This is a genomic window from Lysinibacillus sp. FW301-JW8 (genome assembly GCF_058788755.1).
The window spans coordinates 39599-97269 of record NZ_JBYTBB010000010.1; the positions used below are offsets into that span (position 1 = coordinate 39599).

45 protein-coding genes and 3 pseudogenes (1 of these 48 cut by a window edge) are annotated in these 57671 nt (G+C 35.3%); 12 read left to right on the forward strand and 36 right to left on the reverse strand.

From position 1 onward, the window contains the following. Nucleotides 1-2297: invasin domain 3-containing protein (locus tag AC3WOM_RS06285; protein WP_492445670.1), on the reverse strand; the 2297-nt coding region annotated here is incomplete at its 3' end. Between the two features lie 411 nt (nucleotides 2298-2708). Then, nucleotides 2709-3260: a pyridoxamine 5'-phosphate oxidase family protein gene (locus AC3WOM_RS06290; RefSeq protein WP_492445672.1), complete on the reverse strand. Its 552-nt coding sequence runs from the start codon at nucleotides 3258-3260 to the stop codon at nucleotides 2709-2711. A gap of 512 nt (nucleotides 3261-3772) precedes the next feature. On the opposite strand from AC3WOM_RS06290, the gene AC3WOM_RS06295 reads away from it, so the two are divergent. Then, on the forward strand, nucleotides 3773-5419 hold the full coding sequence (locus AC3WOM_RS06295; protein ID WP_492445674.1) for an alkaline phosphatase: 1647 nt from the start codon (nucleotides 3773-3775) through the stop codon (nucleotides 5417-5419). 109 nt (nucleotides 5420-5528) lie between these two features. Here AC3WOM_RS06295 and AC3WOM_RS06300 read toward each other — a convergent pair whose 3' ends face one another. Together AC3WOM_RS06300 and rocF are read right to left on the reverse strand one after the other, a co-directional pair. After that, nucleotides 5529-6956, reverse strand: a complete 1428-nt coding sequence (locus AC3WOM_RS06300; RefSeq protein WP_492445676.1) for an amino acid permease — start codon at nucleotides 6954-6956, stop codon at nucleotides 5529-5531. A gap of 275 nt (nucleotides 6957-7231) precedes the next feature. Next, nucleotides 7232-8137 (reverse strand): arginase, encoded by a 906-nt coding sequence (rocF, locus tag AC3WOM_RS06305; RefSeq protein WP_492445678.1) that lies wholly within the window; start codon nucleotides 8135-8137, stop codon nucleotides 7232-7234. A gap of 575 nt (nucleotides 8138-8712) precedes the next feature. On the opposite strand from rocF, the gene AC3WOM_RS06310 reads away from it, so the two are divergent. The 4 genes from AC3WOM_RS06310 to AC3WOM_RS06325 all read left to right on the forward strand — a co-directional run bounded on the left by AC3WOM_RS06310 (nucleotide 8713) and on the right by AC3WOM_RS06325 (nucleotide 13377). After that, nucleotides 8713-9324, forward strand: a complete 612-nt coding sequence (locus AC3WOM_RS06310; RefSeq protein ID WP_427547572.1) for a hypothetical protein — start codon at nucleotides 8713-8715, stop codon at nucleotides 9322-9324. Between the two features lie 98 nt (nucleotides 9325-9422). Beyond that, nucleotides 9423-11645 (forward strand): hypothetical protein, encoded by a 2223-nt coding sequence (locus AC3WOM_RS06315; protein WP_492445680.1) that lies wholly within the window; start codon nucleotides 9423-9425, stop codon nucleotides 11643-11645. 423 nt (nucleotides 11646-12068) lie between these two features. Next, the gene (locus AC3WOM_RS06320; RefSeq protein ID WP_427547564.1) at nucleotides 12069-12515 is read left to right on the forward strand and encodes a MarR family winged helix-turn-helix transcriptional regulator; all 447 of its coding nucleotides are present in this window, start codon (nucleotides 12069-12071) and stop codon (nucleotides 12513-12515) included. Between the two features lie 4 nt (nucleotides 12516-12519). Continuing rightward, nucleotides 12520-13377, forward strand: a complete 858-nt coding sequence (locus tag AC3WOM_RS06325; protein ID WP_427547562.1) for an MBL fold metallo-hydrolase — start codon at nucleotides 12520-12522, stop codon at nucleotides 13375-13377. Nucleotides 13378-13807: 430 nt separating this feature from the next. On the opposite strand, the gene AC3WOM_RS06330 is transcribed toward AC3WOM_RS06325, so the two are convergent. The 4 genes from AC3WOM_RS06330 to AC3WOM_RS06345 form a co-directional block, all read right to left on the reverse strand. After that, nucleotides 13808-14242, reverse strand: a complete 435-nt coding sequence (locus AC3WOM_RS06330; protein WP_492445682.1) for a lipoprotein — start codon at nucleotides 14240-14242, stop codon at nucleotides 13808-13810. A gap of 646 nt (nucleotides 14243-14888) precedes the next feature. Beyond that, nucleotides 14889-15830, reverse strand: coding sequence for an ABC transporter substrate-binding protein (locus AC3WOM_RS06335; protein WP_492445684.1), 942 nt, complete (start codon nucleotides 15828-15830; stop codon nucleotides 14889-14891). A 118-nt stretch (nucleotides 15831-15948) separates the two neighbouring features. Further along, the gene (locus AC3WOM_RS06340) at nucleotides 15949-17547 is read right to left on the reverse strand and encodes a helix-turn-helix domain-containing protein (protein ID WP_492445686.1); all 1599 of its coding nucleotides are present in this window, start codon (nucleotides 17545-17547) and stop codon (nucleotides 15949-15951) included. Between the two features lie 177 nt (nucleotides 17548-17724). Next, nucleotides 17725-18447, reverse strand: a complete 723-nt coding sequence (locus tag AC3WOM_RS06345) for an SDR family NAD(P)-dependent oxidoreductase (protein WP_492445688.1) — start codon at nucleotides 18445-18447, stop codon at nucleotides 17725-17727. 415 nt (nucleotides 18448-18862) lie between these two features. Between AC3WOM_RS06345 and AC3WOM_RS06350 the strand changes: the two genes are divergently transcribed. After that, a complete protein-coding gene (locus AC3WOM_RS06350; RefSeq protein ID WP_492445690.1) occupies nucleotides 18863-19891 on the forward strand; it encodes a helix-turn-helix transcriptional regulator in 1029 nt (342 codons plus the stop codon). Nucleotides 19892-19968: 77 nt separating this feature from the next. Here the strand turns inward: AC3WOM_RS06350 and AC3WOM_RS06355 are convergent, their stop codons facing one another. The 18 genes and pseudogenes from AC3WOM_RS06355 to AC3WOM_RS06440 form a co-directional block, all read right to left on the reverse strand. Further along, nucleotides 19969-20730, reverse strand: coding sequence for an ABC transporter ATP-binding protein (locus tag AC3WOM_RS06355; RefSeq protein ID WP_427547551.1), 762 nt, complete (start codon nucleotides 20728-20730; stop codon nucleotides 19969-19971). 1 nt (nucleotide 20731) lies between these two features. After that, nucleotides 20732-21823, reverse strand: coding sequence for a FecCD family ABC transporter permease (locus AC3WOM_RS06360; protein WP_427547549.1), 1092 nt, complete (start codon nucleotides 21821-21823; stop codon nucleotides 20732-20734). A 2-nt stretch (nucleotides 21824-21825) separates the two neighbouring features. Next, nucleotides 21826-22860 (reverse strand): ABC transporter substrate-binding protein, encoded by a 1035-nt coding sequence (locus AC3WOM_RS06365; protein ID WP_427547547.1) that lies wholly within the window; start codon nucleotides 22858-22860, stop codon nucleotides 21826-21828. 272 nt (nucleotides 22861-23132) lie between these two features. Continuing rightward, entirely contained in the window at nucleotides 23133-24581 is a 1449-nt protein-coding gene (locus AC3WOM_RS06370) for an MFS transporter (RefSeq protein ID WP_492445692.1), read from the reverse strand. Between the two features lie 412 nt (nucleotides 24582-24993). Further along, nucleotides 24994-25539 (reverse strand): type II toxin-antitoxin system HicB family antitoxin, encoded by a 546-nt coding sequence (locus tag AC3WOM_RS06375; protein ID WP_427547543.1) that lies wholly within the window; start codon nucleotides 25537-25539, stop codon nucleotides 24994-24996. A gap of 312 nt (nucleotides 25540-25851) precedes the next feature. After that, nucleotides 25852-26235 carry a VOC family protein gene (locus AC3WOM_RS06380; RefSeq protein ID WP_427547570.1) on the reverse strand — a complete coding sequence of 128 codons (384 nt, stop codon included), beginning with the start codon at nucleotides 26233-26235 and terminating at the stop codon, nucleotides 25852-25854. Nucleotides 26236-26322: 87 nt separating this feature from the next. Then, on the reverse strand, nucleotides 26323-26601 hold the full coding sequence (locus AC3WOM_RS06385; protein WP_427547541.1) for an ArsR/SmtB family transcription factor: 279 nt from the start codon (nucleotides 26599-26601) through the stop codon (nucleotides 26323-26325). A gap of 138 nt (nucleotides 26602-26739) precedes the next feature. After that, nucleotides 26740-27642: a DMT family transporter gene (locus tag AC3WOM_RS06390; protein WP_427547539.1), complete on the reverse strand. Its 903-nt coding sequence runs from the start codon at nucleotides 27640-27642 to the stop codon at nucleotides 26740-26742. Nucleotides 27643-27667: 25 nt separating this feature from the next. Then, nucleotides 27668-28492 carry an AraC family ligand binding domain-containing protein gene (locus AC3WOM_RS06395; protein ID WP_427547537.1) on the reverse strand — a complete coding sequence of 275 codons (825 nt, stop codon included), beginning with the start codon at nucleotides 28490-28492 and terminating at the stop codon, nucleotides 27668-27670. Nucleotides 28493-28610: 118 nt separating this feature from the next. Then, nucleotides 28611-29363 (reverse strand): ABC transporter substrate-binding protein, encoded by a 753-nt coding sequence (locus AC3WOM_RS06400; RefSeq protein WP_492445694.1) that lies wholly within the window; start codon nucleotides 29361-29363, stop codon nucleotides 28611-28613. Between the two features lie 84 nt (nucleotides 29364-29447). After that, a pseudogene (locus AC3WOM_RS06405) lies at nucleotides 29448-29633 on the reverse strand (helix-turn-helix domain-containing protein); the annotation flags it as partial. Further along, nucleotides 29582-30223: a hypothetical protein gene (locus AC3WOM_RS06410; RefSeq protein WP_492445696.1), complete on the reverse strand. Its 642-nt coding sequence runs from the start codon at nucleotides 30221-30223 to the stop codon at nucleotides 29582-29584. The pseudogene AC3WOM_RS06405 and the gene AC3WOM_RS06410, both read right to left, overlap by 52 nt. Before the next feature lie 102 nt (nucleotides 30224-30325). Then, nucleotides 30326-31291 carry an ABC transporter substrate-binding protein gene (locus AC3WOM_RS06415; RefSeq protein ID WP_492445698.1) on the reverse strand — a complete coding sequence of 322 codons (966 nt, stop codon included), beginning with the start codon at nucleotides 31289-31291 and terminating at the stop codon, nucleotides 30326-30328. Nucleotides 31292-31802: 511 nt separating this feature from the next. Then, nucleotides 31803-32294: a YfbM family protein gene (locus tag AC3WOM_RS06420; RefSeq protein ID WP_427547531.1), complete on the reverse strand. Its 492-nt coding sequence runs from the start codon at nucleotides 32292-32294 to the stop codon at nucleotides 31803-31805. A gap of 301 nt (nucleotides 32295-32595) precedes the next feature. Further along, on the reverse strand, nucleotides 32596-33228 hold the full coding sequence (locus AC3WOM_RS06425) for a response regulator (RefSeq protein ID WP_492445700.1): 633 nt from the start codon (nucleotides 33226-33228) through the stop codon (nucleotides 32596-32598). Nucleotides 33229-33250: 22 nt separating this feature from the next. Then, entirely contained in the window at nucleotides 33251-38272 is a 5022-nt protein-coding gene (locus AC3WOM_RS06430) for an AAA family ATPase (protein ID WP_427547527.1), read from the reverse strand. A gap of 274 nt (nucleotides 38273-38546) precedes the next feature. Further along, the gene (locus AC3WOM_RS06435) at nucleotides 38547-39539 is read right to left on the reverse strand and encodes a putative zinc-binding metallopeptidase (RefSeq protein WP_427547525.1); all 993 of its coding nucleotides are present in this window, start codon (nucleotides 39537-39539) and stop codon (nucleotides 38547-38549) included. A 396-nt stretch (nucleotides 39540-39935) separates the two neighbouring features. Further along, entirely contained in the window at nucleotides 39936-42983 is a 3048-nt protein-coding gene (locus tag AC3WOM_RS06440) for an S-layer homology domain-containing protein (RefSeq protein WP_492445703.1), read from the reverse strand. A 552-nt stretch (nucleotides 42984-43535) separates the two neighbouring features. Between AC3WOM_RS06440 and AC3WOM_RS06445 the strand changes: the two are divergent. Continuing rightward, nucleotides 43536-44664: pseudogene (locus tag AC3WOM_RS06445) on the forward strand (IS4 family transposase). Nucleotides 44665-45145: 481 nt separating this feature from the next. Here the strand turns inward: AC3WOM_RS06445 and AC3WOM_RS06450 are convergent. The 3 genes from AC3WOM_RS06450 to AC3WOM_RS06460 form a co-directional block, all read right to left on the reverse strand. After that, nucleotides 45146-46675 carry a multicopper oxidase family protein gene (locus AC3WOM_RS06450; protein WP_492445704.1) on the reverse strand — a complete coding sequence of 510 codons (1530 nt, stop codon included), beginning with the start codon at nucleotides 46673-46675 and terminating at the stop codon, nucleotides 45146-45148. A 328-nt stretch (nucleotides 46676-47003) separates the two neighbouring features. Continuing rightward, entirely contained in the window at nucleotides 47004-47561 is a 558-nt protein-coding gene (locus AC3WOM_RS06455; protein ID WP_492445705.1) for a TVP38/TMEM64 family protein, read from the reverse strand. A gap of 109 nt (nucleotides 47562-47670) precedes the next feature. Then, nucleotides 47671-50736, reverse strand: a complete 3066-nt coding sequence (locus AC3WOM_RS06460; RefSeq protein ID WP_492445707.1) for a sensor histidine kinase — start codon at nucleotides 50734-50736, stop codon at nucleotides 47671-47673. A gap of 402 nt (nucleotides 50737-51138) precedes the next feature. Between AC3WOM_RS06460 and AC3WOM_RS06465 the strand changes: the two genes are divergently transcribed. Continuing rightward, the gene (locus AC3WOM_RS06465) at nucleotides 51139-51945 is read left to right on the forward strand and encodes a HipA domain-containing protein (RefSeq protein WP_492445708.1); all 807 of its coding nucleotides are present in this window, start codon (nucleotides 51139-51141) and stop codon (nucleotides 51943-51945) included. Beyond that, nucleotides 51938-52336, forward strand: a complete 399-nt coding sequence (locus tag AC3WOM_RS06470) for a hypothetical protein (RefSeq protein WP_492445710.1) — start codon at nucleotides 51938-51940, stop codon at nucleotides 52334-52336. Before AC3WOM_RS06465 ends, AC3WOM_RS06470 begins: the two co-directional genes overlap by 8 nt. 104 nt (nucleotides 52337-52440) lie before the next feature. On the opposite strand, the pseudogene AC3WOM_RS06475 reads toward AC3WOM_RS06470, so the two are convergent. The 4 genes and pseudogenes from AC3WOM_RS06475 to AC3WOM_RS06490 all read right to left on the reverse strand — a co-directional run. Next, nucleotides 52441-52726, reverse strand: a pseudogene (locus tag AC3WOM_RS06475) (ABC transporter substrate-binding protein); the annotation flags it as partial. Nucleotides 52727-52946: 220 nt separating this feature from the next. Further along, entirely contained in the window at nucleotides 52947-53306 is a 360-nt protein-coding gene (locus AC3WOM_RS06480) for a DUF1304 domain-containing protein (protein ID WP_492445712.1), read from the reverse strand. Between the two features lie 69 nt (nucleotides 53307-53375). Beyond that, nucleotides 53376-53999 carry a nitroreductase family protein gene (locus tag AC3WOM_RS06485; RefSeq protein ID WP_492445713.1) on the reverse strand — a complete coding sequence of 208 codons (624 nt, stop codon included), beginning with the start codon at nucleotides 53997-53999 and terminating at the stop codon, nucleotides 53376-53378. A gap of 27 nt (nucleotides 54000-54026) precedes the next feature. After that, the gene (locus AC3WOM_RS06490; RefSeq protein WP_427547645.1) at nucleotides 54027-54431 is read right to left on the reverse strand and encodes an Ohr family peroxiredoxin; all 405 of its coding nucleotides are present in this window, start codon (nucleotides 54429-54431) and stop codon (nucleotides 54027-54029) included. A 150-nt stretch (nucleotides 54432-54581) separates the two neighbouring features. On the opposite strand from AC3WOM_RS06490, the gene AC3WOM_RS06495 reads away from it, so the two are divergent. After that, a complete protein-coding gene (locus AC3WOM_RS06495; protein ID WP_492445716.1) occupies nucleotides 54582-55019 on the forward strand; it encodes a MarR family winged helix-turn-helix transcriptional regulator in 438 nt (145 codons plus the stop codon). 266 nt (nucleotides 55020-55285) lie between these two features. Here the strand turns inward: AC3WOM_RS06495 and AC3WOM_RS06500 are convergent, their stop codons facing one another. Both AC3WOM_RS06500 and AC3WOM_RS06505 read right to left on the reverse strand, forming a co-directional pair. Beyond that, the gene (locus AC3WOM_RS06500; protein WP_492445718.1) at nucleotides 55286-55492 is read right to left on the reverse strand and encodes a hypothetical protein; all 207 of its coding nucleotides are present in this window, start codon (nucleotides 55490-55492) and stop codon (nucleotides 55286-55288) included. A 13-nt stretch (nucleotides 55493-55505) separates the two neighbouring features. Further along, entirely contained in the window at nucleotides 55506-55871 is a 366-nt protein-coding gene (locus tag AC3WOM_RS06505) for a hypothetical protein (protein WP_492445720.1), read from the reverse strand. A gap of 545 nt (nucleotides 55872-56416) precedes the next feature. Here AC3WOM_RS06505 and AC3WOM_RS06510 point away from each other — a divergent pair. Both AC3WOM_RS06510 and AC3WOM_RS06515 read left to right on the forward strand, forming a co-directional pair. Beyond that, complete coding sequence (locus tag AC3WOM_RS06510) at nucleotides 56417-56938, forward strand: YwhD family protein (protein WP_427547651.1); 522 nt, start codon at nucleotides 56417-56419, stop codon at nucleotides 56936-56938. Beyond that, nucleotides 56938-57174 (forward strand): DUF362 domain-containing protein, encoded by a 237-nt coding sequence (locus tag AC3WOM_RS06515; protein WP_427547653.1) that lies wholly within the window; start codon nucleotides 56938-56940, stop codon nucleotides 57172-57174. The genes AC3WOM_RS06510 and AC3WOM_RS06515 overlap by 1 nt, the downstream gene beginning before the upstream one ends. 300 nt (nucleotides 57175-57474) lie before the next feature. Here AC3WOM_RS06515 and AC3WOM_RS06520 read toward each other — a convergent pair whose 3' ends face one another. Continuing rightward, nucleotides 57475-57671, reverse strand: partial view of a Cfr family 23S rRNA (adenine(2503)-C(8))-methyltransferase gene (locus AC3WOM_RS06520; protein ID WP_427547655.1) — the end only. The gene runs 859 nt beyond the window's last position; only the last 197 of its 1056 coding nucleotides appear in the window; its start codon lies off the right edge, out of view; the stop codon is at nucleotides 57475-57477.

The following is a 57671-nucleotide window of genomic DNA, read 5'->3' on the forward strand; positions in this document are numbered from 1 at the left end:
TTATAGATTACTGAGTCGGACGCTACGACTGAACCTCCGTTTGTGTTAAATGTTACGCCATAACTATTCACTGTCCATTTAGCATAGAGCGTTGTATCAGCCGTGATTACATCTATCGCAAAGTCCCACTCGGTTGTAAGGGCACTTTCCTTAAACCAGCCTGCAAATGTATACCCTGCCTTACTTGGTACTGTTGGCTTTGTCACTTTTTCATTATAGATTACTGAGTCAGATGCTACGACTGAACCGCCGTTTGTGTTAAATGTTACGCCATAACTATTCACTGTCCATTTGGCATAGAGCCTTGTATCAGCCGTGATTACATCTGTCGCAAAGTCCCACTTTGTTGTAAATCCAGCATTCTTATACCAATCTACAAACGTATATCCTGTTTTGATTGGTTCTGTGGGTGCAATCAATTTATCTCCATGAGTAATGGAAAGGTCTGCTATGGTATTACCACCCTTTGTGTCAAATCCAACGGTATATTGTTTTGGCATAAGTGTAACGGCTGTGCTTGTAATCTGTGCTAAGCCTGGTGCATCAAAAGCCAACTGCGCTCCTGTCACTTTAGCTGCATTCATGGCACCTAAATTAGAAAAGCTGATGATTCCAGCATTTGCTGTAGCCGTTAGAGTCCCAGTCAATGTCCATGCTCCAACATCTTTCTTGGTCACTGTAACGACCTTTGTATTGTCGTTCACACTTACGTTTCCATAGCCATCATAAAGGGTCAATACAGGCTGTTGCCCAAATGCTCCTCCATTAACGGATGGAGGAATAATATCTGTTGTCAACTTCATCACTGTTGCATTTCCTGCTATTGGCGTAATTATTAGCGAATTTGTTGTAGCAGTGTCAACACCTGATACTGCTAATTCAATTGTTTGAGCCAACGCTGCATTCAGTTTTAAGCTTGATGTTGCTTCACCATTTGTGAAATTTAGCGCAACTATCTCACTCATTGAAGTCAATATTTGACCATTAAAGCTACCTATGAACCCATTCGGAGCCTGTTTATAGCCGCTAATTGTCACGTTTTTTATACCATTAAATGTAGTGTCTTTATCACCTAATGCATTCTTGACAGATAGCGTGATGCTATTATCCATACCGACTATTGGTGTTGATGTTGCTACTGTAGCAGTAACCGATTGGGCTGGTTTAGGATTTAATTGTACACTGGCTGTTGCAGTTATTGGATTACCTCCAACACTTGCACTAATTGTCGCCGTACCTACTGTTATTGGGGCAGTTAAGGTTGCTGTATAGGTACCATTATTTTTATCGGTTACATTCCCAACCGTTCCTAGTGTTGAGGAAATAGCTACTGCTGCTCCTCCAGCCTTGATCTCATTGTCCTGAGCATCCTTCAATTTTACGGTAATTGTTGCCTGACTCATTCCATCTGCTAAAAGAGAACCAATGTTAACTCCGACTGTACTCTTTTCTGTTGACGGTGAACCTGGAACGAATTGCACGCTGGCTGTTCCTGCTATCGCTTTACCGCCAACAGTTCCACTAATTGTACCAGTGCCAGTAGTTGTCGAGGCAGTTAAAGTTGCTGTATAGGTGCCATTATTATTATCTGTGACAGCACTAATTGTCCCCTGTGTGGATGAAATAGTGACCAACTCTCCACCAGTTGTCATATCAGTCCCTTGAGCATCTTTTAACTTTACTGTCACTGTTGTTTGGCTTATTCCATCCGCTATAAGACTAGGACTACTTACAGTTATTTGACTTTCTGCTGGAGATAGGGAATAATCTGGAATCATGTACGTTCTAAATGAAAAATCATAGTCACCTGAAGCAGACCCTCTTGGATAGGGATTACCTGACTTGCCATACCAGCCAAAGCCATTAATTCCACCGTTTTCAGTAGAAATTATCATTCGATAACTCATATTCTTTTTCAGATAGGGTTTATTGTTACTGAAATCAATGGATATCCACCCGCTACTAATATCAGGTCTTGTTGCTGAAGCAATAGGCACCGACATATTTCCTTCGTCGTAAACTTCTATTTTAATGGCTCCAGGTGAACCCCTATAATCAAATATATTAATGTCAACATTGCTAAGATACCCCGAATATGCGGGCATAAATGACTGACTTCTTGGAAGTTCAGCATTAACCCAAACATTACCACTTTGTAGCGGTTGTTCCTGATCTACTATAGCTGTTCCCACTGGGTCAGCAGCTTTAACACTTTCACTACCAGGTGGTATTAATAAACAAATCGCAAATAATAAAATAATTAAGCCCCATTGCTGAAATTTCTTCAAATAAATCATCACAATCCTTCATTCTTCAATATTTGATTTCTTGTTAAGGTATTAGAATAAAGCCCCCCTTCCTATCGAACTCTTCTGATAATCTCAGATTAATTTGTTTCTAGAACCATCCTCACTTTTATTAATTTTTCCTTATCGTTGAAATTTTATATTTTCAACTGAAAAAACTATACACGATAAAGTTTAAAATTAGGTTAAATTTTAAAAATTTCTATGTAATGATTTATGAAAGGAAACTTTAAGCAAGTAAGGTTTTTTCACAAAAAAACACCTCCACGTTGATTTGTAGGATCATTACCTATTTTCAACGAAAGGCATTTTTGTCTTATATTTAAGTTCATTTCATCTGAACGTTACTAAGTAGTTGGTTATTTACCAATTTTATAGTCTTCTTTATAAAATTTACAATAATTACCTCAAATCCTGTATAACAAATCTTCCTGGATAAAATTTTAGTTGTTCAGTTAACAGATTTTCCTTTGCGGTCAAATTTAGTGGTTTTATTTTAAAAATAACCGTTTTACTTCCTAAAGATGATTGATATTTATCAATATGAGTTTTCGATAAAGGCGCTTTATAATAATCTGGTACATATTTATCCAGCATACTTTGCATGGCAGCAGTTGCTTCATCTAAATCAGTGACAAATTCTACTTTCCCATTTGCAATAACACTCATGTAGGCTGTATCCGTTTTAGCAGGCGTTGGGTCTACCATAGTGCCATAGTTCTCACTAATTGTAATACATGCATTCGTATTGCTATTCATAATGTTTATTTTCCTTCCTTCATTTGCCCCATGAAAATAAAAAATCCCATCCTTACATACAAAATTTAATGGAATAACATATGGCATGTTATCATCAACTAGTCCAAGAAAGGCAGTTTGAGCACTTACTAAAAAATTATTGATTTTTCTTTCATCTATACAAGCTCTTTTTAACATTCGAATTGTTGTTTCCATTAGTAATTCATCTCCTTAAAAGTGTTCAAATCGGTTAAAAAAAGTCTACAATAGAACTATTTTTATAAAAAGGAACAGTCTTATGAAAACTAATGGGTACAACTAAACAAGTAATGGATTTATTTGGACTTCAGTATCAAAAACATAAAATGGAATGTTTCTTAAAACGATAATTGCACATTTCCATCCTAATGACAAAAGATCCCATTGTAATGATTAAGAATCAGGAAGAAATATAAATTTATTTTTAAACGCTTCTCTTCTAAAATAACTTATATTCTTTACTTATGGACTTTTTCTTTTTTTTAAATAAATAAAACAGTGTCGGATAATCTGTTTTTTCTGAACCAGTTTGACCTACTATTATTATCCTTTTAAATATCTATTTCGCCCATAAATTCATTCAAGGATATCAGTTAACAATATTACCATAAATTATTAACATCTATTTAATTATGACTTTACAACCTTCCTTTAAACTTACCATTGAACTCATCTAAAGGAGGAAAATCATGAAATATTCTAAAAAATGGACTTCTTGGCTTTTAGCAAGTGCTCTTACTTTATCAACAGTTAGTATCGCAACACCACAGGTACAGGCAGAAGAAGTAAAGAAACCAACAAATGTAATTATGCTTGTGATGGATGGTAGCAGTAATAATGCTATTACACTTTCGCGTTGGTATAAGGGAGAAAGCCTAGCAATGGATGAAATTTTAACAGGTGCCATGCGTACGTACTCTGCTGAGTCAGCTATCACAGATTCCGCTCCTGCAGCTACAGCTTTAGCAACTGGACATAAGTCAAATGATAAATTTATTGGTGTATTGCCATCTGTTGTTAATTCACCTGGATTAGAGCAAGTTGCCAAAGAGGATGCATTTAGACCAGTAGCGAATGTTTTGGAAGGCGCTAAACAGCAAGGTAAGGCCACAGGATTAATTTCTACCTCCGAAATCCAGCATGCTACACCAGCAGGCTTCTCAGCTCATGTTAATAATAGAAGCCAATATGGTGATATCGCTGAACAGCAAGTCTACCAAAATATTGATGTTGTGTTAGGTGGTGGCTTAGAATCTTTATCACCTGGAGCAACAAAAAATGCGCGTAAAGATGGCGAGGATTTATTAAATGTCCTTAAGGAAAAAAATTATGCACTTGTCAAAACGCGGGATGAACTACTGAACAGTCAAGCATCAAAAATTTGGGGTAGCTTTGCGCCAAGTGCCCTTGCCTACGATTTTGATCGTGCCAAAACAAGAGCATCTGAGCCAACGCTTGCTGAAATGACAGAAAAAGCGATTAATACGCTGAAAAAGGATGAGGATGGCTTCTTCTTATTTGTCGAAGGAAGTAAGGTGGACTGGGCAGCTCACGCAAACGATACTATTGGGATCATTAGTGATATTTTATCGTTTGATGATGCAGTGAAAGAAGCAATTGATTTTGCAAAAGAAGATGGAAATACATTAGTGGTTGCAGTTACAGACCATGGCAATAGCGGTATTACAATGGGGAATATCAATACAACAAGTACTTATTCAAGCATTCCTGTTTCTGCCTACATTGATCCTTTAAAGAAAGCTACAATGACGATTGAAGGTGCATTAGGGCAATTAAAAGAAGATCAATCAAACTTAACAGAAGTTGCTGCATTTTATGGTCTGGATAATTTAACAGAGGAAGAGCTTACTACATTAAAATCTGCTAAAGACTTAGGCAGTGAAATGGTAAAAATGCTTGCAAATCGTGCCAATATTGGCTATACAACCGGTGGTCATACTGGTGAGGATGTATTCTTATACTCCTTTGGTCCCTCTAAAATAACTGGCCTTGTCGAAAATACTGATTTAGCGCATGCAATGGCAAAGTTTATGGGCTTTGAGTTAGATAAGCTAACAGAGGAATTATATATACCTGCAACAAAAGCATTTACAGAAAAAGGCTTCACAACAAAAGTTGATGTAGCAGATAAAGAAAATCCTACGTTTATTGCCCAAAAAGCTGATGTTACCATTACCATTCCAGTAAACAAAAATAGTATAGTGTATAAAGACGCTTCAATGAATACGTCTAAAACATATAAATTTGATACAATCAATGTTTATAACGGTACAGAATTTTATGTTTCTAAAAAGGTTTTAGATACAATAAAATAAATTGAATATGACATCATAAGCTAGTTGGTCAGCTTATGATGTCTTTTTTTACTTATGGGGTGACTGCTACATTGTTGTTATCTCGTGAGATTCATTGTCTCCATTTTGCTTATAGATACATTTTTTGTTCTAATTTTAACTGTACTTCTTGTTGGTTTATTTTTAAATTTGTAACTTTCTTTACTTTTACATAATAAACAATATAACAGCCGATAAAGAATGCTCCTCCACAATATAGAGCTAATCGTTGAGATGAATCAAATGCCAAGCTCGCCATGACAATACAGTTTGCTGCTAAACCTAAAATTGGGACGAGTGGATAAAGTGGGGCTTTGAATTTTAAATCCTCCACTTTTCCACCTTGACGTATATAAGATCTTCTAAATGCAATTTGGGAAGCAGTAATGGCAATCCAACCAATCTGTGCGCCTAAGCCTGCTAGGGAAAGAAGCCATACAAATACTGTTTTTGCAGCGAATACGCTTGATAGCAATGACAAACCAGCCACAGCAAGTGTAATCAGTAATGCATTCATAGGTATCCCTCTTTTATTCACCTTCCCTAAAACAGGGCTTGCCATCTTTTCAACTGAAAGAGAGAATAGCATTCGTGTTGCTGCATAAAGTCCAGAGTTAGCGACAGATAATAGCGCTGTTAAAATAACAAAATTCATGATATCTGCTGCATATGGAATTCCTATGCTATCTAGCACAACAACAAATGGACTTTCAACAACTCCTGCTTTTTCCATAGGAATCATACCTGCCAGCACAACGACAGATAATACGAAGAAGAAAAGTGTGCGCCAGACTGTTTGTTTAATCGATTTAGGGATTGTCTTTTCAGGATTTTCACTCTCCCCTGCAGCAATACCAATTAATTCAGTACCCTGGAATGAAAAATTCACAGTAATCATGGTAATTAGTAAGGCTGATACACCATTTGGAAAAAGCCCTCCCTCATAAAAATGAGAAAGCAATGGTGCAGCTGTTCCATCTTTCATATCGATCAGGCCGAACATAGCCGCCCCACCAACCGCAAGAAACATAATGATCGCCAGTATTTTAATGCTTGAGAAGACAAATTCTGCTTCACCAAACGCTTTTGCTGATAAACCATTCAAGACAAAGAGCAGTGCGGCAAATAACAGGCACCACATCCATACTGGTGATTCTGGGAACCACCTCTGCATAAGTTGTCCAGCCCCTAAAAATTCGAGTGCAACAGTTACTGCCCAGCCTAACCAGTACAACCAACCTACAGCAAAACCAGTTGCAGGACCTATAAATTTCGTCGTGTATGTTTGGAAAGAACCTGATACTGGCATAGCAACAGACAATTCGCCTAAACATAGCATTGTTAAATACATGACAATTCCGCCTACTAAATAAGAAAGTATGGCACCAGTTGGTCCAGCTTGATTAATTGTGTAGCCTGACCCAAGAAAGAAACCAGTTCCAATACATCCTCCTAGTGAGATCATAAATAAATGTCTTGCTTTCATACTTCTCTTTAATTCATATTGTTCTGCTGCCATAAAAAACTCCTTACGCAAATTATCTTGTAAGCACTTTCTTTTTTAAGTGTAATATGATAACTATTAGAAATTTTAGTAATTGAATATCCATTTAATATATTATATAAACTGTCAATATTCTGACAAAATAAATGCTAGTGATTAGCTAGAGCGATTGCCTTTTCTATTGTAAACTTAATCTAGGGAGAGCTATTTTCTTACATTTGGTTGTGGCGACCTCATATTTTAAGAAAAGTTCTTCCTTTACGAGATAATTTATTGTCCTTATCCATGACTTAAAGTAATGTATCGCCGAATAAAGAGCTGATTAAAGCTACAGCAGCGATAGCCGTTTTATTATATTTATCTAATACTGGATTTGTTTCTACAAACTCTGCTGAGGTAATGATATTTGCCTCCGATAGCATTTCCATAGCTAAATGGCTTTCACGATAACTAATACCACCTGCAACTGGTGTCCCAACACCTGGTGCATCGTTTGGATCAAGTCCATCTAAATCTAGAGATAAATGGACGCCGTCTGTACGTTCCTTTAAATATTCAATCGTTTCTGACATAACGGTTGTCATACCTAATCGATCGATCTCATGCATGGTATATACTTTTATACCTTGTTCTTTAATAAGCTGCTTTTCTCCTGGATCTAAGTCCCGTGCACCAATAATCACAACATTTTCAGGCTTTACTTTTGGAGCATAACCTCCAATATTAGTGAGTGCAGGATGACCAAGACCTAAGCTTACAGCCAAAGACATTCCATGTATATTGCCCGAAGGAGAGGTTTCACCTGTGTTTAGATCGCCATGGGCATCGTACCAAATGACACCTAAATTTTCATAATGCTTTGCAACACCCGCTAATGTTCCAATAGCAATACTATGATCCCCTCCTAAAACTAACGGAAAGCGGTTTGAGGAAATAACATGATCTACTTTTTGACCAAGCTTGTCATTAGCATCTGCTACAGTTTTTAAATTTTTTAAGTTTGTCGTTATTTCTGTTTCTTCATTTTCATTTACTATTTTGATATTCAAATCCCCTTCGTCATAAACCGAATAGCCAAGGCCCTCAAGTCTGTCTGTTAACCCAGCATATCTAATAGCACTTGGTCCCATGTCAACCCCTCTTCTAGTTTGACCAAAATCCATAGGCACCCCAATAATTGTAACTTCTTTGCTCATGATGTTTTCTCCTCTCGATTAATTACTTTCACAGTATAAAGAAAATGAAAAATTGACTCAACCCAACATTATTTTAAATTTTTATACAGTTTGGATTATTAAAAACATAGATTCTTTCTTGTATAAAAAAATGCATAAACACTATTCTAGTGCATAACAATACGTTATTTTCCAATTCAACTTAATTTTTTTGTCATAAATTTCAAAACTAAAAAATAAATACTATTCTATTTTTATAATTTTTTTAATAGAAAATTAACTGCAACGATAAAAGATATCCAAATATCGTACCCACATCCAAATGCAAGAAAAATAAAACAACCAGTTGCTGCTACAAAATCGACAACTGGTTGATTGAATAACTATATACTCCATAATCGCTATTCCTTTGGATTTCTAATCCTGATAATTTCTTCTGTGTTAAAAGGTCAAAGTACCAATTTAAGTAGTTTTTACCACTATCCCACTTGCTCAATATGCCTTCCCTAAAATCATATAAATTTCCCCTCTCCAATATAATACTAATCTATAACAAATGATTTTTTATAAAAGAAGGGTGATATAAAGTGACGATTATCACAAAGCCATCCATCGGTTTAACACAATTTACCGATTTCACGATGAAGGGAAGTGCTGCTAAGACGAAGTTTGTGAAAGACATTAAGTATCAGGGAGACTATCATCCGATTAAAGATTATTGGAAAGCATTACGCGAAGGCTTAAAAAAATACCATGAAAATTGTTTTAATGATGACTATTTACTTGCCATCGTAGACAATGCCATTGCTGCACGTCAGAAGAATTACCAGGAAGCTGTAAAAGCCTATTTAAAATTCTTAAAAAATAAAAATGTGCAGTGGTTTGAACCTGGTAAGTCCAATTGGTATTGTGATGAATTAACCGTACGTTCAACCCCAGAGCTCGGGTTAATCATCGATGATATCCCATACCTTATTAAGTTGTATTTCAAAGGAAAAAATGACCGCATCGATAAACATAAATGTCGTTCTGCCCTAACCCTGCTAAAAGATTCTCACTATTCGATTGAACATCCTGAATCAGTTAAACATGCTATCTTAAATGTTCAAAAAGGCCGCTTAATTACAGAGGATGAATCGACAGAATATCATCGAATCGCCCTTGAATCCGATGCAGCGCAATTTATGTTTATTTGGAATAGACTATAACCCATTTTCACTCGCTTGATATATTGAACTATGGTAATTATGCTATATACTAGAAAAGAAATATATTAGAAATGATAGGACTATTTGGAGGAATTCCCTTGGAAATTGGTATCATTAATTGGTATGGTGGCAAAACGCGAGAAGGTCACATCAATAAATTCGGATTTTTATCGGATTTGTCTGGTAAAGAATATTATATAAGCGAAAAATCATTACAAAGCTCTTTAAAGCAGCCTGAATTAAGTAAAGGTTTATTGGTATTATTCAGTAAAAACCCTAAAGATGACAGCAAAGTGCACAAAGTGATTCATTTAGATGAAGCCTCGAAAGAACAATTATTGGAAGCATTCAGTAAGGCTCTTTCTTTTCTACCTGCCAAACATATTGCAGCACGACTTATAACATTTGAGATGCGAGCAGAAGTTGTCCAATTAGTTACAGCATATATGCTAGAACATGGAGTGGAGGCTTTAGCTTTCCCATTAACTAGTTTCACAAGTGAAGAAATACTTGCTTATTTTCTGCAAACAGAGCGATTATCAATTAGAGATATCGAGTATATCGCATCAGATTTCGATATCATTTCTCAAGAGCTGAATGAAAAATTAATCTATTCTTTAAGCCTCATCAATGAAGGAATGATTGACGATTATTCCATACAATCACTACAGCATTACCCCGTATTACAAAAGATTGTAAGCATAGGACCATCCGATTGGAAGGAGCTTTTTGAATACGAACAATGGCAGCAGCACATCATTACCAAAGTAATCAAAACTATTCAAAGGCACAATCTGTATTGTGGCAATTGGAATGACTTAACACCTACACAATGGATGTCAAACGAACAAACGAAAGAGCTGCTAAAGCAAAACCCATATCAATTTAAGCGAATGACCATATTAAAAATAAATGAGGAGTCGAAAAAACACGGCTTAACAAACACGCATATTGAACAGCTCATCGAATGCTTTTCAACGATTAATAGTGAAACAGATAAGTTTGCACCGGAGTTTTTTTCAATCTCCCTCAGCGAAATATTAGAGGAAAAGGCACTGGAGCATTTAACTAGAGAATTGGATGAACAAATATTAATAAACGATGAGATTTATTCTTACATTTCAAAACCTATATTGCTTCAGAGAATTGAAAAAATACAATGCAGCGACAATAAATTATCACTTTATCAAAAAGTGTTTAACGATTTGTCTGAAAAGGATAAAAAGAGGTTTATTCACCACATCTCAGAAGTTTATTATAAAATAGATACGTTTTTTCCTTATTTAACAGGAGAGAAACAAGTGCAACTACTGTTTCATCAGTTTACGGTAAGCCCTATCATAATTTGGGATTTATTCAATAACGATGCCAAAACACTAATCGTCTTTCGTATCACTCAAAGCATCATAGAAAATCCAACAACAAAGGCTTACTTTAAGGAAAGTTTCGAAGTCATTGGGAAAAACGAATCGAATCAACAGCTAAAAGGAATTCTACTTATTCTTCACGCATTATTAAGCGATGTGCACCATGAACAGAAGAAAAACATGTATTTCAAACGAATGCGTAAATATATTGAAGAGGATATTATTCACCAGTTAAACACTCATAATACCATTCAAATCATTCCTATCTTACCAAAATGTAATCTACAAATAACTAGGGCTAGCGCTGTACAATACTGTGAAGGTCGTTTCTATTCTCCAATTGAAAACGGGGCTTATTGTCCCCGTATACGTAGAGCCTGCTATTTCCAAAAAAAATCAAACAATAGACACCACGGTGCTCATCTGTTTGGGAATATTGATAGAAACTATGACAACTGGACACTGCATGAGTTATTATTAGCAGCCAATATTTCTTCTAATATGCCTGAGTTAAATCAAGGTGATACGTACGTTAATAAGCTTGCTGGCTGGATCAACAGAATTAAAGAAATTCTTGAACGTTTAAAATGCAGTTATTGTAAGGAAGCATTTAAAGTAAATTGGAGCTATTCACGCTTAACAGCAAGCTACAATGTGACCGTCTATAATTGTCTTCATGCAAATGGTAAGAATGGGCATGATTTCGGTATTTATATTAATCATTGCCGTTGCTGTGGCCTAACAATTGATAGCCGGGAAAGTCGTTTCAAAGTACAGCCAAACGGAATATATTACGTCTGTATTCATTGTGGAGGAGCAGAGGAACGCCCAGACTATCAACCAGGCGATATGTGTCCAGCATGTGGAAAACAAGAAAAACTCGAGAAAATATCTCAAAATAGTAACTGGTACGAATGTAATTATTGTAACCATACCATTAAAACGAGCAACTAAAACATACTGACATTAGTAGTACAAACCAAGGTCATCGTTTGTGCTACTATTTTTTTATGGTTCTAAGTCAAAGTAATAATTCGGAAAATATATCCATACAGGAAGTCAGCGCAATTAAATTAACGACATTTTATATGAGAATATTTATGAATTTCTGAAATGGACATTAGAATGAGAAGCAATTGAAATTGCTTGATGATTATGAGTTTTGTCACCTTTTTCACAGTGTGCATTACTACTATGGCATTTAGTTGACCCCCAGGCGAACTTGATTTTACCGAAGAACTTGTTCAAAAGGTGGATCGTTTATTACATGACTATATTGAAGGAATAAAAAATGTATTTCTCAAATACCCAAATGATTGACAATCACTAAATAGTTAAGTAAACTTAACTTAACAAAAAGATAAGGATGATCCAACTATGCATGATTATTTAATACTTATAGACAAAATCAATCAAAAATTTGAGCAGTTTAAATTGTTAGTTTTAAAAGAAACCAAGGAGGTTGAGGAATTAGAGAACTTTCACTTAACTCCACAACAAGAAATTATCATGTTTTTTATCATTCGTAATGAGCCGGTAATTGCGAATGATATTGCCAATCATTTTGATATTTCTAAGAGTGCGGTTAGCCAAGTTATTTCAAAGCTGGAAGAAATGAAAATGATAGTTCGTCAGGAGAATTCAATAAACCGTAGAGAGACTTTAATCTCACTTGGAAATCGAGGTCAAGAGTTTCAACAGCTTTTAAAAAAAATTGACGATATACTTGTAGAAAAATATTATTCGAAAGTAAGTTTAACAGAGTTAAAAAATGTTCTTGATACATTAGAAAAAATTGTCGGAACAAATAACAAAGGGAGTTAAGCTCATGGAGAAAAATTTAAAGCAACTCACTAATCGCATACACTATTTACCACATGATCCTGAAACAGATCGACCAATATTGTCTGCCATATGTGGGATACACCAAACTTTAATAATAGATGCAGGAAATTCTGACAAACATGCTAAGTTATTTCTTAATGAATTAGATCAATATCAAACAACTAATTACCATTCTGTCGTATTAACACATTGGCATTGGGATCATAGCTTTGGAACAAATAAAATGAATTTATTAACAATAGCACATGAAAAGACAAAAAAGTATCTTGAAAAAATAATGGAATATGATTGGTCTGACGAAGCTTTAGATAATCGTGTAGAAAAAGGCTTAGAGACTCAATTTTGCTCAGAAATGATAAAAAAAGAATTTGGAGTAGATAGAAATATTACCATCACTTTACCTAATATTACTTTTAAAGAAAAAATGGAAATTGATTTAGGTGGAATTCGATGTGTAGTCAAACATGTAGGTGGAGATCATTCAGATGATTCCTCAATTATTTTTGTAGAGGAGGAAAAAGTACTTTTCTTAGGTGACTGTTTGTATCCAAGTATTTACACACAACAACCACTATATAAGATTAATCATGTTAGACATCTCATAGAAAATATTGAAAAGTTTGACGCCGATATCTATGTGCTTTCGCATGAAACTCCACTAACAAAAGAGCATTTTATGGGTTATATAAATATATTAAAGCTAATGTGTGATTTAACAGAAAAGCATCAAAGTAACCACTTGAATTTGGTTAATGAGCTATCAATTCAACTTAATCGTAAAATAAGTCAGTTAGAGGAAGAAATTATTTATTGTTTTATGAACGGATTATCAGTTTCCTAAGCTAGTGAACCAAGAAAGTAAAACTAGAAATGAATGAGTAGTAAAATTTAAGTGGGGGCAGGCTTTGAATTCGGGCAAAATGAACAGAATTGTCTCTTGTTTTTAAAAGCTCAAACCGAGTAGGAGACTAGCCATTAATTGACTAGTCGATCTCTCACACCACCTTACGTTAAAAAGAGCAAATGTCGAAAAGTTAATTAAATTAGGTAAACCGTGTGGAAGGTCTGGCTTTCGGGGTCGCTATAGATTCTCTAATAGAAAAATTAATGACATCAGAAAAAATGCCCTCCTTAAGGTGAAACAACAAAAGCAAACGCACGAATGGCATCGTGACGCATATCGAGGCGCAAATGTATCTTAGTGTACAGTTTAGTTTACACAGTTCTATTTTTCTTACGCTCGTTTAACTGAGAATTTGAAGGCTCCTTGATTATTTTACATTAACATCAAAAACAAAAGATTCTTTTCCTTTATTCCATATAGCATTAAGCTCATAAATATAATACCCCTCTTTAGATGGCATGGTTATTTTTTCACCTTTAATCTCAACATTTTCAATTGTGCCATCTTCATACATTTTAGTTGCCGTAATGGAGATTGGATTCTTATCAATTTTAAATTTTATTATATCTCCTTTTTCGACTTCTAATGTTTCAAAGTTATCTGCTAATTCGCTAATATCAGGAGAACCTTTTAGTTTTACTTCAACATCGTCCTCTTTCCATTCATATTTACTTGGTAACATATTATAATGCTCCCCATCAAAAATGGCTTGGCCTTCTGGTTGTTTATGAATACCAGTTGGGAATACATTGCATCCGGTCAAAATAATAACTATTAGTATTGGTAAAACTATTTTATTCACTTGATCACTCTCCTTTTACCTAAAATCCCCCACAGTGAATATATCATAACATTATTTTCGATAAAACTTTATAACCATTCCCAATAATATACATATTGAAAAACTTACAATGAGCAAATTTCAAAACAATTTCTTCCATTCTATTAAAGTGATAGGAGCTTTCCGCTCTGGCACTCGCTTTCCGCAGGCACAGCGTAAGCCGCAACCCTCGCTCCGCGCGGTTTGTTGCGTCTTACGTCTTGTGCTGTTCCTGCTGGAGTCTCGCGCCGCCGCTACAAGCTCCTTCTAGCATAGTGGAAATATAAGTAATTATTTTTGCTCATTTAGAGTTGAAAAAGATATAAAAATAGGTTTTCGAAATAAAAAAATAAACGTAAGACAGTTTTCTTTGAGTGATGATAATAATGAAAACTTCATGTTTATAGAGGCATTTAGTTCTTCATCATGGGGAAGAAACTTCGAAAAAAGATGGTAATTGTTATGGCATTTGATAAACTTAATGTACAAAGCGAAAACTCCTCTCGTGGTTTGTCTGGACAATAATTACGATACGGAGTTTTCGTTTTTCTTCTATAGTAAAATATGTTACGGTGAAGAGCCCTAAAAATTCACCCAACTACTCTGTTTTATAAAAAGAACTCATGATTTACTGTTTATCACTCAGCATTTTTACAACTTCCTTGATTTGAAGCTCTAATGATATTGGATCATTGCCCCAGAATAAATCAGGGTCAAGTTTATATACACGATTATTTTTCACAGCCTCAAGAGAGTTCCAAAGCCTTTCTTTCTCTCCCCATACTTCAGATATCAAATCGCCCTGATCGATAAAAATATAGTCGCCAGCATATTCAGGAATGACCTCATACGAAATTTGTCTATACGCTTCTTTCCCGATCATTTCTTGCTCCTGTTTCGCTGGTGCCTTCAATTGAAGATGTTTATAAATCGCTTCTCCACCCCTGTAGCCCCCGTCACCATAAATATAGAAACCTTTATCAACTACAAATACGCCCATAAGTGCAAAGGTATCTTCTGGTTTAATAATATTCGCAAGCTCTTTTCTCGCTGTCTCAGACGTCTTATCTAACTTATCAATCCATTGCTTAGCTTCAGCTTCCTTGTCCAGTACCTCGCCTAAGTAACGCATCGTTTCATAAATATCACTTGTGGAGCCGTAAGGGATAGAGAGGGTTGGTGCTATCTTCTCGTACTGCTGAATAATAGTTTCATCGTTCACCCAAGTTACGATTAAATCTGGTTTCAACTCCACTATTGTCTCAAGCGACCTCTCTCCCGTCGTGGCAATTCCGTCAATCTGGTCTTTAATGACTTTGTTCTCCAAATCCCATTGTGTAGAACCAATCGGCTTCACACCAAGCACAAGCAGCTCAGGTAAATATCCATCTGTTACAATTCGTTCAGGCTTGATTGGAATTTCAACATCCCCACGTTTTGTTTTGATTATTTTGGTCGTTGCTTCCGGCTCAACGGATGACTTAGTAGTATCATTGGAATTACCGCAAGCTGTGAGCATGATTATCAGGGTAAGAAATAATACGGTTTTTATAATCTTATGTAAGTACAAGATAGAACCTCCTATTTTGATAATGATTATCATTCGCGATGATATTTACATTATAAGGACAGTCTTGTACAAGGACAACGTATATAAATTGGATATTCCACAGGGAAAATTGTTGGATTTAGTTTTGAGTAGTTAACAATTTTACCATTAAAGCAAGCTGAAGCTCTAATGACAGCCCATCATCAAACCAAAATTCATTCAGCTTAAGTAAATGCAGTTGGCAACCTTGTTCATACACAAGGCGCTGCCAAACAGAGCGCTCCATCAGCTTGGTCCTGAAAGCCTCGGTATCGTCGCTTGGAACAATCAGGAACATGTGAGTTGCCGTATAGAGAGGCAATTCCTGCTCTTTCACCTTACGATGGAGACCCGTTTGGAGCACCTCCTGTTGAATTCCCTCAGGTGCACTCAAACCTAGTAGCTGATACAAGGTATAAACAGAGCGTACCGAAAGATAAGGAATCAGCCATAAATTATCATAGCTTAATTCAAATATGCCTGCTGTAGTTCCCGGTGCTAGAAATGGTGTAATGACTTGTCTTGCTTCTAGGGCTGACTGCTGCAAGTTGGCAATCCAACTCTCAGCTTCTTGGGTTCGTCCAAGTAGTTTTCCAAGCAACCGTACCTCCTCTAGCTTATCCATCTTTCCCCACGGAATGGTCAGAACTGGTGCAATTCGCTCTAGCTCTTTAAGCTCGTCTGGATAGTTGTACAAATAAGTAGGAGCAACAATTAAATCTGGTGCTAGCTGTCGAAACACTTCTACTTGGTTAGCTGACTCAACTTCTACAATATTAGGTAATCGTTTGCGTAATAATTGGGATGATTGAAGCAGCTCACGCGTAGTGGCAAGTGGTTGAATGCCTAATGCCAGTAATGCACCAACAAATTGTACTCCGACTATACGGTTTGTATGCTTTCTGCCACGAAAGCTGCTAGGCGAAAGATGAACGTACTTGCTAAAAGTCTTTCCCAAATACGAGCCGTCTGCAAAGCCTGTTCGATACGCAATGTCCTGCAATTTGTCGTTCGTCCCGAGGAGCATGAGCTTCGCTTGATCAATTCGGATTTGATTCACATATTCAGCAAAGCTCCAACCTGTTTCCTTCTTAAACAACGAGGAAAAATAGCTTTCGTTAAAACCCGTCATTTGAGCCATAAAAGAACGTGTTAACGGTGCTTCAAAATGTTGTTGGATATATGTAACTGCCTGTTGTATAGCTTTATCGTTCGTTAGAAAGCAGTTATCTACTTGCTTTCTTTCAAAAATGATATCGATCAACTCATGCAGGAGCAAGTGAAGCTTGGGTCCAACCTCCATTTTCTGAGTCTGACGAAACTGCTCTACCAAATTATATAGCAAGCCTTCTGCATAGCGAGGAAATTCCATTATCTGCCCATGCTCAGGAAGATGTGCCGTCTCAGCCACATAGAGTAGAGTATCTTTTTCCCGTTTAGCCAACCGATAGCTATTAAATGAAATACTGTATACTAAGGCAAATACTTCATTGTCGCTCGGTAGCATAGTAAAATTCTGCTCTGGGTAAAGAAGGACTATAAATTGCCCTTTCCCTATTAGCCAGGTGCGATTGGTAGTTTGAATAGTTATTGCTTGCGTAGGAACGATGATTGCAGGAAATGGACCAGTCAGCGTGACAGGGCTAATTGTTCCTTCGTCTGCTAGTAATCTTGTATCCAATAGCTCGTATGTCAACATATCAATTTATCCCCTTTGTTTATATTAAAAAAATCACATCGGTTCACTTGAGGAATTATGTATTGTATTTAAACTATCACTATATTCTTAACAAGAACCAAATGATTTCCTAACTGGTTCATATTATAGCAGACGGAAAGAGAACCCAATCACCACTTCCTGACCCAAATAAAACAATCAAGCATTTAAATCTGATATAGCAGGGATATTAATTTCCTTTACACATGAAACAGGTGATAAACTTATCACACATTGGACAATGGATACAATATCCTGGACAGGAATACGAGTACCTTCATATAAAAGAATGGCCTTTTCTGCCCCTTCCTCGTATGGTATTTCCGCAGCAAGTTCTCCAGGATTAATGCATGTTACGGAGATTTTATCTTTTCTCACATGTTCGCGTAACGCATTTGTTATTCCTCGTAAGCCAAATTTAGATGTGACAAACGAAACTTGTGCATTATTCGTATGATCTAAACCTGCCGTTGAACCAATTAAAATTATTTTCCCATTTTTCGCCTGTCTTAAGTTAGGCAAAAGTGCCTGAATATAGGTAATAGTGGAAGTTAGATTAATATTGATTAGGTTTGAAATATCTGCTATTTCATCCTGATCAAATGTATAGTCTTCCTCGAAACCACGCTTTTCCCACACCCCAACATTATAAATTAGTACATCGATTGTAATATCCTCTAACGTTTCTTTTAAAGTGGGAATTTGTTGTTGACTGGCTAAATCAATGGAAAGCCACTTACGATTTACACCATCCTTTAAATCTAAACTATTTGGTCGGGTACGTGACACCATCCATACCGTATCACCCTTTATAGGTAAACCCTTTACAAATGCATCACCTAGTCCTTGACTTGCTCCAAAAATAATAAAGTTCTTACTCATACTATCAACCTTTCTAAATAACTGTGATTATAAATTAGATAAATAAAAGTTCACTTATACAGAAAATATCTGATACCAGTTACTCTCTCAATTGTTATTATATTTATAAATTAGCTTTTTAACCTCAATCAATTGTCTGAAGTTAACTTTCACCATATTGAACTAGAATGAAGTTTCAAGTATACTTTTAAATGATAATAATAATCATATTCATCTAAATTGTACTGCTAATAAACTGAAGGAAGAAAATATACTGATAAGCCAGTAGCATGATTCCAACACTTCTGTTAAATCCCTCTCTTCTCTGACTAGATAGTGTATTTGACAATTATCATTTGTGGTAATCCTAGATTTCTTTTGCAAGTTACTATCTAGAATAAATATAAAAATATAGAAAAAGGAGTTGATAGATAAAGTGACTTTAAACGTTTCTCAGATTCATGATTTATTTGATCAATTTACGGAAATGGTCGAAGGACACGTTCAGCAAAGAAACTGGGAACAGCAACTCACCATTCCTTCTCATATAGGCAGGGGAAATCTGATTAGAACTAAGATTCGCCCCGGTATGGAGATTATGTTGACAGATGTCACATTCAAGCAGGATATGAAACTTCACATTCAGGAATCTTGCCAATTATTTGAATTGAGTTACTGTGTTAACGGAGAAATTCATTGTGATTGGAGTGGAAAAAACAGCCTAACAATTGCCCAAACAGGGAATGTTCTTTTTTTGGAAGACGTTCGAGTCTATGAGGAAAAAAAAGCAGGCATTCGAAATCAGCTCCTTGAAATTAGGTTTACTCCTGCTGAACTGCTACGCTACGCCGAGGATGTGACGGAGAAACGCAAAATGGAAAAATGGCTGAATCATCATCGTGGAAACATTGATCAATATCCGAATACTCCTGCCATCCAAAGATGTGTATCTGAAATGATTCATTGTAAACATTTTGGAACCATGAAACGCTTGTATTTAGAAAGTAAGGCTCTAGAATTTTTAGCACTATTCGGAGAGTCAGATGGATATGGTCATGTTGGAGGAAATATGATGCTTCGTCGCAGTGATATTTTCAAACTAGAACTTGCCCATGAATTAGTGCAGGAGCATTTTGAACAACCGCTATCTATTCGTGCATTATCCAAGCGTATTGAAATGAATGAATTTAAGCTAAAAAAGGGATTTCGTGAATTGTTTGGCATGACGATCTTTGAGCTTGTGCGGCAAAAAAGAATGGAGAAAGCACTTTGGTACTTAGAAGTAGAACGTTTAAATGTAGGCGAAGCCGCAGCGTCTGTTGGCTATAGCAATGCCAGCAATTTCACAACTGCTTTTCGCAAGCATTATGGTTGTAATCCAAGTGATCTTATTAAACGGATTAGTCAATTGGATGTAGAGGATAACAAGCTAAAAAACCGCTTCACACCAAAAAGTGAACGGTAAAACGGCTTGACAATTACAGTCAAGCCAATGTTTTATACTGTGTAGATTATCAAATGCAAGGAACACTTTTTTATACTTTATGGTATATAAGTAATTGCCATATCCCCCGTAATTGGATTTGAGTAAACCTCACAATTTATTTCATAGACCTGTTCAATAAGCTCCTTGGTCAATATTGCCTCAGGCTTTCCTGATGCCATAATTTGACCTTGTTTAATTACATAAAGAATATCACAATACGTGGCAGCCATAGTAAGATCATGCAAAGCCGCAAGAACACCTATGTTTAGCGATTTGACAACCTTTAAAATCTGAAGTTGATATTTAATATCTAGATGATTTGTTGGCTCATCAAGAATTAATAATTGAGGCTGCTGTGCTATCGCTCTTGCAAGTACCACACGTTGTTTTTCCCCACCCGATAATGTCAAATAGCTTCTGTCCGCATACTCAGACAAGTTAACTTTTTTCAACGCATCCGCGACAATCTCATAATCCTTCCTGTTATCGGATTCCATCAGATGTTTATGTGGCGTTCGCCCCATCATCACCATCTCATGAACGGTAAAATCAAAACTTAGTTCATTAAATTGACCAACCACCCCCATCTCCTTTGAAATCATACGAGTGGATGAGTTTAGAACATCTTTTTGTCCTAGAAGCACAAGACCCTTTTGTGGTTTAATAACTTTATAAATACTTTTCAATAACGTTGATTTTCCACATCCGTTTGGCCCAATAAGTCCAACAAATTGTCCATTCTCCACATGAAGACTGATATCTTTTACAATATCTACACCTGATAGTGTTACTGATATATGTTCTGCTGATAGATTCAATTTAGTTTCCCCCGAATCCATAACTTTTTTTAATTAACATGTACATAAAGACTGGTGCACCCAAAAGAGACGTGACAATTCCAAGTGGCAATTCTCCATTAAGAATAATTGTACGTGCAAATACATCCGCCCATATCATGAATACGGAACCAAACAAAAGAGCAACTGGAACAAGTCGCTTATGATTGGACCCGACAACACTACGCACTATATGAGGAACAATAAGCCCTACAAACCCGATAATTCCACAAGTTGAGACAAGAATGCCAGTAACAATCGATGAGATTATCATATACAATCGTCTATAATAATTTAGATTAATTCCTAACGTAACCGCTGTCTCCTCCCCCATCAACATAGTATTAAGAACTCGAAATTGGAACAGAAAAAATAACCCGGCCGCAAGAACCACTACTGTTACAAATGGGAGCGTTCCCCATTCTGCAGATGCCAAGCTCCCCATTGTCCAGAAAGAAATGGAGCGAATGCCCTCTGCGTTTTTAGCAAAATAGATAATAAAGTTTGAAAATGCACTACATAACGCATTAATGACAGTTCCAGCTAAAATTAGTTTCACTGAGGATGTTTTACCACCGATGCTAGCCAAACCCAAAACAAGAACAGCTGCGCATAAGGCTCCGATAAATGCCCATGTGGCAACGCTAAGCTCTCCTAAGATACCCCCTACGCCAAACCCAAGCATAATGGAGAACGTTGCACCCAATGAAGCTCCAGAAGATATTCCAAGTATAAAGGGGTCAGCCAATGGATTTTGAACAGACGCCTGCATGATAGTTCCACATAGCGCTAAACCTGCGCCTGTTACTATCGCCAATAACACTCGGGGAAAGCGAATTTGCCATATCACATCTAGAAACATGCCATCTGCATCTTCGGTGACGTGGTTAGTATGTAATCCTGTGATATGCTCCACCAATATCCAAAAAGATTGAGCATAGGGAATGGATATTTGTCCGATAGAAACCGAAACAACGACGGATATACCAAGAACAATGAGTAGTATAATTATAATTGTTGAGGACAGGTATCGTTTATCTACCCAACTTTTCATATTTCTTTGTGTGGTTATCATACCTATTCTCCTTTAAACAGTTCAGGATGAATATATTGGGCAACATCCTTATACAAATCTGTAAGCCCAAGACTTCCACGAACAGCAGTCGTATATTCGACAACCTTTACATTTCCATTTTTAATTGCTGTCGCATTTTTCAGCTTTGGATTGTTCATATATTGATTAATCAACGCTTCACTATCCGATTTTTGGAATCCAGTAATGATAATTTTATCGGGATTTATAGATAGAATCGATTCCTCAGACATCTCTACATATGTTTCCTTAGACACTTGGACATACTCTCCCCCTGCACCTTCAATCATTTCATCAATAAGACAAAGTGTTGGACCATAATAATAAGTCGTTTCTCCACTAGTTCCAAGCAACAGAACCTTAGGCTTGTCCTTTGCAAGCACTGCTTTTTCCTGAATTTCCTTGATTTGATCTTTTTGCTGCTCTATAAAAGCACCCGTCTTATCTTGGATATTCAGTACATTTCCTAGATTCGTAATATCTTCAAAAAAGCTGTCGATGGTGCGACCAGTCGTATAGTTGATTCCAGCAAGTACTGGAATGCCTCTCTTATTCCAAAATGAAATATCACCAATCCGTTCTTTTTGGAAGGCAGAAGACATCGAGATAATCAAATCTGGTTGCAACTCTAAAATAGCCTCTTTTGAAGGCCACATATCCGTAATAATAGGAAGTGTTTTAATTTGTTCTTCATATTCTGAAAAGGATTTGTCCAAATAAGCTAGCCCAACGATACGTTTTTCTTCTCCAAAAGCAAGCATCCACTCTGCAAAACCTTGCCCGATGACAACAATGCGTTTCGGTTCTTTTTCAATCGTTTGTTGTACTTCCTTGCCTGCATCGTCATAAACCGTTAAAGTCAACGGGTAATGGCTTTTTCCAATCGAGTTACTTTGAGTTGCTTCGGTAATACTTTGACTCGGCTCTTTGTGTTCAACTGTCCTTTGCGAGCAAGCAGATAATATTAACAAGAAAAGCATGACAATCATAAAGGTTGAGACGTATTTTTTTATAAACATATATTCTTCCTCCTAATTTTATACAATTTGATTTCTATTTGTTTTGTCGGTTAAATCAATTTCGCCTTGGCGTAATTGCGTACGGATTTTGAATTGTGCTCAGGCCTGCACGATGCAGGTCAGTTAGCCGTTTTCGCAGGATGTGAAGATGTTAGGCTAACATCCTTTTTTCATTCCTTTGAAAATCCGTGACATCCGCCGGAGGCTTATCTTCATTCAGTAGGTATTTGGACACTCACTGAAAAGGAACCAAAGCCGCATTCATCTCACCACTAGAGGGGTGGGAGTCTTCTGCTGAATGAAGATAAGAAAACAAGACAAACATAAGCAGACAGAGAGAGTCCTCCACAGAGCATTAACGAGGCGGAAAATGCGCTTATATAGTTGGATATGGTCGCATTTGTCAAAGAATGTCCTAATGCAACAGTGAATACAATACTACTCAATGCTACTCCTAATGAATTGGCCAAATACATTACTGTATTAAACAAGCCTGAACCTGTCCCTGCTTCCTCTGCTGGAATGGTACTTAACACAACTTGAGTAAGTGGCGTTGTAACTAGTCCGAGTCCTAGCCCATACACTAGCAGAGTCAATATATATGGCAGATGCAACAGATGTCTAGCATCAATATGCAATAATAAAATAAGTAAAAAACAGCAACTTGCTGTAATTAACGCACCGATTTTCAACACAGGCATCCCCCATTTGTCCACCACTCGAGATGAAATTAGAGAAGTTAGGAAAAACCCGACACCTAGAGGCAGAAAAACAAAACTGGTCGCTTGGGCATCAAAATGTAAGCCAAACTGCAAATAATATGTCAAGATGAAAAAGAGAGAGAACATGCTAAGATAAATAAAAAAAACTGAAAGCAATCCCACTCCAAATAAACGTTGTTTAAAAATCTTCAAGTTGACAAGTGGTTCATCGTCTTGTTTTTGCTTATGAATTTCCACTACAATAAATGCAAGCAGGAGCACTAACGATAAAATCAAACATCCCCATATCCAATTTGACCACCCTTGTTTCTGTACCTCTGATAACGGATAAACTAGCAGAAACAATCCGCTAATAAGGAAGACTGTACCAGTCCAATCAATTCTCTGTGTGCGGTTGCCATGCGATTCCTGGAGCAGAGGTAAACATAGCAAAACAAGAATACCAAAGGGAATATTGAAAAAAAATACAGTTCTCCATCCTAAGGAAAATACATTCCAATTAACCAAAATGCCTCCCAATGTAAGCCCAAATGCAAATCCGAACCCTAGTAAGGCACCGTAAATACTGAAGACAAGACCTTTTTCACGCGATAGAAAATTTATCTGCATCATGGAAAGTACTTGGGGTTGTATTAATGCTGCTGAAATTCCTTGCACAATCCGAATGACAATTAGGATTGTCGAACTGGATGTAAAACCTCCCAACATAGACATGAGCGTGAATCCGCTCACCCCAATAAGCAGAAGCCGCTTCCTGCCATAAATGTCACCAAGTTTTCCACTTATAACTAATGTGATGGCTAAACTGAGCGAAAAACAGGTCATAATCAGTTGAGCATCTGTAAAACTGGCATTTAAACTACTTTGTATTAATGGCAATGCGACTTGAATCATATAGGTATTCAAAGAATTTAGCAGTATCGGAAGTAGAATGACCGCCAGCGCATACCAGCGTCGTGGCTCAATCTGCTGCTCCACCTTTTTGTCTGTTGCCGCCATTGTAACTCCTCCTTTTAGTTAGAAAACTATATATGATATAAAGAGCATCTATCCTTCTGTAAAATCACTCCTCTGTCTATTTCCTCTTCCGACATATAGCTTAATAGGAATTTTAATTGATAATTATTATCAACAAAATTAATTATCAATGATGTCTTTTTTTTTCTCTACCTGTAGCGGGAGGTTCTCCTTTGATAGAAGGAGCAAACTTTCAAGAAAACAACGAAACCTGGTAGGAGATGATAATGAATTGGTAAATAATTTTTACAGTCACACAACAATCGATAAATCAGTCATAATAATCAGAATATATAAACAATAAAAAAAACGATTGCATGTTTGACAATCGCTTCCTACTCATACTAAATAAATATTTCTTATCTTTATATTGTTTTGAAGTAATTTAACATTTCTAAATTTCTTTTACTTTGATTACAAAACTATCGAATGCTTCTTCCGCCTCAACTCGTCGTTGTACTTTACAAATTTCAGGGTATGTAGGACAAAGTCGTAACAACTTCTCTTTTTTGATTTCAATAGGTAAATCACCATCTACCCTTACATCCCAAAATCCTTGTTTATTCTTATAAGCGACAGCTCGAAATTCACTTTGTTCATCTCTGTTAAAATAGATATGCCAATGACGTCCAGGTAAATGATCCTCAATTTCCTTTGCATAATCGCTATAAGATGTTTTTATAAAAATCAGTTCCATCTCATCTGTTACAAGATTAGCAGGAATGGGTGCCTGACTTGGTAATTCTTCATTATCATATAGAGCACCTGCTAATAAATATGCTAAAGCCTTCTTCGCATTTTGAATTGCTTCTTTTTTGGTTGAGCCTGAGCTTAAGCAAATCTCCCACCCATAATCCGGAAGTAATGTTGGGAAATGAACTCCGAAACTCTCTTCTTCCTGTCTTATAAACGCTGGATAAACCACATTTTCAAATGCCATATCAACTTTACCTCACTTTATATTAAGATAAGAATATATTTTAACATAAATATCCAATAAAATAATCCGTTTAGAAAATGATAGATTAAAGCATCCTTCTCCTTTAATGCTTGTATACAAAAGTATAATTAAACATAAAAATATTCAGTAACTGCATCCTTGGAATAAAGTCAATAACCCCTGATAAATGAATAAATAGAAAAAGCGTGTTTTGAAAATTGATCAAACACGCTTTTATTTCTATTCCATTAACATACTAATTGTAAAATGACAACTAATCTCTTCTTATAAAATGGGTCATAATTCATAAAGTTACTGCTGTATGATCTGAATAAGATTGCCACATGTATCGTCAAAGACAGCTATTATGATTTCACCCATTTTTGTCGGTTTCATAGTAAACTTTACGCCGTTTCCTACTAATCGTTCGTACTCTTTGTCAATATCTGCTACACCAAACATTGTTACTGGGATACCATCAGCAAATAGCTTCTCTTGATACTCTTTGGCAGCAGGGTGCTCATTAGGTTCGAGTAGAAGCTCAATACTACCTTCCTCATCAGGAGAAACAAGCGTTATCCATCTATATGCTCCGCTGGGAACGTCATGCTTCTTTACAAAGCCTAGCGTTTTTGTATAAAATTCTAATGCTTTGTCCTGATCTTGGACGAATATACTAGTAATAATAATTTTCAACATGTTTTATCCTCCTTATCTATGTGGTTCACTTCTAACAATCTGGCTACAAAATGCAAAACTCATACATCATCATTACTGATAATGTTAATTTAACCATCCTTTCAACAAATTCCTTAGTGGTTCTTTGTTAAACGTGAGTACTCGATATTTTCCCTTTCGTTTCGAAATTACAAGCCCTGCATCCTCTAATATATTAAGATGTTTGGCTATCGCCTGTCGTGAAATGTCAAGATTATATTTCATAACAAGACGTGTCGTAAGTTCATACAACGTCAACTCATTGCGTTCGGAAAGTTCATCTAATATAATCCGCCGAGTCGAGTCACCAAGTGCTTTGAATATTATATCTTTGTCCCAATCCATATATAGATTATAGGCAACCCTATAGTTGCTCGTCAAGGATATGCAACCACAGGGTTGCCTAATAGGTGGCATACCATTAATGAAACTTCCCTTGCTCTACCCTTCTTAAAATTCAAAGCTATACTACCTGTTAAGGAACTAATCACCATGTTTGTTTTGCAAAAATTTACTCTCCGAAATAAATAATCCCACTAAAGTAAGTATAATTCCAGTCACAGCAACCCCTGTAATTCTTTCATTCAGTACAAGTACCGAAGTTATAACAGTAATTACGGGAACCATATAAATATAAACACTGGTTTTTATTGCACCCAATATTTTTACTGCAGAATTCCACGTCACAAAACAAAGTGCGGATGCTCCCACCCCTAAAAATAGGATATTCAATAGATTAATTGGTTGCATTAGTTGATTTATATTTGGTTTATATCCAACAATAAATAATGCTGGTATCATAAAAATCAACCCATAGAAAAAAATTCTTCTTGTTGTTTGAATCGTATTATATTGAAATTCGCTAATTTTCTTTGTCAGGATAGAATAGGCAGCCCATACAGCTGCAGCTAAGACAGCTAGTAGATCTCCTAATGGATTTAATTTTAAGTTACTACTTCCGTTGAAGCTAATAAAGAAAATTCCAACAAGTGCAACAGCAAAACCTATAAAAAACTGTAATCTTAATTTCTCGCCATCCAAAAATAAATGTGCAAGGAAAGCAGTAAAAAATGGCGCTATCGCAATAATGACACCTACATTGGATGCAAAGGTATAGGTGAGTGCTATATTTTCGAGTAAATAATATAGTGTAACACCACATAAACCAGCACCTGCAAAATATAGCTCCTGTTTTTTTTCTTTCACTCTAAACCAGTGAGGATAAACAAGGAGCAGAACAAGGAACCCAATTATAAATCTCAAAAATAAGATTTCAATAGGTGAAATGGCGTCTAATAAGATCTTAGTTGATATGAAAGTTGTACCCCAAATAAAAATAGTGACTACTGCTAAAAAATGTCCGTGAATCTCTTTTTTTGTACCCATAAAAACCCTTTCTGTGCAAATAAGATTAGTTTTGTGCATCCTTGAAAATATTCATATACTGTTTTGGTGTAAGCCCTATAAACTTCTTGAAAAAGTTAGAAAAATGGCTTTGGTCAGTAAACCCTGTCTTAAATGCCACCTCGATTGGTAATACTCCATGCTCTAGCATTTTTTTTGCCTTATCAATTCGTATAGTTTCCAAATAGCTATATGGGGAGATACCCATTTGCTTTGTAAAGGAGCGAAGTAAATAGTATTTACTCAATCCTGTTAGATTACATAGGTCCTCTAGTGTAATATTTTCCATGTAACTTTCTTCTAAAAATACACAGATTGCTGTTATTTTAGTGTTTTGCTCTGAAATACTGGTTGATATTCCCTGTTCCGTATATTCTTCAATTAGCTGTTCTAAAAGAAAATAAAAAACTTCCTCTTTCCTCAAGCAAGCTTCTTCCTGCATAAGCATCTGATGTAGATCCCGAAGTACAGCTACCAATTCATTATGAAAAAGTACCTGGGGAGTAAAATAAGGTAGTTGTTCTTTTCCCGTAATTGCAAAGACAGCCCTTCTCATAACTTCTGGTTGGATATTTATACAGCGATAATCCAATGTCTTTCCATCAATTTGCTCGCAAGCATGATTGTCACGGGGATTAAATAACAATAAATCCCCCGGTTCAATGATATATTCCTTAAATTTGCAAGATAAAAGTCGTTTACCATTTTCTATAAACCCAATCACATAATATTCATGAAAATGATTAGGAAATTTTTGCATAATCCCCTTGAAATGATAGGCTTCAACCTTTAATTGTGTATCATATTTTACTATTCTCATTTCCTGCTTCATAAGTTATGCCTCCCTTCCTGGTTACCTGCTGCCCAGTATAGCAAATGCTGAAATCAAATTCTTGTATGATATTGCCCTTTACTTAATCAAAAATTCTAGGTGACCTTTCTTGATTCATTTATATTAGTAAACTGCGCTGAATCGTCATCAGCTGTTCATCTAAAGAATATGGATCCTCAAAAGCAAAACGGTAAGGATTACAAAAGGAAACATTCCCTTTTTGAACAGTTTTTAGCCCTTTCCAAGCTTCATTTTCGGTCAGAATTGAGGTGTCACCGTAGGCAGATAAAAAGATATAATCACCGACATATTCTGGTAGATTAGAAATGGGAATTTCCACACTTAAAGACAACTCATTCAATTCTTTACGTTGTTTAGCAGGTGACTGAAGTTGTAAGGCCTGATACAAGCTATAACTACCATAGCCAGCATATGGGCCTAGGACATACAACTTATTAGCAAGGAACAATAAGTTTGTAACGGATAAGCTTGTACCTAACTGGTTAATAATTTGTGACCGTATACGTTCAATGCGATATTCATATTTTTCAATCCATTGCTCTGCTTGCTTGACTTTTCCAACTGCTTCACCAATTAACCGTAACTTTGTTAATGGTGGTGTGTGACGATATGGAATTACAATCGTTGGCGCTATTGACTCCAGCGTTTTATAATGAGCTTCATTTTGCGTAATAATTAAATCTGGTTGTAGTTGCATAATTCGACTTGGACTTGTAGAAAAATCATTTCCTAAATCGACTGTCTGATGTAAATGTAATGATGTTGACTGTAATGGAGCGATAAAATCTTGTTTCAACATACCTGTTCTGGCACCAATAGGAGTAATACCTAAACATAATAAATGCCCCATATATTGGTCTGCCACTATGCGCTGTGGAATTATTGGAAGTTTGATAGCCTTAACTGTGCCTTTTTTAAGCTTAGTATATTGTCGAGGCGATTTTCCAACTACTTGTTTAAATCGGCGACTAAAATAATATTCATCTTGATAGCCAACTGCTTTTGCGATTGAAGCGATTGTTTCATTTTTGACTAATAGCTTTTTTGCCTCTTCAATTCTAATATTTGTTACATATTGAGTAACACTGTATTTGTAAGTTTTTGAAATACATGAGTAAATTGTCGCCTACTCATCCCTGCTTTAATCGCAAGCTGCTCTACTGTAAGTTCTTCATGATAAAAGGCATGTATGTAAGCGATTATTTGTTCCACAGCTTGGACACTATTATGTTCTTGATTCGTTTGTTTCATTTGTTCTGTAAGGATAAGCATCATCCATTCTTGAAAATAAAGATGATTTGTACACTGCTGTAAAACATCTGTACTCCACGCATGACGATACATTTGTTCCAAGCCTCTTGTAAGCGAGCGAATCGGTATTTTTACTTTAGTGGGCATAAGCTCTTTACTAGTAGAATGGAAGAAAGGATGTGCCATCTTCTTTTCATTCGTCTGGAAAACTTGATAATTTATACAATAATATGTACAACTTTCTCCATGAACGACAACTTGGGTAGTTGGCGTAAATACAGCTACTTCACCTGCTGTTATTGTCAATTTTTGATTTTGATTTTCACTGATTATACTTCCTTGAACGACGGCAATGAGACCAAAGTTCTTCATTGGAAATTGCTTTACTCTTTCATTTGTCTCTATCCGTTCCAATGATAATAAATGAAAAGCTATACTGCTTGGAATAATGTTTTGCATAGATTTCTTCCTTCCTTTTCCATAACCCTGCTTTGAAAAATGACTAAAACCGTAATTCGCAGCTAGGCAAAGAACGGTTAAAAGTCGATACTTACTATGTTATTACTTTTCTGTTGGTATTAATAAATCATGAATAATTTTTAACTGGGCCTCCATTGAGTAAGGGTCATCCATGGCAAAAATAGGTGACTCATATAAATAAACTTGATTGTTTGCTATAGCAGGTATAGTTTTCCAAAAATTACTTTCCATTAATTCTTTTCCTTTAGCTTCATCGATGACCGTAATAAATGCATGGTCGCCTATATATTCTGGAACCATTTCAAGTGAAAGTTCTGCACTGTTAATCGCCTGTCCACGCAATTCTTCGGCTTGAGGTGTTGGCTGTAGTTTTAGATAGTCGTAAATCATACTTCCGCCATATGCCCCTTTAGGTCCAAAAGCATAGACATTTTTATCGAAAACCGCCATCACAGAAACAGTTTCCCCTTCTTTTATTTTTCCAGATTGAAGAATTTGCTCTTGCACTTGAGCAGCATTTCGTTCAAACTGGTCAATCCACTGTTGGGCTTGCTCTGTTTTATCAAACAGCTCAGCAATTTTCAGAAACTTATCTATTGGGGACGAATAATTTGGTGAAGCATATGCAATATGAACTGTCGGAGCTATTTTACTATAAGATTCTACATTGTCTGGAAGCGAACTAATAATGAGATCTGGATTTATAGAAGTAAGTGCTTCTAAATTAAGAGGAAATCCTCCTAAGCTTTCAATACCATCGAGTGTCCCTTTCTCTAAGTTTGCTAGCTCAATCCACGGCTCTGTTAACATATTATCACGTACACCAATTGGCTTTATCCCTAACTTCATTAACTGTCCCATATACTGATCAGAAGCAACCCGCTCAGGATTAACCGGCACTTCTGTTTCACCTGACTCATGTTTAAACGTTTTTGTTTCTGGATTTTGTGTTGCTGATTGTTTAGCTTCATTACTAGAACAAGCTGCTAATAAGAGGAATATTGCAATAAGACTTGTCACTATCGTGATATACTTTATCTTTGTCATTTTTTTCTCCTTTTAATTTTATCAATAATAATAATCATTCTCAATTATAAAATGCACACAACTAGCTATCAATGGATTATTGGGCAAGTTTTTTGTAGTTTTAAACGTGCTTGAGATAATTTCATAAATTTAATTCCTTTAGTTTCAACGGTCTATAACAATAAAAAACGGCACCTTCCCAAAATGGTATATTCAATTGTCATAAATAAATGAATGAGTAACAGGAGTGATTTTAAAATTTATCTAACTTAAAAAGCTGAAAAAGATATACAATTTTCGTGAAATGTTTGTAGGTGTGAAAATTTCACTAAGTGTGAAGTGATCTTATTTGAAGAATAGTATTGGAATAGATAGCAAACGTCAACCTTCGAGGTAAAAGCACATAATGGAGGATTTTCAGAATGGAACAATGAAATTTGGATTAAATAAGTAAACGAAATATATAAGGATTACGTAAAAGTCTGGCAGGTACTACGTATTCGTGTGCCAGACTTTGTACTATGCATAGGTATTATGAAATACAGAATACTAGTCCTTTGCCTTCGGTTATGGTTTCAGCAAAGAACTTTTGTATGTCTTTAAAATAACTGTATAGATAGTCGAAAAATTGTTCTGCCTCTCCATCTTTCACGTCACCATCACCATAGAGAGGATAGATCTCCTCCTCAATCATCTTGTTATAGCTGTATTTAGCCAGGAGCTCATCTTGTGTCATGGTCTCAATGGCTTGATAGGCCTCACGAATTTGTTGGTGAGTTAAATAAAAGGCGCCAATATCTCCAAATTCCAAATAGTTGTCCTGATCCATTGGAACGACATAACCAAGCGGTGGTTCACCGTCACAAATATCATCGCAGAGTAAGTAATAAAGTGCCTGCCATGATTTGTCAATATCAAGATTTTCCCTGTTATAGGGGTCCATGTCCTCTAGCATTTTGGTTCCGGCCGCAAGCTGCTGGATTTCTTCTTCGGGCAAAGCAGTGTAGTAACCAATCATTCCCATTTGTGAACACCTCCTCATACGCGATATCGCTTTATTTATTCATAATATACTGTGAATATCGGAAGTTTTTAAGTTTTTTTTATAAAACTCCGATTAATTTTCTTGTTAAATTAGGGTTATAAAGTACAAACATTCTTCTTTTCTTTTTATACTAATTGTGAAAATGCACATTTTTAGGTTTCAACTAGTCTTATCCTAGATTCATATTTTTGCACTCCACAGTTCCTTTTTGTTTGAAAAAGTTCCCTTTCAATCAATTGGATATTATTTATCACTTTGACATAAGTAATCTTACTATAGGCTAATATGAAATAAATTCTTTTAGCTTCACAATTGCCTGTACACGATCAATAACCTGTAATTTACTATATAAATTACTCACATAATTACGAACAGTACCTTCTGCTATATAAAGCACTGAAGCAATTTCTTTATTGTTTTTACCAGCGAGTATTAATTTAGCAATCTCTTCTTCTCGCTGGGTCAATTTAAGTTCTTCTGCATTTATTGTACTTGTCTTGGAGAGTTTTGCTATCAATTTCGCCGCCACTACTGATGGGAGAATAAATTGACCAGAGACGGTATCACGGATGGCCATAAGCATCTTATCTGTATCCATATCTTTCAATAGATAGCCACTCGCACCACTGGCTAGGCCGTTGATAATATAATCTTCTTCTAAAAATGTAGACAAAATTAATATAAACGTTTCCGGTAATTGTTCTTTCATCTTTTTTAATGCTGTGATGCCATCCATAATTGGCATTTGAACATCTATTAGTACAAGCTGCGGTCGATGTAGCTGTGTCAAAGCAAATGCTTCCTCACCATTACTCGCTAGTGCTACCACCTGCATATCATCCTCTAAATCGATAATCGTTTTCAAACCTTCGCGAATTAACATCTGATCATCTGCAATCAAAATAGTAATCATAAAAGTTCACCTACCAATCCCCTTACATTATATATGGCAAAGTAATGCTTAACGAACACCCTTTATCACGTACTGTACTGATAGAAAGTGTACCCTTTAATTGCTCCACACGGTCTTTCATCATACCTAAGCCAAAACCCATTTTCAGCTCTTCCGCTCCTATACCGTTATCCACCAATTCAAAGATCACTGCCAAACCGTTATCCTTTAAAGTGAAGTGAAATTCATTGCTCTGTCCATGACGAATACCATTTGTTAATCCCTCTTGCAAGGCATGGTAAATGAGTTTTTTCATAATAACTGGCAAATGGTCAACCATATCCATATTTGCATAAATTACAACACCCGTATTCCATTCTGTATCTTTAATTAATAATGATAACGCTTGTTTAACATCAAAATATTTATCTTCTTTTAGCATATGGACAGAGTTGCGAATCTCATTTAAGCTATGACGCACAAGGTCCTGTGCATCCTTTAGTCGTTTGGTAGCACCGTTCATATCTTTTGTTAATAATCTTCGACCAGCCTCGATTTGCAAAATCGTTGATGTTAATGTATGACCCACAATATCATGAATTTCCTGTGCAATCCGATTACGCTCTGCATAGACGGTCATTTCTGTTAATGCGTCGGAGGTCATTTGCATGGATTTCTTTAAACTTTTTGTGCGTTCCTCAACTTGTTGCTCTAAATTTTTCGTTAAATATTGAATCCCTGAATACAATTTTGCATTGGTAATGGAAATCGCACATTGTGAGCATAAGAACTTTAAAACATCTAATCTTTCTTCTGTAAATACGCCCTTTGATAAGTTATTTTCCATGTACAACACCGACAATAGTTTGTTTTGATACATGATTGGCAAACAAAGAACGGATTTTAAATCATGCTGCTGAATATATTGATTTCTACCAAACCCACTATTCGTTGCATCGTGTAACACAACTTCTTCTTTCATTCTCACTGTATAATCAATAATAGCGGCTGGGACAAAATCACTTGCTTCATCGAATGGAATGGACTGGACGATTAAATTTTCGGTCGTACCGTATGCTTCAAGAAACCATTCCCCATTATTATCAAAAATCAAAGCCCCATATTCTGCACCAGCATTTTGCAGCATAATTCGGAGAAGTTTATATAAAAGTTGATTAATCTCAATTTCATCGGACAGTGCTTGTGTGGAAGAAACAATGGTCAAATAATCTACACGCTCTAAATCTGATGTTTTTTTCACAAGCAATAAATCACCATATTCTTGCTCAAGTTGGGCTAACTTCGCTAACGCACCCCACTTTTGGAAAGCAATGTATGCCTCGTTAATATAAACCTTAGCCTGCATATTTTTTCCTATTTCAATACTATATTTAGCAAAACATTCAGAAATAATGCCTATATCATGGAGATGTCCATATTGATGTGCTACTTCAATTGCCTGCTCATATACCGCCTCAATTTTATATTTTGGGCATCCTATAATTTTGCTATACTCTGCTTTTACTACTAGATATTTGTGCAAATAATTGTCAGGGCAACGCTTCGCTAAACGTTTTAGCTTTTTTATACTTCGTCGAATTTGTTGCATATACTGAGATCGTGTACGAGTATCTGCCGAAGAAAATAATTCTTTAACAATTAATACATAGAAATAATCTATACTAGGATTTTGCAATCCTGGATTATCGCGAGATTGATCAAATGTTACGCAATGCATGATAGCTTCATACGCTTCTATATAATGACCAAATAAATACCCAGTTATGTACTCGCACCACCAATAATATTCGAGCAACAGTGAGTCGTCCTCATCCCTACTGTTTTTTTCAGATTTCTCGTAAATAAATGGATCATGTGCTGCCGTATAGCCTGTTAATTTTGTCAATAATAGTGACATAATCGTGGCATACTTCCAAAGCACTGAATCATAATCATCCCTAAATAAAGAGCTTCGAGAAAGCAAATGTGCATATAAGTCCTTTAAAGGATAACTAAAATTAAATAAGTGTGCGCAATTTACTATAAAACTATAATTTGTTTGCCATCTGTTATTCGATAATACACCATTTTGATTCGTATAATCCGAAATGGATAATAAAAAATCGGGTTCATACCTTCTCCAGCTATCTTGACACATTGTAATAATTGTGTTCACTTGCATAAACATTTCTGGATGGTCCTTTACGAGATTGCTTGCAAATTTACTATAATGAAAGGCAGACTCATACTGAAATGCAAGACTACATTGAATTAAGGCATAACCTGCAAAGCCATAGGCAGATTCACTTGTCAGACCATCTTCAAATGTTAAATCTAGTAACGTCACAACTGTCATATACCAGCCTTCCCTGCTAGATACAAAGCAAGCATTTGCCATATAAACTAATACTCTAGCAGCAGCCTTATTTCTTTCACATTGCATTGGAGGAAGGTTTAATATTTCTTGGGACGGCTTTTTTCCTAGTTTACGATAAATACGTAGCCAATAATAACGTTCTTTTAGTTTTCCGATTTCCAACTTTATTGGTAGATTGAGTTGCTGGAGTGCAATTTCACCTAATACTAATACTTCATCGTAATGATCGTTGCTAAGTTCCAGTTGCATTAATAAAATATAGGCTTGCACTTTATCTACATCTGTCTTGGAATTTTCAATGATGATGTCGCATACTGCTTTAACTTTTTCATACTGTTCATTCAAAAATGCAAGTTCAGCTCTCTGTTTGTAGATATTATAGGTCATTTCATAATGCTCTTGCCAATGCTCGTTAGTAATTAGTGTAATTGCATTTTGTAAATAATAGATGGCTCGATTATGATTATCTTCTTGCATTGCTGCCTCAAAGTTTAATTTAATAAGCTCTAGCTGTTTACCTCTCGCAATCATTTGTTTCTTTACTTCATTAAAGTGCTGTAGTATTTGGGCAATGGTAATGGATGAATCTTTTTCTATGTGCTTTGCTAATGCTTGTCCGGCATCCATATGTAGTACATCTTTATCTTGTTCGTTCACTCTTTGATAAAATTCTTGCCTAACTTCTTCGTGCTGAAAAGCGTATAGTTGCTGGTCGTTTGACACGTTATAAATCAACTGATAATTTATAGCTACTTGTAAAGTTTCCTGTAATTCTTTAACTGTACTGCTTGTCATTTCAGCAAGTAATTGTAGTTTAAACTGGCTACCTAAAAATGCAGCTTTACTTAGTAACCTACTTGTTGGATTATCCACGTATTTAAAAAAAGCATCGAAAAGTATCCCTGTATTTTCTTTACCACTTAAATCTGCTATGCCTTGCAAATCCCAAAGCCAACCTTCTTTTGAAAGATCGACTGTCACTAGTTCTTTTTCCACGATTTCCTCTAAAAATTGCTGCATACGTAGTGGATTGCCTGCTGTTTTCTTTAACAGCAATTGAATAAGCATTTGTTGTTCTTTTTTTACACCATTTAATCGGGGATGTAAAAGTTGTGCTACTGTGTTGGCATCATAATTATCCAATTTAATATGTTGCACTATAATTGATGGCGTAGTTTTCTTTATTATTGGCAGATAAATAGTGGTATTTGTACGGTACGCTGTTATGACAAGGAAGCCCTTTATTTGATGTGTATAAAGTAAAAATTGTAAATAGTTAACGAACTGCTCATCTGCTAGGTCGAAATTATCTAAAAATATTACACATGTATGCGCTTTTTCTGTAAATAATTTCAAAAAATCCGCGGTAAAGTTATACAAGTTTTGTTCATAATCTAACTCCAATACTACTTGCTGTTGTACTTGTTCCCCAATCAATAATTGCAAGCTAGGGAAATGCCCTACTAAAATTTCTTCATCTCCTTGTACGACATCTGATAATTTCTGTTTCCATAAAGCTAATTGATCTTGTGGTTCAGTTAATAAATATGCAACTAATTTTTCAATTATTTGCTCCAATATACTATAAAAACGTTGTATATTTTTTTGTTTACATCGAATACTTATGTATATCTCGCTAGATAGCATGTGCTGGTGAAGAGTATTTTCCACAAAATAGGTTTTGCCTATACCTGCTTCCCCACTGACTGAAATCAGTCCTGACTTACCTTGTCTAACACTCGTAAGCACATCTACTATTTGCTGTTGCTCTTGCTTCCGTCCAAATAGCTTCTGCTGCGTAAACCAATCGGCTACAATTTCACGTTTAGCAAGTAAAAATGGTTGAATATCACCTTCTGCTTGAATTTGTCTATAACATTCCTCTAAATCAGCCTTTAAGCTGACCATGCTGCCATATCTCACTTCAGTTGTTTTTTCCATACATTTATCAATAATAGATGATATCATATTAGGAATGGATGTATTTTCTAAATAGGCAGGCTTTTGAACTGTTGCAATATGGTGATACATCATATCTAGTATACTTTCAGATTCATATGGTAAATGACCTACAAATATTTCATATAAAATAACACCAATCGAATAAAAATCTGCACGATAATCGTACGGAATACTTGTATGCTCTATTTTTTCTGGTGATACATAAGCAAACAATGAATCGACCTTGCGTGCAGAAATAGAATATACCCCAACTTGATTTTTTAATTGGGCGAAACGAATATCGATTAACTTCGCCTTCGTAAGATTCTCAGTTACAAAAAAATACAAAGGAATCATTTCGTTCATCATAATTTTATTTTCATGTAACTGTTGAATACATTCTACAAGTGCAATCGCTATCGTTAATTTATCCTTTAACGATATGTATTTTTTGGTCATTAAGTTGAATTGTTGTAAGTTGAATCCTTCCAGGTTCTGAAAAAGTAAAATAGGGCGTCCATCAACGATCTCAAGGCTAATGGGTTCGATAACACCTTCTCCTTGTAAAGTAAGAAATTGCTTAAATTCATGCTGAAATAACGTAATGGTTGCTGCATCTACATAACGGGTATTCGTTGTTTTCGCAAGTAATATCTCCTGATCTTCAAGACGAACTACACGAAAAATCGCAATTTCCTCATTATTACTAATTTTTTCTATAACTTTATAGCCCGATAACATTAACATACGTTCACCTACTTTAGTTGATTGTATTTTAAAAGTATATATAGAAGGAGATGTCACGAATGAAATCGTCACATCTCCTTTCCTATCATTAAACTTTATACACATTAATGTTTATATTGTAACACTTTTTAGCCTAGCAAAATAATGCGATGAGTAGTGTCATTTTTTAATATGACAGGGCAAGTAGCTACTTCAGATATATGAATTTTTACTATTTAACTATAATCACAACTCCGACTAGATACTTCTTTATTTGCTGTGTATATGTTCTAGTTTACACTACTGCACGTTCAAGCCATGTCGCCGCACGTGTTAAAATATGCGCACGTAGCTCAACAAAATAATCATATTCATAAAAGAATGCAATTTTTTCATCTGCAATCGTATGTAGCTCATCTTGTTGCTTTGTTAAAACGAAATGAGCAAACGATTCCGCAAAATCCTCGGCAACTGAACTAGCTGCATAGGAGGACACATAATTATCATCTGAGTCACCAGAAGAAGAAGCCCAAAATTGCTCATAAAAATCTGTTAAGTATGCATCCTCATAAAAACAGCCTTCTCCTTCAATATATACATCCTCACAAGCATCTGGGTCTACCCACATATTATGCTCGCCATCTTTTAAGGACACATAATGAGCATATTCATGAATATAAGTAATCATTGTTTCAGATGCTAGCTCAATATTTTCCTCATTCATTCCAAGAGTCCAATATTGACCACTATCATCATGTTGCTGTACATAGGCTAATGTATTCCCACTCTTAAATATAATAAATTGATTGATATCCTTACGTTCCGATTCTGGTATAAGCCAAGCAAAATCAAACCATAGCTCTGAATGATATTCAATGTCCTCATCTGATACATCATCATCCGTAACAATCATTTCCTCAACATTGTCAATATCATATGTATAGAGAGTATGAATACCTTCTAAATCTGTGGCAATTGATTCCTCATCTGTCAATGAACCATATTCTTCCTCTAACATCATGATAATTTCATCACCACGTCCTTTGCAAGAATCATAGTCATCACATTTAAGTGGTAATACGCAAGTGTCCTCATCTGCAATATAAACCTCACCTACATTGCATCCATTCTCTGTAGCTTCCTCACTTGAAGCATTTACTGTGATTATTAAACCCTCTTTATCAGCTGCTTCCTCTACATCAGTAGCATCTGATTCATCGAGCAGATCACCACAGCCAGTCAATAATATTATTGTAAACATAAGTAACATTATTTGTAACCATTTCATTCTTTTTTCTCCTATCATATATTAAATCGGCATATGTAACCATAGCTTAGCAAAAAGGAACTAGTCCATAATAGTGACTGGTGTCACTTTTTTGTCATATGACAAAAACGCATTAAATGAGCGCACTGAAAAGCTTAAAAAAGTCGATTAACATTACATTTTTAGTGGCAAACCGACTTTTTCAGTGCCCTCCTCAGAAGCATCTTCTTCCCTATGACTTATTATTGCTATACAAAATCATGCAATGGGTACATCATGAATTATGCACGTGACACTAGTTCGTTTGGTTTAAACGCCATTATCCTCCATCTCGATTTGCTAGTGTAACGATATACATATAACTCCAACCTACAGGCAAGGAAAGTGCTTATAAGCTTTAAATTTTGTACAAAATAATTACACCCCTGTACCTGTACCTGATTTAATTCTTGAACTGTATGTTGTAATGGCCTGTTGCAAAGCTGTTTTAGCATTCATTATGGAAGTAACGGTTGCATCACCCGCTATTTTTTCTGTCTGTGCAGTTTTAATTGCATCAATTAAAGCCTGTGCACCGCTAAAAGGTGCAAATACATAGGATGTACCCAATCTAAATTCCGAAGCTAGTGTACTATCAGGATACATAGCTATCGATTGATTACCACGGATACTAGGTATTGCAATTGTATTTCCTCGTCCTACATTGAGTGTTGGTACATTTGTGTACCACTCCATAATCACAATAGAATCGATAACAGCTTGTAACTCGGCCCGTGCAGCAATTACTTCAGGTGTAATGACTTTCAAACCATCTTTCACGCCTGCAAGAGCGTCTGTTTTTGCCCGCTCAAGCGCTGCTTTTACTGTCGTGATTGACTCTAAAGTGGAATTATTATTATTAGCTACTATTCTGCTTTCGTCTATTGCACTTATTAAGCGTGTAACGATTTCTGTGTTGATCCATTTATCTGTTGATTCTATATCAGAGCCATCAACAGATATCTTGTAACTAACGCCATTAATCTCTACATTCGTTGCTGGCTGTGTTATTGAAATGGAGGACATTATTTCAAATATCTCATATTTATTAATTTGTATAGAAAATGCATTAAGAAGTTGTGATTCATTCGTACATTTAGCCTGTGCTGATGTAGATAAACTAGTAAAAGCTAATTGAGCTTCTGTGACAGCAGCCTTATCCATAGGATTTATCTGATTTGCTTGTTTTGCTAAAATAGTAGCATGGGCTAACTTGAACGCGGCTGCATCCAGCTCTGCTTGCATATCCGTTATTTTACTTTCCAGTTGTTGCAATTGTGCATATTCCACTGATAATAATGCCTTTGTCTCTGTAGATAATTGATGATAAGCTGTTATGGCCTGATTGACAGCTTCTTTATCCGTTAGTGCAATAGTTACAAGGTTTTTAGCTAAAATGTTGGCATTTGCTATTTTAAATGTATTAGCTATCACTGCTGCTCCATCCACTACCACATTAACACCATTTATTGCTTTTGCTTTATTATTCGCTAGGTCTGTATTCCAACCTTCCTCAGCTAAGATACGATCTGTTACTATTCCTTTGATACCAAATCCTGATAATTGTTTTATCTTTTGTGCGTCTGAATCTGTTAGAACGATTGTTATAGTTTCACTGGCAATATCATAGAAGTATTTTCCTGCCGTATTAACCGCTGCTAATGAATTTACTTTTATATAAGGTCCTGTTAATCTCGCTGTCTCAGGTGTTGTAATTTCAGCATCACTATAGGTTAATTTTGTAAAATCAAAAATAGAATTTACTTTAATTCCACTTAAACCACTGATAGATAATCTATTTGTATCTTCGTTATAAGCTGCTGTCGTGAAAATTGCGTGATTTATTGTATCAGGAGTTGTTGAGCCTCCTCCTGTTGTTGAGCCCCCTCCTGTTGTTGAATTACTACCAGTCGATGCAGTAGTAGATTCTGCATTATTCCCTGATGGTGTTACCACTGCTTGTATCTTTTGTAACACCTGATTATAATTTGTAATGACAAAAGCAGCGCTCGATCCTTCCAACACAATTAATTTTTCGATCACTACATTTGCCCCAACCTGTACTTTTGCTTCTTTCACAGTGACATCTAATTCTTTGATGATACCAAGTATTTGCAATGCGACTTCAGTGGCTTTAGCAATCATCACCCGATCAATAGAACCTTCTCCTGTCACTTCCATATTAGCTGTAGCGTGAATGATTAATTCACCAGTATGGGCATTTAATTGAATAGCAGTGATAGATGGACCAGTTGTAATCTGAGATATGATTGTATCAGAGTCAATTTGTGTATTATTGCGTCTGATATCAAAATTGGAAGCTGTAGAGTTTACAAGTATTATTGTTATGCCTTTGTTAGAATTCGCAAAAAGTGGCGTTAGTGAAGCTACAGGCTTTGATGTTGCCTCTTCAACGATAAAACCTCCATTTATATGGACATTGGTAGCCTTAAACTGTGTAGCAATTTTGCCTGCTAAAAAAGCTTTACCAAAAATATCTAAGTTACGTAGCTCAACAAAGTCTCCATTAACTGTAATATTTCCAGTAAATCTAGCTTTTTTAGCGTCAAACACAATATGATTATCTTTCGTTCCATCCACATTCAATTCAATGTCTAGCACTTTGATAATTACATCATCTTTCACTTCTACCTTTACTACTGCACCTGCTAAAGCTTTGGCATTGGCTGCATTAAAAATGTCTCGAACATTAGAAGCTATAGCAAATTCAGCCGTATCTGTTTGAACAACTGAGTTTGTCGTATTTGTGATTGTCAATGCAAGCTCGTTCACATTTTCAACAGTATCCTTTGTTACATTGGTAGCACGCATAATAAAAGTAGCTAATTGACCTCGTGTCACATTAGCTAATCCATCAAAAGTGGTTGATGTTCTTCCTTTCGTCACACCATGCTCATAAAGTGCTGCAATAGCGTTTTGATAATCACTTTGAACATCAGTAAATGGTAGCTGAGTCGAATTGGAAGCTTCTAAACCAAAAGCACGTGAAATAATTTTCGCCATGTGATTTCTCTTAATGGGTTCATTTGGACGGAATAATCCATCCTGATAGCCATTTATAATACCCGCCTCTTTCAATGCCACAATTGCTCCAAAGTAGCTGTGTGTAGGAGGTACATCCTTAAAATTAGAGTTTTCTACATTTATAATATCTAATTTCAATATCCCTGCTATCATTTTAGCTGCTTGTCCACGTGTCACCTCTTTATCAGGTGCAAATGTGCCATCTGGAAAACCTTGAATTACTCCTGCATTCGCTAATTGATAAATGGCTTCATAATGATCATTAGTAGAAGAAACGTCCGAAAATTTTACGGATGCTTGTGCTTCTGGTGCTATTGGGACCACACTACTTACAATAACGGCTGTAGCAATGGTACTTGCAAAATATTTACTTTTTCTCACTCGCTCAACTCCCTTAGATTAATCGGTTTTAGCTTATCAAAAAGGAGAATAATCACAATAGTGACTGGTGTCACTTATTTGTCATATGACAAATAAAATGGAACTTAAACATTTCTATGTTTTGAAATTCCTTACCAAAGCCACATGCGAATCCACGTGGAAAAGTTATAGGTACTTGCTTTTAAATTGGGAGAAGACATTCACAAAAAGTGATAAAACTGCACATCTTAAAAGTATTGTCCATTATAACAAGATAAATTATCAGCAAGAGTAAATGGAAAACTCCCCCTATTTCAAAACAAATAAAAACCCCATTCCTTAACATAAAATTAAGAAATGAGGCTTACTACTTACTTCATAAAAAAACAATATTTAAATCAATTAACTAATGAAGCAATAATATATAAATAATGCACCACTAGCACCGCATTAAAATAATGACTCATTTAAATTAATTCATAATTTTCTGCAATTACATGTAAGCACAAAAAAGTCCTTTATAATGGTTTGGTGGTAGTAACCTATCCAAATCCAATAAAAAGGACTCATCTCATGGATAAGATTACACGAAAAACATCATTTGAACAATGGTTTTCACCGATTTCAACAGAAAAAATGCAGGAATACGTGGAAAGCCACCAATTAAACTACTATACAAAGAAGCTGTACATGGCTTCCTTTCTAAAAATACTCTTGTATGCACAGTTGACCGAAACCGAAAGTATGCGCGCTGTGCGTGACGCGATGTTTTCAGAAGAACTCCAGCAGCTCACCGATTTAGATTCGATTAGCAACTCGCAATTAGGACGCCGGTTGAATCAGGTACCAACCGAATTCTTTCAACAGATTTTTCTCGATTTAGTGATGCAAATTCATATAAAAACTGAATTTGAGCAACGCCGGAAAATATCAACGCCCTTAAAGATCATTGATTCCAGTACGCTCCCACTGAATTTGAACAATCATAAGTGGGCCAAGTTCCGCAAAACCAAATCGGGTGTCAAACTGCATTTACGCCTCGTCTACATGGAAAAAGACTGTTCTTATCCCGATAAGGCGGTGCTCACGAATGCGATCGAACATGATCGCGGACAGCTTGAAGTGTTGGTCGACGATAAAGAATGCATGTACGTATTCGACAGAGGCTACTTAGATTATGAGCGTTTTGATCGGATGACCGATGACGGCTATTTCTTTGTCTCGCGCTTGCGTAAAAATGCGGTAACACGCGCCATGGAAACGCTCGAAATACCCGAAGATTCTCTGGTTTTATCGGATGAAATGGTTGTCATTGGTACGATGCAAAATCGTACTGAAAACGCCTTTCGCTTATTGAAAGTAATCGATTCAAAAGGTAATGAGCTACAACTCCTAACGAATCGGTTCGACTTAGATGCAGATGAAATCGCTGAATTGTACAAGTCACGTTGGGCAATCGAATTATTTTTCAAATGGATGAAACAACATTTGAACATTAAAAAATTCTACGGTGACAGTGAACAGGCGGTGCATAACCAAGTGTATATCGCGATGGATGATTGTATATTGCTTGAACGTGTTGGCACAGCTCCACACAAATAGTTCGTATACTTATTTAGAAATCAGTCGTTTCTTGAAGGTGTCGTGGTGGAAATCTGCCCACATTTGGCTTCGAAAAATCAAAGGAAAAAGCGTACCATAAGGGATTACTCATCGCTGTTGTCCTCGTTAAAGGTTATAGTAAAAAAATGGATGATCACTACCTCTGCTTACGTGTCTTTGTTTTTCTTCTAATGTAGAAAAAAATAAAACTGAAATTTCAGTTAATATTTATGCAATGCTAGTGATAATGCACAGAAAAATAAAACTACTTTACGCTCATTGCACAGGGTACATTATTTATCTATCAAAGTATTAATAGATTCTGAAATACAACCTGTATTCTATAGAATCTATGGTCTAAATACTAGCAGTGTTTTCTGAAAGCCTAATTTCTAAGTGCTTTAAGCGAGAAATTAGGCTTCTTTATTTGGAGTTGCCATGATATTTTATATGTGCATTTTCCTAACACTATTTTTAAGCACATCATTTTTTATGGCGATACTGATAACGAAAAAACGCTCCACAACGCCTTTAACTGTCTACTTGACAAGGTTTTGATGGTTTTTATAACAATTCTAAAGTTAATTTACTTCAACTTGCCCCATCATTCCATTTTCTTCATGTTCAAGAATATGGCAGTGGAACATGTAAATCCCTTTATCTTTAAACTTTACTGCTAATTTTACTGTTTGACCAGCTTCAATTGAAACTGTATCCTTCCAGCCCTGTAGGTTTGCAGGAGGTTCTTTTCCATCCATTGAAACTATTTTAAATTGCGTACCATGGATGTGGAAAGGATGCGTCATGCCGCCCATCAAATCTGGTTTATTGTATAATTCCCATACTTCAGTATCACCTTGTCTTTGAGTGAAATCAATGCGGTTCATATCAAATTTTTTATCATTTATTGTTACCATTTTTCCCATTCCGAAAAGTTCAAGTTTTTTTGTTACTGGTAAGTTTCTCTCAGTATCTGTAACCATATAATCATTTAAATTTTTTGGGATTTCCCGTGCATTCTTCTTTTGTTCATCAACTGTAAATGGTAATAAAATTCTATCTTCTTCATTTACTAAAGCCATTTCACTTTTAGCATCAAATTTTGAAAAGTCCACAATAATTTCTGCTCTCTCACCTGGTGATAATGTAATTTCACTCATAGAAATAGGTTTATTTAAAAAACCACCATCAGTAGCTATTTGTTGAAACTTATCTCCCGTATTTAATTTAAATGTATAATTCCGTGCATTCGATCCGTTCAATAAACGAAGTCTCACTTTTTCTTTTCCAACTGTAAGTTTGGGATTTAATGTACCATTGATTAATAATGTGTCTCCAATAGTACCGTCCTCATTAAGAACTGATTGGTAGTCAAATTGCTTTTCCTCAGTAAACTGTCTATCTTGAAATATTAAAGGAAAATCATTTTCTCCATATTCATTTGGTAATTCCAATTTTTCAGAATTCTCATCTTCAATATAGATTAAACCAGCTAAACCTTTGTACACTTGTTCAGCTGTATCACCCTCTGGATGTGGATGGAACCATAATGTTGATGCTTCCTGACTTACTGTAAATTTAACTTCTTTTAATGCGCCTGGTTCCAGTATTTGATGTGGACCCCCATCACCTTCACCTGGAATTTCTACGCCATGCCAATGGAATGTTGTTTGTTCAGATAAATCATTTTTAGTTCTAAATGTTACAGTTTCTCCTTCTTTCAAACGGATAATTGGTCCTAAGAAAGCACCATTATATCCATATTTTTCAGTATCGATGCCATTAAAGATTTCCGTCGTTCCTTGCTGTGCAGTAATATGAACGATTCCATCCTTAGGTTCAACGAATGGTGGCAGCGCTACTTCATTTTCTCCAGTAGAATTATTTAACGGTAATGGATTTGTATGACTTGCATGGCTGTTCTCCATATCTGCCATCTCCTCCTGAGTCATGCTGGAATGATCCATCCCCTCCATGTTCGACATTTCTTTCTGACCCATATTGGAATGATCCATGGTATTGCCTTCATTAGCTCCTGAATTACTTGCACTACATCCGCCAATAATAACAGTTCCAAGTAGTAATGAAGTAATCAAAATTTTAGAATTCATTACGTTTCCCCCTTTATTTTCATCACAATGGAACTGTAACAAAAAAATATGGAGAATCTATGGATAATCAATTTCGCCTTGGCGTAATTGTGTCCGGATTTTGAATTGTGTCAGCACAATTCATTCCTTTGAAAATCCGTGACATCCGCTGGAGACTTTGGGCCAATAAGATGTTGGTCACTCAGTCATTGCCACAGGATGTGGCGTTTTTAGACTGAGTTCCTCTATTTCAGTAGGTGTTTGGACACCCACTGAATAGGAACCAAAACCGCCTTCATCTTACCACCTGTAGAGGTCGGGGTCATCTACTGAATGAAGATAAAATAAATCATCTATCTTTTGTCTTTTTTCCTCTTACTCTCCCAGTCCAAATTGATATAATAACGAAGGTTACTATAATTACAATTTTCCATTTTAGATCGACGTGCATAAAACCAAAGACTGCACCAGCTTCTAGAATAAGAGAAGGTATTTTCCCTAAAGTACTAGCGATTGCAAATAAAGTAAGAGAGACCTTGGAAAAAGCACTCCCTAATGTTATAGCACCAGAAGGAATAAAAGGAAGAATTCTCAAACTTAAAATAACCCAAAAAGCCTTATATCCTTCAAGATGCTTTAGCTTTAACATTACTGGGTGTTGGAAATCCTTTAATCTCCATTTTTTCAGACCCCTTCTATATAAAATAAAGCTAATTAATGCACCTAATCCCTCACCTATAATTGAAATGATTAATCCATGATAAAGTCCAAAAAACGAAAGGTTTGCTGCTGTAATAAAAACACTCGGTAAAACACCGATAATACTAATAAGAATATTAACAAATAAGCTAATAAATATTGCAAAAAAACCTGTATGTTCAAATATTTGAAGGGTTGTTTCTTTCATATACTCTCTCCTCGATAAGTTAGTCTGGCTAAGTAGAGAGTTTTATTTTTAACTCTAATTTCTGGGGTGCAAATTAATCAAACAAAACTTATCAATCATCAATAGATTGCTAGAAAAGATTTGGTAACCCTTTAGGAATGCAAAATGAAACGATTGTGCCTTTATTTAATTGACTTTCAATCTGAATTCCTTCTCCGAAAATTCGTTTAAGACGATGGTTCGTATTGGCTATGCCGATACCTTGTTCATGCTTGTTTGTCCTTAAAAGAATTGCCTCAACTTGACTAGCTGTCATACCAACCCCATTATCCTCTACAGAAACAACATGATAATTTTTGTGGTTTTTTATCGAAATGACAATGATTCCACCTTCTGTTTTTTTAAGAATGCCATGATTTAGAGCATTTTCGACAATTGTTTGAATAGCAAGAGGCGGTATGAGAATCCCCTTTAGCTCATCTAAATCCCAAGAAACTTCGAGGCGATTGCCAAATCTTTCACTTTCTATAAACAAGTAGGAACGAACTAGATCAAGTTCTTCTTCTATCGGAATTAAGTTTTTTATGTTGTCTGTACTAAAACTCTTTTGTAAATAATTACCGAATTCAATTAATAAATCCGTCATCCGGGTAGGATTTACTTCACCTAACGAAGAGATTGTATTTAACGTATTAAAAAGAAAATGTGGCTTTATTTGAGCTTGTAAATATGCCGCTTCTAGACGTAATTGCTCTTTAACTGCTTGATTTTGTGCAAGCAGCGATTGGACACGCGCCTTTAGTTCGAGCGCATTTGCTGGCTTTGAAACATAATCGTTTGCTCCTGCAAGAAATCCCATGTAAACATCTATTGGTTGGGTTCTAGCAGTCAGCAGCAAAACGGGAAGCTCTACTATTGTAAAGCGCTTGCGGATTTCCTTACATAATTCATAGCCTGACATTTTTGGCATCATAACATCAGAAATGATAATATCCCAATTTCCCAATTCAATCATTTTCAACGCTTCTGCTCCACTTGTGACAGTATAAATATTATATAGCTCTTCCAGTATACTACTAATAACTTTTAAGTTAATCGGATCATCATCAACAATAAGTATGTTACTGCTTGGCATTGCCCTTTGTTCATCATCAATTAATTGCTTCTCCGTGATATCAGAAGAATTTATAGGAAGCAAAGAGAAATCTGTTGCTGAAACTTCCTCTTCTATAGATACATTTGTATCGATTGCTAATGGTAACGTGAAAGACAATGTTGTCCCCTCGTTTTCTACTGATTGTACTGTAATTGTGCCCCCATGGAGTTCAATTAACTGCTTGGCTATATTTAAACCAAGTCCAATTCCAGTTGTAGTAATCTTTTCAAAACGCTCATAACGAAGGAAAATACGCTTGATGTCATCCTCACTCATTCCTATGCCGGTATCACTAATCAATATAGTTGCTACCTTATCATCATGAATGGCATTAATCGTAACACTTCCTGCATCAGTGAATTTGACAGCATTATGAAGTAAATTAAAAAGAATTTGGACAAGTCTGCTCTCATCCGCATATACTGGTGGGAAAAATGATGGAATTTCTGAGATGATCTCCAACTTTTTTGTGTTTTTTATAAATTGAATCATATCAATAACCCCAGCTGTAACACTATATATGTTGAGCCTTTTTTGATTTAACTGAATCTGTCCTTCTTCTAATTGATTGATATCTAATAAATCGTTCAAAGTAAATGCCATTCGATTGCCAATTTGTAATAACAATTCAAGATTTTTTTTACTTTTTTTTGTTAATTGCGATGATTCACTTTCAAGTAACGTTTGTGTAATGTTTAGTATACCGTGTAATGGATTACGAAGTTCATGGGATGTATTCGCAAGAAATATATCTTTCTGAACGTCCAACTTTACTAGTTTTTCGTACTGCTCATTATTTAATCGTATAACATTTATATGCCGCCTTATCAGTAGAAGAGCAATAACAATTATTGAAATGAAATAATCAAATGGGTAATAGGGTATATTCACTACAAGAGTTTTAATAGCAGTTCCCCATATACTATTTGATATAAAGCAAATTAAATAAAAGAGTATAAAAATACCATCAATATTCCCTTTTATAATAGCTGAAATAGTAGGCACAATAAGCTGAGTGACAATAAAAATTCCGTAAATGATTACAAGCAATTTCATAGGTGTGTAGTGCAAAGCTGATGTTATCAATAGCGTCAGAGATATGGGGATGAATAATACATATAATACATTTGATACTGTAGACTTAATTTTATAAAGTTCATTAATAAATTTTAATGTTAAGAGTAGTAATCCGATCAGTAGCACTATCAGTAATTTAATGTAAAGTCCATTCTTTATTGGAAGATTTAACAGCACATTATCGTCTATTAAAATAATAAATCCATTAAGAATGAGTAAAAAACTAAAATACAATAATTCCTTTTCATATTGCCCTCTTCCAAGGAAGAATATAGATAGTGCATAGAAACCATGTAGAAAAAAAATGACACTAACTAGCAATTGCAATGATTCTGAAAAATTAGCTCCCTTAGTAATTGCAGATTGGAGCCCAAAATGAACCGAATCTTTCAAACCTCCCGAATTAAAACTATCATAATTGGATACTTGAATAATTAAGTCAATTTCTTTTGCTTCAGAGGAAAAGATGACCGTCATGGGTCCTTGTTTTTTTATTTTCTCTATGGGGTATTTATTAGCAAGGTTTTCACTATTCACCAATTTACCGTTCACATAAATACTTGCAAACGACCCGAATCCTTCTAATTTAGTACCATAAATTGTTTCTTCCTGATTGGGAAGCAAAATTTTAAGCCTATAGGAGCCATAACCTATAGAGGAACCCTCTAGCGGCTCCATTTTCTCTTTCCAATTCCCGGGAACTTGTATGTACTGCTGTTCATTATTTACGCCAGAATCGTTAATAATAAACTTTGAAGGATAAAATAGCCATTCACCATTTAAAAAAATAACCTTATCTTCATTTAACGTAACATGACGTAAATCAACAATTCCCTTTTCTGCAGTTTGATTTGTAGGAGCATTAAAATAAAGAAACCATCCAAAGCGCAATGAAAGTAAGCTAAAAATAAAACTTATAATAATCAGTATTTTTTTTGATTTCGTAAATTTATTTGCTATCAAAATTTTTAACCTTTCTATTAAATAGATGTAAGAAGCCTTAGCTCTCTTTAGTGTAAGTGTTTCTAATGTATTATTCTTACTACTCTTACTATTTTCATCCTCTTACTACAATTTAACTATTTTTGATCTGCTTGTCACTAACAACTTTCTGCCCGGCCCTAAATCAAATACTGATAGTAAATATTGTTTGTATACTTTCATTACAAGCATACTATAATCAGAAGGCAATAAAATTCGAACATATTGCAAATAAAAAGAAGACTGGATTGGATATCCTAAAATAACAGTCTTCTAACATTCCTTACTTTAGTATTTTCAATATTGGATGGACAACTTTTCGTGCGTTAAATGATGATAACACTATATAATAGAAGAAACTCATACTAAATAGGACGTTATGATATGAAAACAATTCATATTCCTACCGATGCTGAACGTATTATTAGTACTACTAGTAAAAGCGATCAATCGAAATGGCGTATCGGCAACATGTGGGTCAAACAAAATGCACGAGGATATGAAGGACAAGCAGAAGTACTCGCTTCACTCGTGCTTAAATGCTCAACGCTTGATTGTTCAAACTATGTTGTCTATCAGCTATGTACTATTCAGTTAACTGACGGCGAGCAATTTGATGGCTGCTATTCACCGGACTTTCGTGGTACAAAACAGGAAGTGACACTTGAGCGCCTGTTTGAAGCAAATTTCAGCTCGACTGACCCAATTACAAATAACAGCACACTTTCCACTACAGAAAAATTCGAGCAATTAATGGCGCTAGTCAAGCAGTTTACAGGTCTTGATGTACGCCAACAGATTGCACAACTTTTCGCTTTCGATGCCCTCATTCTTAATGAAGACCGGCATACAAACAACATTTTATTCTTATACGATCCACAAGAAAAAACGTGGGAGCTAGCACCGATTTTCGATAATGGGCTTAGCCTGCTATCGGATGAAAAAGACTATCCACTTGGCAAACCATTAACGATTTTAAAGCGAAAAGTGAAGGCAAAACCACTGAATTCATCTTTTGCAAGGCAACTTACCCTATACGAGGGACCACCATTTATCAATAAAGATAAGTTAATAGCTGCAATCGAACAATCACCGTATGATTTCGGTCGTGCAAGGGACGTATTACTCTCACAGTTGCGTGATCCCGCATTGAAACATTTATTCATCGAAGGGAGTGAATTAAATGATTGATTACATGACATTTGATGTGATGTGGATGGATGACATTATTGCTCATGTTGAGTTAAAACCGGCTAATGGTGGCACACCTTATGTGATTAATTATATTGATGATTTTAACAAGCAATTTTCACCGACTATGGAGGGGCATATTTCCTTAGAAGAACTAGAACGTTGGCTAAAATGGCGAACCTTCCCCCCTACTCGGGTCAATGCCAAAGAATTACTGGCTTCATTGGATATGCAAGCCTATAATCGTTGGGGCATCGTGCGTAAAACTCATGGTGTCATGGCAGATGACGAAATTTGGCTACGTTTTAAAGGTGAAACCCTCACACATCGGGATGTCTGCTTACGCAAAGAACTATACTATCCTGAGGAATCAAATTTTTTAGAGTTTTAATAAGTTAAACCATTTAAATGTAATAACCACCTATCGCATATTTTGATAGGTGGTTATAAATCATTTTAAATTGATCAAACTAGTAAAGTGTTTTTCAACCGAGAAACGATTCCTTCAAGTTTACCTTCATAGTAACTAGGATAATCTTGGGGAAGTTTATTACCAACAACCGGAATATCCATCGCCAAGAAATCAACAATTGTCTGACCAATTTAAACCACTCGTTTTGGTTCTGCAGGTATTTCAACTTATTCACCTGTAATCGTTGTATATTGAACTGTTTTCTCACTTTCCTCTGCTTGCATATCAGATTGAGCTGTTTTCTCATTATCCTTTACCTGCAAATTCAGATCCGTTGCTATTAGAATTGCATGCCGATAATATCAACAACTACAGATTATGGAGAATTTGAATTGAATAAAGGCCATTCTAAATATCCGTAAAAAGAATCCGTTTTTTTTTAAAAAGTTTTGATGAAGTGATAAACCTTCATGTATAGTTTAAAAAGGAAACTTGAAAAATCAAGATTTCCTTTTTGCGATTTAACAAATTATACTGTGGTTGATTAATAATTCGGTCTTTTTTTATGCATTCAAAAACTCATTACCTATTAGAAAAACAAAGTTATGATTGCTAAAATAGCTGGACCACCTTGTTTTAATATAATCGACTTCGAGCTTGTTAAGCCTCCATAAATTGCGACAATTATAACAAAGATTAAAAAAATGGCTACAATTTCAGATTTTTGATGAGAAAAAAATAAACCATACAATAAGGCGATTGCAATAAGTCCATTATATACGCCTTGATTTTTGAAAAGAACTTGGACATTATGATTCTCTAATGTATTCTCAGACATATTAAATGTTTTTGCTGTTCTTTTTGATGTAGTTACAAACGTTTCTAAATACATAATATAAAGATGCTCAACTGCCACGATTAAGCTTAAAATAAAAGTTAATGAAGACATCCGACTCACCCCTTAAAAAGTTTAAAAAGGCAATGTCCGCAAATGCATTTTGGGACATTGCCTAAAAATTTATTTATTGAACCTTACAATGCGATCAATTGAAAGACGTGAAGAACCATAAGCAGGTGCTGCTGCTTCACCGATTGCTAATAATAGTATAGGTATTTCATTTGCAGGCAATTCCATGTATTCAGCAAATTTAGTTTTATCAAACCCACCCATCGGAACTGTATCATAACCCATTTCTTTCGCCAATAACATTATTTGCATAGACACTAAGCCAGCATCAAAATGTACTATGTTTTCTAATACTTTTGTCGAAGCTGAACCGTACATTGCTAATGCGTCTTGTGCAAGCTTTTTTGCAATTTCTTCTGGCATATAGCCTAATTCCGCATTTTTTTCATAAATCTCCTCAGCATTTAAATACATTTCAATATCTCCAATGACAGCGATAATGGCAGAGGCTGTTTCAATTTGCTCTTGATTAAATGAAAAGAAATTAATATTCTTTTGAATTTCCTTATCATCAATGACGATAAATCGCCATGGTTGCATATTACTCGAAGAAGGAGCTGTAATAGCATCTTGTAGTAGCTGCACTATTGTTTCACGAGATATTTTAGTTTTAGCATTATATTTACGAACCGATTTACGCTCCTGCATAATCTGTTTTACTTGTGTAGATGACATGTAATCTCCCTCTTTTTCGAAAAAAATTTAAACTGCTTTAATTGTTACATTGATATTTCCCATTGTTGCTTTTGAATATGGACAAACAGTATGAGTTAATTCTAATAATTCCTGTGATTCTTCCAAAGCTAATCCTTCAATATGTCCTTCGATAACAACAGCAAGCACATAGTCAAAAGCAGCTTGCTCCATTAATTTAACTGTTACTTTAATCGTTGATGAGTTTTTAAGTTTTTTCTGGCGTTTAATTAAATCTAATGCACTATTAAAGCAGGCACTATAACCTGCAGCAAATAATTGTTCTGGGTTTGTAACATTATCTAATTTTGAGCCAGGTGGTGCAATTTTTAAAGATAGTGATTGATCCTCTGCATATGATGTGCCACTACGCCCACCATTATTAATCATTGTAGTTGAGTATAATTCTTTCATAATTGAAAACCTCTTATCTATATTAGCATTTTAAATTGTACACAATTTAATTTTTACAAATTGAATTGTACACAATTTAATTGTGTTTGACAAGCAGGAACTTTATTTTTAATATAAATGTAAGTAGAAGAACTTTAAGAGGGGATTTTTATGCCTAATCAATTAGATAATCAACTATGCTTTCTTTTGTATGCGACATCGAAAGAAATCATTCGACAATACACATTATTATTGAAGCCATATGATTTAACTTATACAGGCTATATCACCTTATTAGCCTTAGAGGAAAACGAACAAATAACTGTAAAAGAATTAGGACGACGTTTATTTTTAGATTCAGGTACATTAACACCGTTACTAAAAAAATTAGAAGCAAAGGGTTACATTTGCCGTAAGCGTTCCAAGGATGACGAACGACAAATGCAAATATATTTAACAAAGGACGGAAGTAATGTTCGTAGTAACCTCCCTGAAGTGTCTCGCCAAGTAATGAAGCAATCAAATATCTCAGAGCAGCAATTTATACAACTGAAAAATGTTCTTCAAGATATCATACAAAACGACTGGAAAATAAAAGATGAAAATTAAGGCATAGCTATTTCTCAATTTTGCAATTAAAGGCTCCCCTTAGAAATAGACTGTATCAGCATTTTCTATAGGGGAGCATAATCTTCTAAATCATTCTTGGGGATACATTTGTAATTATAGCTTAGTAAATTGTTCGAAATGGATATCTTCAAACTCTCATCAACCCATTATAGAAATTTCCTCACTATATTTCCTTCGTGCATTGACTGCTACCAGATTGTACTTTTCCCCGCTTCCTAAAATCCCTAAAATATGTATACCCAAATTTAAAATAAGTCATAACCATTAATTAAAAAATTGATTTTTATTTTTGTAATACATTGTTGAATCCTTTTTTCCTTTTCCTCTTCTGAGTATTTTTTAGGTGTTTTCATACAAATTCCTAAATCGATCCATGTAACTTTCTTATTTTCTTTATCCCAAAAGATATGTTCAAGTTTAAAATCATAGTCATATCTATTTACATCCATCATAGCTCTTTTTGCTTTAACCAAATGACCAAGAATTATTTTTAATTCTGTAAGACAAATACCCCTTTTTAAAATCTCTGGTAAGGGCCTTCCCTTTGCTTTTTCTATAAATAAAAAATCTCCAGCTCTTATATGCGAAAATCGTGGGAAAATAAGGGCTATCATTTAGATCTAATAATGCATGAATATCATTGTCGCCTTTTCCTTTAGATAACAATTTTTTCAAAATAATATCTTTCCCATTAAGATCAAATATAATAGAACGTTCTATATTGTTTTGTATTATTTTAATACTTTCATCCAATATCCTTTCATTTCCAAATGAATAAATAACATTTTGGCTTTCCTTCGGTAGTCCATGAAAATACTTTGTAACTTGCATTTTTATTTCTCCTTTCGTCTATAACAAAATTCGACAAAAGGAATTATTATCCTTCAATAACTTATATCTACTTCTCATAACACTTATCAAACATTATGAATTCAATGCCTGTTCAAAGAATTGTTAAATAAAGTGAAGAATTTTAAAGAATATAATAAAAATGGATTTGGAATAGATTTACCAAATCCACTTTCACACAATTTCTATTGAGTAATACGTTTGAAAAACGCTTTTGTTTTTTCTAAATCAGTTATATGTTGATTACACTGTTGACTATCTATACAAATATAATTACTATGATTAGCGATTTTCAAAATAAAAGTTCAAATTACTATATTATAGTAACCCTACCATTTCAAACAATTCAGACGTAAGCCTGAAGACAAGAAATGAAAATAAGTTGTATATTTTATTTATAATTTTAAATTAAAAAGTATCAGGAAATTCAGAGTTTAGGATTATTCAAAACAAATAAAATGCTGGGAGCTAACAATTTCAATCTTATATATTAATCTAGAAATACAAATTGTGTGAAGGTGATTTCTATGAAAAATAAAATGCATTTTACTATTTTAAGTAATGATTCAACAGATGGAGATGGAGGTTACGGAGTAGGTACCCTTGATTTAAATAATGTAACACCTCTTATTATTGATTGTGAAAACGAACACGTATTTATAGACTTAGAAGCCTTACATGGGCGAAGTATAATTGAAAAAAAGGTTCGATTTTCCCCTGACTTAGCTCATGCTAGTGACAATTATAATCGTTATTGGATTGTTTGGATAGCTATTCAGATTGCTCAAAATGGACCTTTTTATGCGGGCTGTACAGCAAGTGAAGTACGTGTATCAAAAGAAGAACGCCGAATTAAACTTGGCTATAAATCCTTGCCAGAACAAGTAAATTACTTAGATAAGGCACTTAAAGGGAAATTTATCCTTAATCATGTAGATATTCATTCAAAAAAACTACTTTATCAGTTTTTATCTGGATTTAATGAAGAATACTGGAAACAGTCACCTGAAGAATTAAAACAACAACTATCTATCTGGGAGGATTTATAATGGCTTTTGTAGTTACTGAATTATGTAGGGATGAAAAAGCAGCTGTCTGTTTGGATGTCTGTCCTGTAAATTGCATTGTTATGACAGATACCCAATATGTAATTAATCCTGATATTTGTATTGATTGCGGTGCTTGTGAATTAGTTTGTCCAGTGGAGGCTATTTATTTTGAGGATGATTTGCCTACGGAATATAATTCTGCAACCCTACTAGCACTTAATCATTTTCGAAACTAAAATGGAATCTGATATGATTATGACTAACTGTAGAATGGAATGCATATTTTTAGAAGAATTTAGTACATTAAAACACGGATTTGGAAACTACCTATCGTCCAAATCCGTTTTATTTGAATAAATTATCATTCCACCCATACGTCAGGGCTTTTTTCCTTTGTCCCCTTTCATGCCATCATTTTTGGCAATTACACCGATGGAACCTTGAACCGTGAGAGGTAGAACCTCCAATTAATCCATGTCTTTTAATAACACCTTGGATTCCTTTTCCTTAAGATATACCAGTTACATCTACTATTTTTATTGGTTATTGTTTTTTTGATAGTTTCCATACAATTGCCCGCACGCAGCATCTATATCAATGCCAAATTGACTCCTAATGGTAACGTTAATTCCCGCTGACTTTAATTCTTTATAGAAATTTACAACATGATTCTCATTTACTTCTTCAAACCTCATAGGCGAACTAACAGTTGGGTTATACCTAATGATGTTTA

Excerpts from the sequence above, each read along its gene's own strand:
- AC3WOM_RS06425 (WP_492445700.1), bottom strand. The coding sequence starts at position 33,228 with ATGATTACTATTTTGATTGCAGATGATCAGATGTTAATTCGCGAAGGT.
- AC3WOM_RS06485 (WP_492445713.1), bottom strand. The coding sequence starts at position 53,999 with ATGTCATCTACACAAGTAAAACAGATTATGCAGGAGCGTAAATCGGTT.
- AC3WOM_RS06480 (WP_492445712.1), bottom strand. The coding sequence starts at position 53,306 with ATGTCTTCATTAACTTTTATTTTAAGCTTAATCGTGGCAGTTGAGCAT.
- AC3WOM_RS06290 (WP_492445672.1), bottom strand. The coding sequence starts at position 3,260 with ATGGAAACAACAATTCGAATGTTAAAAAGAGCTTGTATAGATGAAAGA.
- AC3WOM_RS06300 (WP_492445676.1), bottom strand. The coding sequence starts at position 6,956 with ATGGCAGCAGAACAATATGAATTAAAGAGAAGTATGAAAGCAAGACAT.
- AC3WOM_RS06410 (WP_492445696.1), bottom strand. The coding sequence starts at position 30,223 with ATGCAAAACATTATTCCAAGCAGTATAGCTTTTCATTTATTATCATTG.
- AC3WOM_RS06385 (WP_427547541.1), bottom strand. The coding sequence starts at position 26,601 with ATGGATTGGGACAAAGATATAATATTCAAAGCACTTGGTGACTCGACT.
- AC3WOM_RS06320 (WP_427547564.1), top strand. The coding sequence starts at position 12,069 with ATGCATGATTATTTAATACTTATAGACAAAATCAATCAAAAATTTGAG.
- AC3WOM_RS06500 (WP_492445718.1), bottom strand. The coding sequence starts at position 55,492 with ATGATGGATGTAAATAGATATGACTATGATTTTAAACTTGAACATATC.
- AC3WOM_RS06435 (WP_427547525.1), bottom strand. The coding sequence starts at position 39,539 with ATGAAATGGTTACAAATAATGTTACTTATGTTTACAATAATATTATTG.
- AC3WOM_RS06395 (WP_427547537.1), bottom strand. The coding sequence starts at position 28,492 with ATGAAGCAGGAAATGAGAATAGTAAAATATGATACACAATTAAAGGTT.
- AC3WOM_RS06455 (WP_492445705.1), bottom strand. The coding sequence starts at position 47,561 with ATGAAAGAAACAACCCTTCAAATATTTGAACATACAGGTTTTTTTGCA.
- AC3WOM_RS06325 (WP_427547562.1), top strand. The coding sequence starts at position 12,520 with ATGGAGAAAAATTTAAAGCAACTCACTAATCGCATACACTATTTACCA.
- AC3WOM_RS06360 (WP_427547549.1), bottom strand. The coding sequence starts at position 21,823 with ATGATAACCACACAAAGAAATATGAAAAGTTGGGTAGATAAACGATAC.
- AC3WOM_RS06515 (WP_427547653.1), top strand. The coding sequence starts at position 56,938 with ATGGCTTTTGTAGTTACTGAATTATGTAGGGATGAAAAAGCAGCTGTC.
- AC3WOM_RS06375 (WP_427547543.1), bottom strand. The coding sequence starts at position 25,539 with ATGGCATTTGAAAATGTGGTTTATCCAGCGTTTATAAGACAGGAAGAA.
- AC3WOM_RS06370 (WP_492445692.1), bottom strand. The coding sequence starts at position 24,581 with ATGGCGGCAACAGACAAAAAGGTGGAGCAGCAGATTGAGCCACGACGC.
- AC3WOM_RS06465 (WP_492445708.1), top strand. The coding sequence starts at position 51,139 with ATGAAAACAATTCATATTCCTACCGATGCTGAACGTATTATTAGTACT.
- rocF (WP_492445678.1), bottom strand. The coding sequence starts at position 8,137 with ATGAGCAAAGAAGTTACAATTATTGGGGTGCCTATGGATTTTGGTCAA.
- AC3WOM_RS06510 (WP_427547651.1), top strand. The coding sequence starts at position 56,417 with ATGAAAAATAAAATGCATTTTACTATTTTAAGTAATGATTCAACAGAT.
- AC3WOM_RS06415 (WP_492445698.1), bottom strand. The coding sequence starts at position 31,291 with ATGACAAAGATAAAGTATATCACGATAGTGACAAGTCTTATTGCAATA.
- AC3WOM_RS06420 (WP_427547531.1), bottom strand. The coding sequence starts at position 32,294 with ATGGGAATGATTGGTTACTACACTGCTTTGCCCGAAGAAGAAATCCAG.
- AC3WOM_RS06470 (WP_492445710.1), top strand. The coding sequence starts at position 51,938 with ATGATTGATTACATGACATTTGATGTGATGTGGATGGATGACATTATT.
- AC3WOM_RS06295 (WP_492445674.1), top strand. The coding sequence starts at position 3,773 with ATGAAATATTCTAAAAAATGGACTTCTTGGCTTTTAGCAAGTGCTCTT.
- AC3WOM_RS06345 (WP_492445688.1), bottom strand. The coding sequence starts at position 18,447 with ATGAGTAAGAACTTTATTATTTTTGGAGCAAGTCAAGGACTAGGTGAT.
- AC3WOM_RS06505 (WP_492445720.1), bottom strand. The coding sequence starts at position 55,871 with ATGCAAGTTACAAAGTATTTTCATGGACTACCGAAGGAAAGCCAAAAT.
- AC3WOM_RS06390 (WP_427547539.1), bottom strand. The coding sequence starts at position 27,642 with ATGGGTACAAAAAAAGAGATTCACGGACATTTTTTAGCAGTAGTCACT.
- AC3WOM_RS06400 (WP_492445694.1), bottom strand. The coding sequence starts at position 29,363 with ATGGGGCATTTATTATGTTTAGGTATTACTCCTATTGGTGCCAGAACA.
- AC3WOM_RS06450 (WP_492445704.1), bottom strand. The coding sequence starts at position 46,675 with ATGAATTCTAAAATTTTGATTACTTCATTACTACTTGGAACTGTTATT.
- AC3WOM_RS06365 (WP_427547547.1), bottom strand. The coding sequence starts at position 22,860 with ATGTTTATAAAAAAATACGTCTCAACCTTTATGATTGTCATGCTTTTC.
- AC3WOM_RS06490 (WP_427547645.1), bottom strand. The coding sequence starts at position 54,431 with ATGAAAGAATTATACTCAACTACAATGATTAATAATGGTGGGCGTAGT.
- AC3WOM_RS06430 (WP_427547527.1), bottom strand. The coding sequence starts at position 38,272 with ATGTTAATGTTATCGGGCTATAAAGTTATAGAAAAAATTAGTAATAAT.
- AC3WOM_RS06495 (WP_492445716.1), top strand. The coding sequence starts at position 54,582 with ATGCCTAATCAATTAGATAATCAACTATGCTTTCTTTTGTATGCGACA.
- AC3WOM_RS06340 (WP_492445686.1), bottom strand. The coding sequence starts at position 17,547 with ATGTTGACATACGAGCTATTGGATACAAGATTACTAGCAGACGAAGGA.